Below are 57,671 nucleotides of genomic sequence, written 5' to 3' on the forward strand. Positions count from 1 at the left end.
GCGAACCGGACGATTGATGCTCCGACGGCGGATCTGCTGAAGGATATCTTCCTTGAAATTATCCTGGCACCGGACTTCACGCCGGAGGCGCTGGAGATTCTGACGAAGAAGAAGAATATCCGTCTTCTGAAGATGGGCGAGTTCGGCTCGGCCAAGGAGCGCCAAAGCACGCTTGCCGTGACAACCATCGAAGGCGGCATGATTGTGCAGGAAAGCGATGTGCATTCCCTGGATGCCACAGACCTGCAAGTTGCAACAGATCGCAAACCAACGGAAGAGGAGCTAAAGCAGCTGCTCTTCGGTTGGAAGGTTGTAAAGCACGTGAAGTCCAATGCAATCGTATTGGCGGCAGACGACATGACCGTTGGCGTTGGCGCTGGCCAGATGAACCGTGTCGGCTCGGCGCGCATTGCGGTGGAACAGGCAGGAGAGAAAGCCAAGGGCGCCGTTCTTGCTTCCGATGCGTTCTTCCCGATGGGAGATACCGTAGAGCTTGCAGCGAAAGCCGGCATTACCGCCATCATTCAGCCGGGCGGCTCCATTAAGGATGAGGAATCCATCAAGGCTGCCAACGAATACGGGATCGCCATGGTCTTTACTGGCGTGAGACATTTTAAGCACTAATTCATAAGCATAAAATGGGAGCTTCGCTGCATCCGTCAGGCAGCAGCTGAAGGATCACCTTTCATCCAGCAACATATAGAGGCGACGCCGCTCTTTCGAGCGCGCCGCCTTTAAGTTTAAGGGGGACAAGAAGGTAAAGGCGACCTCACGCTTCGCCCTGTAAATCATTTATGTTATGAAATTTTATCGATAAATTGAAATGAATCGGGAGGCAAAACCATGGATATTTTAGTTATCGGAGGCGGCGGAAGAGAGCATGCCATCGTATGGGCACTGGCAAAGAGCCCGAAAGCGGATAAGATTTACTGTGCACCTGGCAATGCTGGCATTGGACAGCTGGCCGAGTGCGTGCCGATTGCGGTATCGGAGTTTGATAAGCTGGCAGCATTCGCAGTGGAGAAGCAAGTGGGACTCATTGTCGTCGGTCCGGATGATCCGCTGGCTGACGGTATCGTAGACGCGTTTGACGCTACAGGCATCCCAGTATTTGGTCCGCGTAAAAATGCAGCCGAAATCGAGGGCAGCAAAACCTTCATGAAGGATCTGCTCCATAAATACGGCATTCCGACGGCAGCTTACGCGAAGTTCGACAATTATGAGGAGGCGCTTGCTTACTTGCGCCAGCAAGGCGCGCCGATTGTCGTGAAAGCGGACGGGCTCGCAGCCGGCAAAGGCGTTACCGTTGCAAGGACGATCGAGGAAGCCGAGCAGGCGCTTAGCGACATTATGCAATCGAAGGTGTTTGGCGATGCCGGAAGCCGGGTGGTCATCGAGGAGTTCCTGGAAGGCCAGGAAATGTCGATTTTGGCATTTGTGGATGGTGAAACCGTGAAGCCGATGTCGGCGGCACAGGATCATAAACCGGCTTATGATGGAGATCTGGGGCCGAATACGGGAGGAATGGGAACGTATTCGCCATTGCCTCATATTCAGCCATCCATCATCGAAGAGGCGATTGAGACGATCATCAAGCCTACGGCAAAAGCGATGGTAGCCGAAGGGCGTCCGTTCCGGGGCGTTCTGTTCGCCGGATTGATGATCACGCCGGACGGCAAACCGAAGACCATCGAATTTAACGCCAGATTCGGCGACCCGGAAACGCAGGTTGTATTGCCGCGTCTGAAGACCGACCTGCTTGACGTTTTCCTTGCTGCCGTAAATGGTAATCTGGCTGACCTTGAGCTGGAGTGGAGTGACGAAGCGGCGGTATGTGTCATTCTGGCTTCTGGAGGCTATCCTGCATCGTATCCGAAAGGAATTGCGATCACTGGGCTGGAGAATGAGCAGGACGGGACGATTGTATTTCATGCGGGCACTTCTCGCGATGCTGATGGAACGTGGAGAACGAATGGAGGACGTGTCCTAGGCGTTGTCGGTTTAGGGGCTGATATCGCTTCAGCACGTGCGAAAGCGTATGAACGGGCAGAAGCGATTTCGTTTGAAGGCAAGCAAAACCGGACGGATATTGCGCTGAAGGCGCTTGTTTAGCTGTCTTTTATAGTTACTTAAAGCAGAATAATATAGCAGAATCAAGAAAGGAGTCTTCGAAGATGAAGACTCCTTTTTGCCGTTTTCGAAGAATTGGAGAAGACAATTCCCTATTTAATTAACGCGTTGTTCAGCTCCCGTTTACCTAATATTAACTTTGAACAGTTAGGATTATTTATAATATGGAAGATTAACGCTATTTATTCTATCAATTCCAAAATAAAGGAGGAATTATGAAAGCATAAGCATATAATCCCAATCGTTATGCTCTGCCTCTCCGACGCTGACGAGTGTAGCAGCAATTCCTGCAGCTCCTTCAAGAAGCCCGGCTTTTGTAAGCCATCGCATCGTATTTGCCGCTCCTGGTTCCGCATCCTTATAGCCAAGAGGAGTGCTGGAGTCGAATCGTTGAAGCAGCCTGGTCATAAGTTGATCGATTAATGGCTTGATTGCCGGATCTTTAGTGAAGTTCCGCATTCTCCAGCTCATAAGGAGAAGACCGGACAGACCATGACATAACGAAGGGGAATCCATACGATTCCTGTCGCATTCGTATGAAACCGCTTTTATAAAAGATTGGAGGGCGGTCTGGGCTACGGTTGGGTTGTTTAGGCTTATTGAGGCAATATATAAAGCACAGGCTACACCTGGTGTTCCATAGCACCAGGCTTCTCTTTGGCGAAGCAGTTTATTTTTAGTCATGAGCTCTTCGAAAGGAATGATATGCGGCCAATAGCATCCCAATTCGTCCTCTTCTTGTGAATCCAGTAACCATTCGGCTATATATTCGATTGCTCTGTATTGCCCTGGAACTTCAATTCCGCTGTTGTAAGCGGCGGATAATAAGGCAAGAGGCCCCGGGATCCCATGCGCCATCCCACAATTGAAGCTGCCTACCGGAAAATTGCTCTTATCACCGGCAGTGGAGTGGAATTTACTTGGCGTAAACCAGCCTGGAACCATCTTATCATTTATACATATGGGTTCCGTAAGATCGACAAGGAAGCGAAGGATTGGTTCTATTAACGGGGCGATAAGAGGATCAGTTACATTTTTCAACAAGTATCTTCCTACGCCGCTCGCACCTGATATTGTATCGAATAGCTCCACGGGTACTCCGTTCTTCTGACGCAGTATTTCCGTGCTTGCTTGCAGCCATTGCTCAACCATGGGTGACATCCAACGATGGATCTGATTCAGGAATTGATTATAAAATTCTCCCTGGTTCGAAGCAGCGTATACAGCAGATGCGATTCCTGCCCAACCGCTATATAGGGAAATATCCCCTGTTCCGTACCTGGCAAGGTATGACTGGACTTCAACCATATTTGAATGTATTGCATGGTTCCAATTTATAGATTCATCGATTCTACGCCATAGCGATAAAAGGTGAATATTGCCCGGGTAGCCGTGAGACAAAGAAATGTCCCCCCAGGGGAAGTGTTCGGTCTCCGTCATGACATTGTCTAACGTATGGACAGAATCAAACACGAATTTGGGATCACTCAAGCGAATTGCAATTTCTTTGCTGATCTCCAGTCCCTTTTCATATATGTATGTTGAACTTTGTTCTTTGACATATAACATATCCTTTTTCACGCGCGTATCCTCCTTTTTGTTGCCTATCTAAATTATCGTAGAAGGTTCAAGATTCTGTCCTTAAAATCTATTTAATTATTTATTAATAAATCGTGAAGGAGGGTTCATAAATAAAGTTATATTTAAGATAAATATAAAGATTATTTAATATATGGAGTAATATTATTTAATTGTAAAATAAAGGAGGTGAAATTTAATGAACAACCAATTCGATTTGGACCTGCAAGTTGCACAAAATGAGGTTGCTCCAAATGAAGTACAACCTGCAAGCGGCCTTATTTGTACTCCATCATGCCTGACGGGAACATTGAATTGCAAAATCAGCTTGTCTTTTTGCAGAACGTGTTAATAATAGCATTCGGGCAACAAAAGACACGGTTAATTTAAACCGTGTCTTTTCTCACGTTTTTATATTTTGAAGGGAGAAGGAAGCGATGTGAGGACAAGCTGTTTAAAGGAACAATCCATTAGTATTAGTAAATTTATTGCTGAAAGACTGGTTGACCTTTCATATATAGAGAACATTGCGACGAGCCCCGCAAACCATTCTCCTTCCAGGGGAACAGCTCCCTGGAATCCGATTTCATTAGCCGATGGTATTCCTGGCTTATGGGTATTATTCGCTGAATGGGATCGACTTGAACCGGATCGGGGCTGGAAGGAGTCCATTCATCAGCATTTATTATCTTTATATAGAGCCGTGTCGCTTCGAATTCCTGAAATTTCACTTTTTTCGGGAGTAACAGGGGTAGCCTATGGACTATTCATAGCATCGGATGATCGTACAAATTATACACAAACACTCTCTCAATTAAATCAATATATAACAAGCCAATTTGCGGAAGGCAGAACAATTCCGGGCCTGGATTCGCTCGATGTCGTCAGTGGCTTATGCGGTGTTGCCAGATATGTGCTGGAGGCAAGCGAGTATGATGATGGCATGCGCGAAATTGCCGTTCCTCTAATAACGAAAATCATCGGGGAATCCCAATCTATGATAGATGCTGTCCTCTGCGGAATGGATCGACAGGTTCAACACGGCATTGCTCATGGTCTTGCCGGCATTCTTGCCTTATTGGTTACAGCTCTTCATAAACAAGTTAAGGTTAAGAACCTGCAACATACGATTCATAGAATCGCCGATTATTTGGCACAGCAAACTCGAGAGGACCGATATGGCCGATTCTGGCCGATATCTTCCAAACCTGACGGCTCATATCGAAGTGAAGAGGAAGAGACGAGACAAATCGAAGGCTGGTGTCACGGTACTTTAGGAATCTCGCTTACATTATTGCGGGCAGGAATCCAGTGCAGCAATGAAGGATGGAAGAAGGTTGCTGCCGAAGCTGCGGGATCTGCGTTCAGGCTCGGAGAGGATGAGCTAGGTTCGATGACGCCTTCATTTTGCCATGGACTGGCTGGTTTATTGCACTTGGCCAACCATTTGCATGCGCTATGCGATAATGATGAAGCTTCTTTGTTTGCAGACAAAGTGGCATTGAGATTGATGAATATGTTTGATGAATCAAGCCCTTTTGGTTATCGAGATCAAGAAGATACGGTTTGTACTGACAATCCCGGCTTACTGCAAGGGGCTGTCGGAATTGCATTGGGCTTGCTTGATTATGGAAAACGGGATGATCCGATGTATCTGGGAAAATGGAGAGAGTTATTTCTCATGTCATAGCCTTGAGTAAAGCAGGACTATTACTGACAGGGGGTTTATATGAAGAATACAATTGTAGCTGTTTCACCTGATAGTCCCATTAAGGTGTTTTTAAACCGGATTAATCATTCTAACAACATTGAAGTATTATCCTGTGATTCCTTTAACCAAATTGAAATGATAACCGATCATCGATGTATGGGGGTTCTTGTGTGTCAGAAGAATATAACTATGAAGGATCTGTCAATCTGGCACAGGCTTCGAGAGAAGAGTGCTGTTCCTTTTATATTTATTACGCCGGGAAACAATGAACAACTTGAATATGAGATTTTAAATCAGTTATTTTCTCTTACCGCCCAACCTGACGTAAAGAAAGCAGGACCGGAGCGCGAGGTCATTTATTTATCACCCAATGTCATATTTGATCCGAGCTGTAAGGTGATTTGGAAGCAGGGAGAGGGGCAAATGCTTACATTGATGGAATATAGGCTGCTTGAATATTTTCTGGAATCCGGAGACTGGGTGATAGATATTGATCATATTATCAATAAGGTTTGGGGAGTTGATACATTTACCTCTTCGAATACGGTATATGTCCATATTCGAAAACTGAGAGAGAAAATAGAGGAGGATCCTAGCAATCCCAAAATATTAGTGACCTGCCATGGGCTAGGATACCGTATGAATATCATGAATAATATGTTGGAGGTGGATCATGATGAAAGAACATTCCAGCTTAAATGATGGGGTAACCCATAAAATGCATGAAGGAAAAAAACAATCGGAACCATGGTTTAAGCCATGTGATTTTTTTATAGTGAGAACCCCGCTGCTTTCACTTGATACCTATTTACAAGTCATGTCTCAACATAATTTCCAATCCGAGAAGGTTGAGCTGGAGACGATAGGGCGTTTAAAAGAAGAGGCCTCTAGATCCATAGTCAAGGAAGCAATCAGTGTTGCCTCTCCGTCACTAAGATCCTTCTATGAGTTTTTGAACACCTCAACGGACGAAGCTGACAAAAAAACCATTCAAAAATATGAAAAGACACTGGTCAGCCTGTTCCGTTATTTTATTCGTATGTCGACACGAACAACGCCTTTCGGTCTCTTTTCAAGGGTCGGTCAAGGATATTTCGGAGACCGGAGCGACTTGGAGGTATGTTCGTTCCTGGAAAATCAAAAAAGGGCGAGGCCTGATATGGAATGGATCTTTCATTTAATTAAATTAGTCGAGTCCGATCCCGTTATATTTGATGAATTAAAGGTTCGAATGAATCGAACACTGATGATCAAAGGAGATCGGGTCAAATTACCGTTTCGGCCTCAATACGGGATATTGAATCTTGATGCTATTCCCGAAGGAGTCAATTCGATTGGATTGACAGAGGTTGTTGGTTTGATGCTTCAGGCAGCAAAGGAACCTATTGACGTGAAAACGCTAAAGAGAGCAATTCTAGAAGCATTCCCGGAATCCAATTTAAACATCATTCATAATTATTTGCACCAGCTGTTAGAACAGGAATTTATATTAAGCGAGCTTCGGCCCCCGCTCATGGATGTACGGCCGCTAGAACATATACTAACGGTTTTGTCTGGAAAATCGGGATCTGATAAGTGGTTGGAAATTCTGAGCGAAGTTCAGGCTTTGTTACTCCAATATGAAACCAGCGAGATTGGTAACGGTGAGCACATCTATCGCCGACTTACGGAGAAGATGCTTGATGTCGTTAAGACCAGTAATCTGGTTCAGGTTGATGTGAGGCTGGAGAAGGATGTCACTCTTCCACGGTCCATAACTAACGATGTTGTCTTGGGAGCAGAGTTGATGTGCAAATTGCATGTGCCAGAAGGACATGAATTAAATGAGTATTTAAACCGCTTTCTCGAGAAATATGGGGTCTATCAGGAAATTCCAATCAATGAGCTTTTTGATAGCGATTGGGGTTTAGGTATCCCTAAAGCCTATCAACCGGATTTTAATCCAGGAACCCAACAGGTCTCCTATACTCGCAACTCGATTCTATTTCAGCTGGTAACCGAGGCAATTGCGGAGGGCTCCGCTGAGTGTGTGCTGACGGATGAACATATTCAAGAACTTGCTCTGAATGATGATCCACAGAACGCCCCTGAATCTTTGGAAATTTATTATTCTCTGGTGGCTGATTCCCAAGAGCATGTCGATCAAGGCGATTACAAGTTAGTTCTGGGGGCGAGTGCTGGATCGAGCGGAGCAGGAAAAACATTCGGGCGTTTTTTGGATATGTTTGATCAAGCGTTTATACAGAACTTCGAACAGATTCATTCACATGTTCAGAGATTGCATCCTAAGGCAGCCATAGCGGAGATGGTGTTTATGCCCTCCAGCGGAAGGATATCAAATATTATGATAGGGAAAAATTTATTGGAATATGAGATCGTTTCGGGTACGACTTCATCTAAGAATGAGTTAAATACACTTCATATCGACGATCTTCTAGTTGGAGCAACCTATGATCGTTTTTATATCAAATCCAAGAAGCTGGGAAGGGAGATCATTCCGCTTCAGACTCATATGTTCAATCACAGAATTTCCCCTCCGATCTTCAGGTTCCTTAGTGATATAACGAGAAAGCTCACCAAAACATGGTCCTATTTTAACTGGGGGCCAGTAGAACAGTCTCCCTTTTTGCCAAGACTCCGGTATAAGAACATCATCATTAGTTCGGCACAGTGGAGATTGGGGAAGCATACCTTGGGGGGAGAGCAGTCCGGGGGAAGTAAAGAATGGCTTGATAAATTTCATTCATGGAAGGAGAGATGGAAGGTACCTCGGTATATTTATTTGGCAATGGGGGATAACAGACTGCTGTTGGATTTACATAATCCGTTAGGTGTAGAAGAATTGAGACGCGAGATGGGGAAACTTCAAAATGGTCAAGAGTTGCTTCTAACGGAATGTATGAATCATCCAAGCTGTTCGCCTCTACATTCTAAAGGGGAAACATATATTGGTGAATTTGTTTTTCCTTTATTAAATACCAAGAGCGTGCCTCAATTATCTCCTGAGCGCGGCACATTAAACGATCCGAATTATGTACCGGTTGCATCCAGAGGTGTTCTACCGGGTGAAGACTGGCTCTATATCAAATTATATGGGACTTCTGAGCGAGAGGCTGAATTGCTAGGCTTGCATTTGGCAGATTTATGGAGACAACCTGAATTTGATAATTGGAGCAGAAGGTTCTATTTTGTACGCTATAAAGACCAGGAAAACCACATAAGATTAAGGTTTAATGGAGATCCGAAAGAGCTCTGGTCTAAAGGGATCGGCCAAATTAGTCAATGGATGCAGAGAATGCGCAATTCAGGTCTCGCGGTTTCCATGACAATAGACACCTATGTTCCCGAATTCGAGAGATATGGTGGAACAGGGTTGATCGAGATGGCAGAAGGTATATTTGCTGCAGATAGTAAGCTTGTAAGTCTTTATCTTGGGGAGGCTCGGCGTAAACGATTAAACCTTGCTTCAGAAGTAATAGCAGTAGTCAATATTCTAGATATTCTAGCTAGTTTTGGACTTACATTAGAAGGGCAAAAGAAATGGCTGGAGGAAAGAGTTGACGGGAAGGAACATATGAAAGCATACAGAGAGTTGAAAAAGACATTAATTGAAGCCGCAGATTCTAGTCCTTCATGGCTCTACCAGGCTGACGCTTCAAATGCCATGATTGCAGCAATTGATGAGAGGCGATCCTTGATTAGAACGTACTCCGAATCCTTAGAGACTGCCAAACAACGGGGGTTAACGAATCATCCGCACGATATTTTAGCCAGTTTGGTGCATATGCATTTAAACCGTTTGCTCGGTGTTGACAGGGAGCTTGAGATTAAATGTATGGCTTTAGCCAAATATACCGCATCTCATTTTTATTATGCGAAAGGAGCTCTACATGTTATCTCCTGATACAAATATGAAGGACGAGTATGTGTCGTTCTCCTCCAAAAATATATTTCGGACATTTCTCTTTTGGCCCCGCATATTCAAGCTTCTGTGGGAAACGCATGCCGGTTATTTAATCGGCATCTTGGTTTCAAACCTGTTTAAAGGGATTTTACCTGCGATTGCCCTGCTTGCAACAAGAGAATTGATAAATAGCGTAGTAGCAAGTGTGCCTCAAGGAGAGTTCAGGCCCATTCTTCTAGCCTTTGGCTTTTTAATGTTGTTGAACATTCTATCAGACTTCGTTGGTATCGTTGACGGGTATTTTCGGAAAATGTTTCAAAGCCTTCTATCCAATCGGGTCAATTTAAAATTAATCGAGAAGGCTCATCAGATGACGCTCCAGTCCTTTGAAGACGCCGATGTGCAGAACAAACTGCAGCGTGCGCAAGGAGAAGCCAACTACAGGCCCTTTGAAATATTTGTCCAAATGCTCGGAATCATTAGCGGTGTAGTAACATTAGTTTCGGCTTCCGCCATTCTTATCGCTTGGAAGTGGTGGGTTATTTTCGTGATTATCCTTATCCCTTGTCTGTCGTTTTATTCTTTCCTGAAGATCGGCCAGAGAGAATTCTACACCTACTATCAGAGAGCTGGAAAGCAGCGCGAATCCTGGTATCTGTCATTTCTGGTTACTCGAGACAACAGCTTTAAAGAAATCAAAATATTCCAACTGGGGAATTATCTGCGGGAAAGATATTTATCGATACTCAATGGCTTCCATCTTGAGGACAAGAAACTGGCTTCACGCAGGTCGTATACCTCACTAATCTTTCAGGTGATCAATCAGATCGCCTGCGGATTCATTATTTTCCTGGCTGTCCGGAGCGCGTATATCGGACAAATCATGTTGGGGAATTTAATCAGCTTTATTCAGGCTATCAATCTTACCCAATCGACGTCGCAAAATATCGTTCAGGGAATTTTGAGCCTATGTCAAAATAACTTATATGTAAAGCAACTATTTGATTTCTTGGATATGCCGGAGGAAGAAGAGATGCAAGAAATTGAACAAAGGATATCCCAAATTCACAGCATTGAATTTCGCAACGTATCCTTCAAATACCCAAATACCAATAAAAATGCAATCTCCAATGTTAGTTTTATGCTAAATAGCAATGAGAAATTAGCCATTGTAGGCAAGAACGGATCTGGCAAATCTACGATTGTTAAGCTGATCACACAATTATATTCCAATTTTGAAGGTGACATTCTGATTAATGGTCAATCGATACGTGATTTGAATAAAGAGAGCTTCCGTGAAAAAATGGGGGTGGTGTTTCAGGACTTCGTCCAATATGAAATGACGGTCAAGGATAATGTCGGGTTTGGGGATGTGAAACAGAAGGAGAATGATCAGTTAGTATGGAAAGCCATTGAACAATCCGGCATTACGAAATTAATCAACACGCTGCCCAATAAATTAAATACGATGCTTGGAAAATGGTTTGATGATGGCCATCAGCTATCGGGTGGACAATGGCAGCGCGTTGCGATTGCCAGAGCCTTTATGAGGAATGCAGATGTTTATATTTTGGACGAACCAAGCTCATATCTGGACCCTCATTCAGAGAAAGAAGTTTTTAACAAGTTTGAGCAGCTGACACATCAAAAAATCGGGGTTTTTATCTCTCATAGATTATCTTCTGCCAAAACAGCTGATAACATTATATTGTTGGAAGAGGGCCGAATTATTGAGGCCGGCAACCATGAAAGCTTGATGAGATTAAATGGAACGTATTCGGAAATGTTTGAAATTCAAGCTTCCTCCTATCTCTCATCAAATGATGAAGAGACTTTGGAAGAGAATGCGTCTATATCTTCTTTTGTTAGCACTTCGGCCGAATAATATATGGTACAGCCAAAGTACAGGCAAGCCCATTCTTGGATTCTGTTGTTAGGGGTGGTCGGTGAATGCATCCTTTTATTAACAAGAATTCAGAAATGGGCTTATTATTTTGTCTCTCTGTTATATAATACAGTTAACAGTTTGTTGAAATATGAAAATAATGGAGAAAAATGCTATGGAAAATATTTCTATACTGCTTGTGGATGATGAACAAGGGTTATGCGATATGTTGACTACCGTTTTGAAGAAGGAAGGCTTTCGGCATATTCGAAGTGTGGGTACAGGGCAGGAAGCGGTGCGAATATTAACGGAGTTTAATCCGGACGTGATCATACTGGATGTCATGCTTCCGGATGAGGACGGCTTCGAGGTGTGCCGAAAAATTCGCAAAATGACCGAAACGCCGATTCTTTTTCTTACCGCCCGGGATGCTGACTTGGACAAGCTGATGGGGTTTGGCATTGGCGGGGACGATTATATTACGAAACCATTTAATCCATTGGAGGTTGTTGCCCGCACCAAAGCTCGTCTGAAGTATAAAACACAGCGGGAACAAGAGGCTCAGCAGCCGCGATTAACTCAATGGGATTTTGGTTATTTTCGGGTAGATCTTACAGCGGGGGAGCTGATCGTAAATGGAAACCATGTGGAGTGCCCAGCACGCGAATGGGAGTTGCTTGTATTCCTATGCCGAAATCCAAATCGTATTTTTAGTACGCGTCAATTATACGAATTAGTTTGGAACGAGTCGTACCTTGGGGATGAGAAGACGGTTGTAATCCATATCTTCAGGTTGAGAAAAAGGATGGAGCCCGATCCCGGAAACCCACGGTTTATTGTTAACGTTCGTGGACTTGGCTACAAAATGCTGGCCCCAAGGAAGGGAAAAGAATGAATCCAATGGTCACGATGGCTTTTCGCTTTATCAAAGTAACCATTATTTTGGTGATGATGTTTGTTTTGAGTTTTATTTTGTGTGCGGTGATATTTATATATCTTCAGGATTGGATGAATCCCCGGGGCACGATATCCATGAAGACTTTTTTAGCTGTTACGGGCTTCGTGCTAATGGTTATATTTTTTATTGCTTTCGGTTGGTGTGTGGGCAAACCTCTCACTTATCTAATACGCTGGATCAACCGATTATCCGAAGGAAATTACAGCCAGCCGCAGGAACATTTCCGTATGCCGAGCGAAGGCTCTGATGGCTCATTACATCATAACCACTATCGTTATCCGTATGTCTTATATAAAGAATTATTTGATCGAATGACGCAATTATCGAATCAATTGCAGCGCAGCGAGACCGATCGAATAAATATGGAGGCGAAGAAGCAGGAATGGATCGCTGCTATTAGCCACGACCTCAAGACGCCACTGTCCTATGTCGAAGGATATGCTCATATGCTCGCGGCGGCCGATTATCAATGGACCGATGAAGAAAAGCAGAATTTTAGCAGGCAGATCAGTGATAAGACAGCGGAAATGAAGCAGCTGATCCATGACTTGAACCAAACGGGCCGATGGTCTGTCGAACAGTTCCCCATGAATAAAAGGGAGGATGATATCGTGAATTTTCTGCGTGATATGATGATCGATATCGCAAACCACCCGTTAGCCGAGCAAGCTTCATTTACGTTTACTGAGCAAGAGAGCGTGTGCATGATGGATTTTGACAGCAGACTGTTAGGCAGAGTCTTTCAAAATGTATTCATGAATGCGGTTATTCATAATCCGCCCGGCATCGAGATTCAGTGCGGTATCTCTTTAGACGGAAAGCGTTGTATCATCGTGATCGAGGATAATGGAATTGGGATCCAGGAAACAAAGTTAAGACAGGCTCTGGATCAATCCGGTAAAGGAATTGCTATAGCCAATGCCTTTGTCGAAGCCCATGCAGGCTGTATGAGCATTCTGCCCGCAGATGGTAAGGGCACCCAGGTTAAAATTGTATTACCGATCCGTTCATAAATTATCCTAACGTTCATTTCTTGTTTACCTATTGTTTATTCCCCGTTGCTAAACTTTAAGTGTTAGCGATGCCAAGCAGGAGGAATTAGAGATGAACGAATATGCTATCGATACACATCAACTGACCCGACGATTCGGGCAGCGAGAAACAGTAAAGCAGATTAATTTGAAGGTTCCCAAGCGGGAGGTCTATGGATTTTTGGGGCCAAATGGAGCCGGTAAGACAACAACGATTCGGATGCTCCTAGGACTCATCCGCTCGTCATCCGGGGAGATTCGTATACTTGGCAAAGATCTGAAGAAGAACCGAATGGACATTTTAAAAGATGTGGGTTCTCTCGTAGAATCTCCTTCATACTATGCTCATCTTTCAGGATACAATAATTTGAAAATCATGGCGCTAATCCACGGTATACAAGAATCCAGGATTCAGGAGGTTCTGGAATGGGTGAGACTTAATCATGCAGCTCATCAGTCGGTCAGGAGTTATTCACTTGGCATGAAACAGCGGCTCGGGATCGCAATGGCGCTTATTACGAATCCCAAATTATTGATTCTGGATGAGCCGACGAACGGACTTGATCCATCAGGAATTCAGGAAATTCGTGAGCTGATTACTAGACTTCCTCGTGATTTTGATATAACGGTTTTGCTCTCAAGCCATTTATTGAGCGAAATTGAGCAGGTTGCAACCTGGGTGGGAATTATTAACCAGGGGGAAATGATTTTTCAAGGACCGCTTAAGGAATTAACCGACCGAAGTAAGCCTTATGTATGGATTGAGATGGATCGGCCTGTGGAAGCAGCAGCTGCTCTGAACGATCATGGATGGGATGCGGAACCTGAAATAACAACTGGTCAGATCAGAACTTCCATGACCAACAGGCCGCAATCGGCGGAAATGATTCGCTTTCTTGTGAATCGGCAATATGATGTATACCGTATAACGGAGAAGAAGAAGACCCTTGAGGAAATCTTTCTGGAATTGACCGGTCAGGAGAACAGCTTATGATACTGGAACTGATGCGTGCAGAGGGATTAAAGCTGAAGCAATTATGCCGGTGGATGCCTCTCATTCAAGGCATCATTTTAATCAGTATGACGGCTCTTGAGTGGTATCTTTATTTTCGTCAAGGTCCCGGGGGCATCTATTCTGGCTTTGCCGTAATGTATTTGTTCTTATCATTCATTTTTTTATTGGGAATTACGCTCCTAGCCAGTATTATGGCCGGTACCGAGCACGAAACCAAGGCATGGAAGCAGCTTCTTGCGATGCCTGTTCCTAAAGGCTCTGTGTTCCTGGCAAAAATGGCGTGGATATTTATTTTGCAGTTATGTACCGTAATCATTACTATTGCTGGCATGTGCATGATCTGGGTTCTATACTCGGATGAACCGATACCATGGGGAATTATGATATTGCAGCCTCTATTCGCATGTTTGTCGACACTGCCGATGATGGCCATTCAGCTCTGGTTGTCTACTGTATTTTCCAACCAGGCATTACCGCTGGCTATAGGGATATTTGGATCTATCTCCAGCCTGTTTTTAGCTCGAAGCCATTCTTTTGTGATTCAGATCCTTCCCTGGTCGTATCCGTCATTATCCAGTCCGCTTATCCCTGGTCATATGCAGTGGATCGGAATCTCACTTGGAATAGGGGGATTGCTGTCGGCTCTGGGAGCTCTCCTGTTTGCCAAGAGAGAATTTGAATAGGGGGTTGCCGGATCATGAGAATGCTGTTACGTGCTGAAGGAATGAAACTTCAATGGAGAGTTATATTTTTACTCATTGTATTGGATACGCTGATCAACTCAGCGATGGGAGCGATGCAGCTTCAGAGTTTAAGAGACTTTTTTCCGCCTAGCTGGACTACGCTCTATATACACAGCGTCAATCTTCATTCTATGTTTTTCTATCCTCTGTATAGCGGGATTGTAGCCTCCTTATTGTGTTTATATGAGCATAAAGATGGGGGCTGGAAGATAACGATGAGTTTGCCGGTTCCCCGTTATAAGGTCTTTTACGTAAAATATATTTTGTTGGTCGGGATTTTGGCGTTGGTGCAAATCGTATTTTTGCTCGGCTATCTTGGGACTGGTTATCTTGTTCAGGCTCCTGAAAGGATTCCGTGGGAGACATTACTGTATTCAGTCATTGGGGGATGGATAGGAGTTTTACCGCTCGCTGCTTTACAACTTATGGTTTCGATAAGAGTGCGTAATTTCGGAGCCTCGCTGGCCATGTCCGTAGGTTATGTGGTACCGAATATCGTGCTGACAGGTTTTCATTCTGCGATTGGGGCCTGGCTTCCGTTTACAATTCCCTACTATGTTATGATGCCACAGTCAGCGCTTTACGCGCCGAGAGTTGAACCTTATAGCTTGTGGTCAATTGTGATATTTACGGGAATGGTGTACTTGTTGATGGGGCAGAGGTTCGTTGAAAAAAGAGATTGGTTGTAGCCCGACCGCTAAACATATAGGTGGTCAATAGGTTTTCTTTACCCTGGTGTACTAACACCAGGGTTTGTTTAATGATAAGTCGATGTGCAAACGTTTGTGCAACATTAGGGCGTTTTACAGCCGTTCTCGTCCATTTTTGAGAGTAGAAAGACTGGATTGCACAGCATATGCACAACTATTTTTATGATAACTTACGAAATAGAGTGAATAGTGAAGGTAATAAGAGATTATTTGCTTAAAACGGGTAAAAATGATCTGTGCAAACGTTTTTACATTCGATAATAAATGTTGTATGATGTTTTCAGTGAATGAAGCGCTTTCTCGACGGGATTTTTCCTGAGTATCTCGCCAGATGCTACATAGAAAAAGAGACGCTGAAAATTTCTGAAATCGTTTGCGCAGATTTCCAACATTTTCTGATCATTTATTGAGAGGGGTAATCATGGAATGAAGATGAAGAAACTACTTACGCTAGCTGCAACCTTCACGTTGGCGTTCTCCATTACAGCGTGCGGAGGAAATTCACCTGCTCCTGCTGCTGAGGCACCTGCTGAGAATCCACCGGCACAGGAGACGCCGGCCGAAAATACAGAAGCACCGGAACTTAAGCCAGAGGAAGGCGCTAAATTGATCGTATGGGAAAGTAGAGACGAAAGAGCCTACACGGATGCGGTTGCTAAAGAATTTACCGAAAAATACGGTGTTGAAGTAACCATCGAAGAATTGTCTCCAACCGACCAAGTGACCAAGCTTCAACAAGACGGACCATCCGGATTGGGTGCTGACGTTGTATTGTTCCCTCACGATAACCTGGGTAAAGCCGTAGCTACAAACCTGGTTCTGCCAAATGATTACTTCGAAGAAAAAACGAAGAGCAGCAACACGGAAGCCGCTATCCAAGGCGTAAGTTATGACGGCGTTCTGTATGGATACCCGCGCGCTGCTGAAACATACCTGATGTACTACAACAAAGACTTGGTAAAAGAAGTTCCAACAACGATGGAAGAAGTTATTGAGTTCAGCAAAACCTTCACAGACAAATCCAAGAACAAGTATGGATTCATGTTCGAAACAGGTAACCTGTACTTCGCCTATCCATTCCTTGCTTCCAATGGCGGCTACATCTTTGGTAACGGCGGCGCAGATGTCAACGATATCGGCCTCAACAATGAAGGCGCAGTCAAGAGTATGGAAGTTTACGCAAGCCTGAAAGAAATCCTTCCGGTTAAATCCGGCGACATTACGCCTGATATTAAACGCGGACTGTTCACATCCGGCGATCTGGCTATGGACATTAACGGACCTTGGGAGCTTGGCGGATACAAAGAAGCGCTTGGCGACAAGCTTGGCGTTGCTCCAATCCCAACCATCGGCGGCCAGCCTGCTGTATCGTTCTCCGGTATCAAAGCTTGGTACGTAAGCTCGTTCACGAAATACCCGCAAGCCGCTCGCTTGTTCGCGGACTTTGCAACAAGCAAAGAAGCTCAATTGAAACTGAGCGCATTGGTTGGATCGGTTCCGACAAACAATGAAGCTCAAGAAGACGATCAAATCAAGAATGACGAGTATGTATCCGCATTCACAGAGCAATTCAAATCTTCCCAACCGATGCCATCCGTTCCTGAAATGGCTAACGTATGGTCTCCTGTAGGTGCTGCATTGGCTGAGATCTGGGATAACAACAAAGACGTGAAAGAAACGCTTGATAAAGCTGTAAATCAAGTGAAAGATCTCAACAGTGGTGGAGCTAGCGAGTAATTACGTTCTTATATAATACGAGAAAGATGAAGAAGTTCACCCGCCGAACAACCGGCGGGTGATTCCTCGATTATATGGAGAGGAGAATGGAGGGAGCATGCGTCAACATCGTACGACAGCAGCCGTATTATCAGCCATCTGTATGGGTCTGGGTCAGCTTTACAACCGGCAATGGATCAAAGGCGTTCTTTTACTTATCGTAGGTATATTCAGTCTGTATTACTTCATCAACAACCTGGGTGATGCCATCTGGGGAATGACAACTTTGGGGGAACAGGGAAGCCATTTAGAGAAAGTCAACGGTTTAACCCAAATGGTAGCAGGTGACCATTCCATCAATCTCCTGATTGAAGGACTTATCACCATGATTATGTTTGCAATTTTTCTTATTGGGTATTATGCCAATATCAAAAACGCATATAACGCTGGAAAACTAAGGGAACAGGGTGTAAAACCCAACAATTTCAGACAGACCCTTTATTATATTTTTGAATGGAAATTCGCGCAATCGTTCCTGACACTGCCGGCGATCGGTATTTTGTTTTTTACGGTCATGCCGATTATCTTCATGGTCATGCTGGCGTTTACCAACTATTCCGCTCCAAACAATCTGCCGCCGGCGAATCTGGTTGACTGGGTCGGTTTCAAAACCTTTACCAATCTCGTTGCATTGAAATCATGGAGCCACACCTTCTTCGGCGTCCTGACCTGGACGATCATCTGGGCGGTGCTGGCAACAGTAACGACGTATTTTGGCGGTGTGCTTGTTGCACTGCTTATTCAACAAAAGGGAATTCGTTTCAAAGGCGTATGGCGTGTCATTCTGATCATTCCATATGCGATTCCGCAGCTGATTTCTTTGCTAGTGATGCGTAATATGTTTAACGGGCAATTCGGACCGATCAACCAGTATTTAAGATATTTCGGTTTGGAAGGCCTGCCATGGCTGACCGATCCGGTCTGGGCCAAAGTGACCGTTATTATCGTCAATATGTGGGTAGGTATCCCGGTATCCATGCTTCTTGTCATGAGTGTCCTGACTACGATTCCGAAGGATCTCTATGAAGCGGCTGATGTGGATGGGGCGACCGGATTCCAGAAATTCAAAATCATCACCCTGCCGATGATTATGTTCTCGACGGCACCGGTACTGATTACGCAGTTTGCCGGTAATATCAATAACTTTAACTTGATTTTCCTCCTGACGAACGGGAATCCGGTTGTGGGTGACTATCAATACGCGGGCGCGACGGACCTGCTGGTAACCTGGCTCTATAAACTGACGCTGGATCAGCAGCGCTACAGCATGGCATCGGCCATCGGTATTATCATCTTCATGATTATTGCGACCTTCTCGATTTACAATTATCGCAGAACCAGATCCTTTAAAGAGGAGGATATGATCCAATAATGGGAATTAAAATGAGAAATGCGATTCGTCTGACGGCAAGTTATATCACGCTTGTCATCATCGCGATCGGTTGTATTTACCCGGCGCTCTGGATTATTCTGGCCTCTTTCCGTCCCGGAAAGTCGTTGTACAGCAAATCCTTGATTCCAGAATCTTTTACGCTCAGTCATTATAAAGAATTGTTTACGTCCCAAAGCTTTCTGTTTGGCACGTGGTACATGAATACATTGAAAATTGCGATATTCTCCATGATTATCGGGACCATTCTTGTTCTGCTTACAAGTTATGCGGTATCCCGGTTCCGGTTTAAAGGCCGGCAGAATGCGCTATCGGTCATTCTCGTGCTGGGGATGTTCCCGGGCTTCATGAGTATGATCGCCCTGTATATCCTGCTGAACTCCCTGGATCTGCTGAACACGCATGCGGCAATGATTATCGTGTATGCGGCAGGGGCGCCGCTAGGCGGAACTCTGATCATGAAGGGCTTTCTGGATACGATACCGCGAAGTTTGGATGAAGCGGCGAAGATCGACGGAGCCACCAATTTCCAGATTTTCCGCAAAATCATTCTGCCGTTGTCGAAGCCGATGATCACGTATATGGGCTTGACCCTGTTCGTTGGTCCGTGGGTAGACTTTATCTTTGCCAGACTCGTGCTCCGGACAAAAGAAAACTGGACGCTCGCCGTCGGTCTATGGGATCTAGTCAACTCGACTCAAGACAGTAACTTTACGCTGTTCGCAGCGGCATCGGTGCTGATCGCACTGCCGATCACCCTGCTGTTTGTGTTCCTGCAGCGTTTGCTGGTCGATGGCATGACGGCTGGTGCAAGCAAAGGGTAAGGAACGGATAGCTAATCGTATGGATTCATCATAAGACAGATAGATAGAGAGAACAGCGAAGAGACACAGCCAGTAACCGCTAGCTGTGTCTTTTTGCATTCAAACATGCGATGCAGGGGGGCATATACATATGAACATGATGAGACGTTTTCAATTCAAAGCAGTTGGGATGAAGCTGTTTGTTATCTTTTTTACCACGATCGTGCTGTTATCTTCGGCGTTGGGGTTATTATCGTATTTCATCTCCAAGGACACGGTAATGGATCAGGTGTCAGAAGCGACTTCGGGGCAGATGATGCAGGCGGCGGACAAGCTGGATTTTCTGCTGGCCCAATATGAAGCCGCTTCCCGGCAATGGGCGCTGGATACGGTGCTTCGCGAGGACCTCGTTACGGTGAGTAGTGCGGGTATCGGCATTCGGGACAAAAAGCAGGCCGAGAACCGAATCCGTGAGAAATTGAACGGGATGGCATCTTCCGATAAACGTCTGCAGGGCATGCGTCTGGTTGCGCCCAATCTTCAAGCTCAAAGCTCTTATAACTCAACAGGCTTATCGGGAATGTCATCCGCGGATGGCGTGAAGGCGAAGATGGACCGGATTATACGGGCCGATGGTGAACCGGTATGGTTCCCTACTGAGGTTCAAGGTTTTATGGAGAACGAGAAAACCGCCACCATGTCGATGGGGAGATTGCTGAAAAACCTGAAGAATCCGAATGCGCAGTATATCCTGCTGATCGATATCAAGAACGAGGCGGTCGGAGAGGTGCTGACCAATCTAAAAATAGGGAACAATGGCCGGATGCGAATTGTTGCCGAGGATAACCGGATCGTACACGACATGGACACGGCCCAGCTGATGCAGCCGTCCACCATTACGGTCCCTCAAGATGCCGAGGAAGCAGGGATTTATTACACCGCCGATGAGCAGATGGTAGTGTATACGCCACTGAAGACGGCTCCTTGGCATATGGTTGGATTTGCTCCCGTTAGCGATTTCGTGCAAGCCACAGACAAACTATTGTTTGTAACGCTTGCGGTCATTGTGGCCGCGGTGCTGGTCGCTATATTAATAGGCTATTATATGATGCGTTCCATTGGCCGCCCGCTGAATCAGATGTGCCGTCTGATGGAAGAGGGTGAGCAGGGGAACCTGAGGGTTCGAACCGAGTTCCAGCGTGCGGATGAAATTGGTCGTCTCGGTCACAGCTTCAACCGGATGATGGGGCAAATCGCGGCTTTGGTCGATCAGACGAATGCTTCCGCGAAGGAAGTGCTGGCTACGGCGGAGGAATTGGCGGAAGCATCGAAGGGAACCTCGCTGACGGCTGGTGAAATTGCATCGGCTATGGAGCAGATTGCACAGGGAAGCGCAAGCTTGGCGATGGAAGCCGAACGGGAGAATCAGCTGGCTGAGAACATTGGCGTCCAGATGAGCAAGGTTTCGGATTCGAATCAAGTGATGGAGGCATCGGCCGATCGCGTGCTTCTGGTGACGGGAGAGGGCGCACGGCATATGGACAATCTGGTGGAGAAATCCACGCGGATTAATCAGGTGAACCGGGCCATCGTCCAGAATGCGGAGAAGCTGAAGGAGAACACCGCGTCGATTCACAAAATATTGGAGCTGATGTCGGAGATCACGCATCAAACCAACGTGCTGTCCATTAATGCGACGATTGAAGCAGCCCGTGCTGGAGCAGCAGGCAGCAGCTTCATGGTCGTAGCCAATGAAGTGCGGAGCTTGGCGGATCGTTCCAAAGAATCGATCCAGACCGTAGGCGCGATGATCAAGGATATCCGCTCTGAAGTACAAGGCTCCGTGGATGCCTTGACGTTGGCATCGCCGCTCTTTGACGAGCAGCTGGATTCGGTGCAGGAAGCCCAGGGCGTATTTGATCATGTTCGCCACGAGATGGATGCTCTTCTGGCCGAGATCCGCGAATCGACCCGTTCGGTCGAGGTACTGATCGGTTCCCAGCTTACCCTGACCGACTCGATCTCGGAGGCGAGCTCGATCGTGCAAGAGACCAGCGCCGCCACGGAGGAGGTCGCTTCGATGTCATCCGAGCAGTTCAAGGTGAGTGAGAAGCTGGTTGTCCTGTCTTCACGCTTGGAGGAGCTGTCGGAGGGTTTGCGCAAGTCTTTGGTGATGTTTAGGACGTAAATGGTTACTATTACTACACGAAGATGTGATGGCTTATGCAGCACTCCGCATGCGGATCATGCTTCCGATCCCTGTTACCCCCGGATTTCTATTGGAATAATATTCATGGTTGAAATCCGGGGATAAAGGGGACCACTTCGTTTCTCCACCATGATTCCGCCTGCTCCGTTGAAGCTTGTGGGGGATCGATTCGTCCTCTTTCGCTACTGCGTGCAATGCACACAACCACTTACGCTAAGGTGTGGGGATGGAAAAAAGCCGATGAAGATGTTCCCCTTCATCGGCTTTTTGTTGGTGGGAGTGCTGCTCGGGAGTGCTGGGATTGAGCGCGAGACCGTTGAACTACCTCGTACGCTTGTTGAGTTACTACCTGCTGAGCACGCTCTCCCTTTGGGAATCGCTTCATGTAGCACGGGGAACGTTGGGGTACTTCGTGCGTAACGGGCTATTGCCTGCTAGATTATGAACTGCATGAATAAAACCAGCTCTGGGAATCGTCCCGGAGCTGGTTTTATTTAGGGGCCACTCCTTCGCATAAAATAGGGGCGGTTCTGCTGGCCGGAGCGGTGAAGGAATGATACATTCCTGCGGGCTTACGGCTGCCAATTCACATTAATGGTGGCCGTGCCTCACTGGAGCGGTGAAGGAATAGTACGTTCTTACGGGCTTACGGCTGCCAATTCACATTAATGGTGGCCGTGCCTCACTGGAGCGGTGAAGGAATAGTACGTTCTTACGGGCTTACGGCTGCCAGTTCACGTTAATGGTGGCTGTGCCGCTCGTTGGAGCGGTGAAGGTATGGTTTGTTCCGCCTTCCCACGTTACCGTCGAGCCTTGTTTTTTCAGAAATTTGAATTCGATGGTTCTACCGGCCGGTACGCTGACGTCGTAGTACCAGGTTGGGTATTGGTAGATGACCTGGTTGTACAATGGCCCGACAGCTTTGGCAGGGTCCCAATTGCCGAGCTCGCTTACGCTGCCTGCCAGGTACACGTTTTGTCCAAGTGCGGTGGTGGCATTGTTTACCACAAACCGGACGCTGACTTGATCCCCGGTCAGCACTTCGAAGTTGTCGTGCACATTGCTTGAAGTGCCAGCGCTATTGGCGACTTTGATGTTATATACGCCACCGGCAACCGTAGGGATTTTCACTTTGATCTGCGTGTCCTCCCATGCTGTAACGTTAGCAACCGTTACGGCCGTTGAGCCGAAGTATACCGCGCCTTTGGTTGCGCCGAAGCCGCGGCCGTCAATGGTGACGGTTGCGCCCGGTTTGGCCATCATCGGGCCTACGTGCCCGATCGTTGGCGAAGTCACGGCCGTGGTATATTGCCATACGGCCGTACCGCCGGCAGCCAGCGTAAAGTTGGAAGCTGCTCCGCCTGTGCCAACGGTCAAGCTGTTGCCGTTTAGAAGTCCGCCCAGCACGTCGGTATAGCTGCCGGCAGGCAATGAAGTCGCCAATCCCGTAATGGAAACCGGTGTGTTCACGTTGCGGTTGACAGCGATAAGCGCCACGTTGTTGCCGAATTTGCGTTCATAGATCAGGACATCATTGTTGATCCAGCGCTCCTGCGTCGTTCCATAGGCGATGGCCGGATTGGACTTGCGCAATGGGGCCAGTTTTTTAATTACTTGGTAAGCTGTAGTCGTCGTAGAGAAAGAAGGAATCCGTGCCCGGTTGTCTGGGTCGTTGCCACCGGACATGTATTGTTCGGTTCCGTAATAGATGGCTGGCACCCCGCGCGAGGTGAGCGTGAAGGCCAAGGCCTGTTCCAGCTTGCGGCGGTTGTCGCTGCTGTTGTGGAACCGCTCCATATCATGGTTATCGATGAACGTGACCTGATCCTCCACTTGGGCATAATCGGTGGCCGAGCCCTCCAGCATGGACTTTAGACCGTACATATTGTCGGTGTTGTCTCTGAATACCTGGCGTACCTTTTGTGCGAAACGGAAGTCCAGCAGGCTCATGCCGGATTCGTTGGCGAACTTATGATTCTCGGCACTCACTTCGTTCACGCCGAGGAACCATTCGCCGAAGGTGAAGACAGGCTTGTAGTTGTTGACGGTAGCCATGAAACTCTTCTGCCAGCCAAACGGCATATGTTTCACCGCGTCCATTCGAATGCCGTCAATGCCCAGATCGAGCCACATTTTGATGGCATCTTTCAGGTAGGTATCCACGGTGCTGTTGTTGTGGTTCAGGTCAGCAAGGTCATACAGGTTTTTGTAAATCCCGTTCTCTGTCGTTGAGAAATCGGTGCCTCCGTTATGATGGAACAAATTCTGCGTATCGTTCGTGTATCCGCCGAGCAGGGTGCCGTTGTTGTACAGCTTGCCGTTCTCCGCGAACGACGGCTGGTCCGAGGAAGCGGGAGAGGTGTGGTTCGGTGCGAAGTCGATGATGACTTTAATATTCTTGGCATGAGCAGCAGCGATGAGATTCTGGAAATCGGCGATCGTGCCGTAAGCCGGATTCGTTTTCTTGAAGTCTCTGGCCCAATAGCCATGATAAGCGGTGTTGTTCACGCCGGAATAGTTGATGACGCTGTAGATGTTCTCGACAGGCTGGGAGATCCAGATGGCGGTAACGCCCATGCCGGTCAGGTAGCCGTCATTGATTTTGTTAGTGATCCCTTGCCAGTCACCGCCGCAGTACAGCCTCAGATTGGTACAGGTACCGTCAAAGGCAGTTCCGGTTGGGTTGTTAGCAGCATTGCCGTCGGAGAAACGGTCCGTAAAGATTTGATAAATGACATCCGTGCTGAAATTTTGCTTGTTGGATACCGAGGTATCCGGGGCTGCATGGGCTGGGCCAAGCAAGCTCAGGACCAGGGACAAGCTAAGGGCAAGAGCAGCTGTCAGTTTGTAAAACTTTTTCATCGTAATTCCTCCTATGTAGTTGATAAAGAGAAGGTTGGTTTTATTAGCTTATCGGCTACTTGTGCATCACCTCCCATACAAAATCGGGCAACAAAAAACCCCGGAATCTCCTGTAGAGAAACCGGGGTTGTTCCATACCGGGTGTGCGGTTACGGAATGCATGGCCCTTAAATTATGCGAGTGTTTGATTTCAACAATATTGTAAATGAAAGCGAATTCAAGTGTCAATACGTAATATCCAAATAAAAGGGAAATTCATGTCGGGCGTGGTGAAATTAAATTTTATAATAAACGATTTTTATTGAAACAAAATTTTATGGGTCATATAATAGGTTTAGGAAACGTTTACATTTTTCGAAGAAGCTGTTGATGAAGATGGCATGTTGGTTTTTCAGTTGATCCGACACAAGGACTTGATGTAAGGGAGGGAATAACAATGGAGCATCATGCGGAGGCTGGTGCAGAGCAGCTTGGATTGGGAATCAAGGGAGTGAAGTCGGCTTGCGCCGCCATTGAACGCGAGATTGCCGCAGGTACGACACCGGGAGCCGTACTGGGTGTTATGCATGAAGGCAAGCAGTGGTCCTATAGTGCCGGATATGCCAACCCCAAGCCGAGGCAGGGCCAGCCTGTTCCGGCCAGCAAGGATACGTTATACGATTGTGCGTCCTTAACGAAGGTGGTGGTTACGCTCCCGTTGATTCTGCAATTGATTGATGAGGGAGTCTTGACCCTAAGCACCAAAGTGAGTGACATTCTGCCTTCATTCGGAACGGCAGGAAAAGAAGAGATTACGGTAGGCCAGCTGCTGACGCATACTTCCGGGCTCCAGGCGGATATGAACCTGCACTCGCAGGGCTGGGATAGGGAGCGGATGTGGGATGTCGTTCTTACCGCGCCGCTCGCGACTAAGCCGGGTACCGAAGTGATTTACAGCGATTTGGGATATTTGGCGCTTGGTCGCATCATTGAACGGTCGCTGGAGCTGCCTTTGGACCAAGCGTTTAAGCGATGGGTCTCGGATCCGCTGGGCATGCGTCATGCCACACTGACTCCTTCGCCAGAAGAGGCCAGCCGCTATGCCGCAACGGAGTATGAGAATACCATCCAGGATCATTTATGCGGGATCGTGCACGATGAGAAGGCACGGGCCTTGGGTGGTGTATGCGGTCATGCCGGCTTGTTTGCCACCGCAGGAGATCTGCTGCACTATGCCCGAATGTGGCTGGCACAAGGGCCGATCCCGACAACTGCGAGTCAAGAGGTGAAGGGCGGCGACTCCCGCATCTTATCTCGGGCTGCGGCCATTGCGGCCACTCGTACCCATACGGGACATATTCATGGCTCCAACCGTGGTCTGGGGTGGGTACTGAAAGGGGATGAGATGGATGCTTCCGGTGATTGGATGGGTCCTGGCTGTTACGGACATACCGGCTTTACCGGAACCAGCATGTGGATCGATCCCGAGTTAGATCTTGCGGTCGTTCTGCTGACAAACCGCGTATACGGGGGGCGGGGCAGCAGCGTGGCTCAGCTGCGAGCCCAGGTTCATAACGCTTTAACAGGAGCCGTGGCATGGTAAGACGAGGCTCCGGCATAGGGCGACAGCCATCCAAGCATGCCCCTGGACAACGCACCGTGTGCAGGGAGCAGTGCGCACGATGTATAAAATAGCGGTTTTCGTTTCGGCAGCAACGCGGGAGCGATATAACGCCGGATGGACTTAAGGAATGGCCAATTGAGCCGGTACATTTAGGGGAGCTCGTACATTGATGTCCCGTATAGCCATATGGAAGTCTTCCTTAATTAAGATCAACCGGTTGCATTCCGTTCGCGGCAATTGAAGCGAATCCAAGCGAATCCTATGAATTACGATTATAAGGAGGGAATACGTAATGACGAGTGTAACCTACAGACCTTACCGGCCTGGAGACGAAGACGCTATCACTACTCTGTGGAATGCCTGCTTACCGGGAGATCTCATGACTCGGCTTCGCTTTCGGAATTTGGTGCTGCTCGATCCGAATTTTGATCCGCAAGGACTGCGGATTGCGGAGCAGGAGGGCCGCATGGTTGGCGTCCTGTATGCGGTACGCCGGAGGCTGCCGATGATCGGAACCGAACTGGAGCTGGATCACGGCTGGATTACCTTCTTCTATACCGATCCATCGGTTCGAAGACAGGGGGTGGCATCGCGGCTGCTGCAGGACGGCGAAGACTATCTTCGCGATCATGGACGCAGCAAAGTCTTTTTCTCCTCGTATGCCCCGAATTATATCGTTCCGGGAATCGATGGCGAGCGCTATCCAGAGGGCTTGGCGTGGCTTGCGGCAAGCGGCTTTACCCGCAATTACACGGCGGTTGCGATGGATCGCTCCCTGGTCGATTTTCATATGCCGCCGGAGGTTGTGGAGCTAAAGCGGCAGCGAGAGCAAGAAGGCTTCACTTTCATGCTGGCTCAGGACAGCGATCTGGTGGAACTGATCGATTTTGCGACGGACGTGTTTAACCCGGATTGGGGCCGGGCGATTCGTGAGGGACTGCTCCAGCGATTAAGAACGGATCAAATCCTGATCGCGCGCGATCAAGGAAAGCTGGTGGGATTCTGCCTGCATAACGGATATGAGGGCGTAGCTGAACGATTCGGTCCGTTTGGCGTGGATCCGTCGATGCAAGGGAAGGGACTCGGAAAAATCCTCTTGTATGACTGCCTTGCTCTTATGCGTGCTCAAGGACTGCACGGTGCCTGGTTCCTCTGGACGGGCGAGCAGAGTCCCGCAGGCCATCTGTACCGCAAAGCCGGCTTCGACGTGACGCGCCGGTTCGATATTATGAGCAAGCCGCTTCAATAGATAGCCTCGACTACATGGATATATAAAGGAGAGATTACATTGACGGAAGCAAAACAGCATCACATTTTGGCGATTGGCGGGCATGCGGGCGATATGGATCTTACGGCAGGAGCCGTGATCGCCAAATACACGCAGGCTGGCCACAAAGCGACGTTTCTTCATCTAACGCCAGGTGAGAAGGGACACCCCCGTCTGACGCCGGAGGAGTACGCAAAGCAGAAGATTGACGAAGCTCACAAGTTTGCCGATATCGTTGGCGCGGATGTCCGGTTCCTTGCTTACAAGGATGCCGAGCTGCCACTCGATGAGGAAGTGAAATATCAGGTAGCGGACGTCATACGGGAAGTGAAACCCGATATCATCATCACGCATTGGAAGGAGAGCATCCATAAGGATCACTCCAATACCCATTACATCGTGGAGGACGCCCGCTTCTACGCGGGGCTCAAGACGATTGAACGCGAGCTTCCGGCCCATTATGCCCAGCATTTATACTATGCGGACAATTGGGAGGACCCGTATGATTTTCACCCCGAGGTGTTTATCGATATTCCGGACGAAGCCTATGAAACGTGGGTAAGAGCTATGAACGTATATGCTTATGCACGCGGGGAAACCTATGGCTTCCCGTTCATCGAATATTACAAAGCGCTCACGATTGTGAGGGGAGCTCCGGTGAACTTCAAACGTGCTCAAGCCTTCGCTGTTCCGAGAGGCGCGTTGACCAAACGGTTACAATTTTTCTGAATATATGGTTTTTAATCCAATTAACTGGAATAATCGCTAACAATATCACAAAAAAATTGTGAGAAATACCAAAACATCCACTGACATTATACATAACTTTTGATATAATGAGTGATGTTACGGGGGAACACGTACGGAATCATATAGAGAATACAAACAGGAGAGGAAGTCTTCCATATGGAGGCTTCCTCTCTTTTCGTTTCGTCCAATGGTTGTGGAAAATGGCCACATAGCGTTTCCGATTGCAGTTCTGATCGGGTTGCGGAAGGGTGGCTGGCTGTTGCATTTTTTAAAATCCATGGTATTATGTATTTAAAGAATCTTAAATTAAAGATATCAAGGCAAAATTTTAGGGTAGCCTAAGATGTGATTGCGGCCTAGTTTATGATGTGATTTTCAGGGCAGTTTTAGTCCTATCGGGGTATTCCAGGGCATTCTACATTCATGTTGTAAAACGGAATCTAACCATATAAGAAATCGAAAGGAGACAATGCAAATGGAACATACGCATATTTATCGCCAGGGTACTTCTCCCGAGGCACCAACCTTACTATTGCTGCACGGTACGGGGGGGAACGAGGAGGATTTGCTGCCGCTGGCCGAGATGATCTCGCCAACGTCGAATGTGCTCGGCGTCCGCGGGAACGTGCTGGAGAACGGCATGCCGAGATTTTTCCGGCGTCTGGCCGAAGGCGTGTTTGATCTAGAGGATCTCGTGAAACGCACGCACGATCTGAATGAATTTCTGAACTGGGCAGCCGCCGAGTACGATTTTGACCGCAGCCGCATCGTGGCAGTCGGGTATTCAAACGGCGCCAATATTGCCGCCAGCTTGCTGTTCCACGAAGGGGACGCGCTGCAAGGGGCCATTCTCCACCATCCGATGGTTCCGCTGCGGGATAAAACCTTGCCGGATTTGACCGGCGTTCCGGTCTTCATCGCGGCCGGCCGGCGCGATCCGATGTGCACGCCGCAGGAGAGCGAGGATCTGAACGAACTATTGAGCGGGGCAGGCGCGGACGTGAAGCTGCATTGGGAGAACGGGGGACATCAGCTCAGCCGTGCTGAGGTCGGGATGGCCGCTGCCTGGTTTAAGGAGAAGTTCCTGTAATACAGGGCATGCCAAGTTCCATGATGCTTTCCTATCTAATCAAGTAAAAATGAAAGCGAATATGATCAAAATACCGTCAATACGTTGGCGGTATTTTTTTTATACTTAACCCATCGAATAAGAATCGAGGGGGTCCGACATGGCACAGACAATGGAGACGATGAAGAAGCCTGGCTCCCAGCCGACGCGGGAGGACAAGTCCAGGGGATCCTTGCAGCGGGGAGAGAACCTATGGGGGATCGCATTTGTAAGCCCGATGCTGATCGGCGTTATCATTTTGGTGCTGTTTCCGATATTGGCAACGCTTGTGCTGGGGTTTGCCGATTGGAATTTCGTGCAGGGCTGGGACGGCATCCGGTGGGTCGGGTTTCAAAATTTCCGCCAGCTGCTGGAGGATGACATGTTTATCAAATCGGTTCGCAACAACATCTTGTTTCTGTTGACGGTACCGATCTATATGATGATCTCGATGGCGCTGGCCATTTTGATCGACCGGTTCGTATATATGAAGGGCTATTTTAAAGTGGCTTACTTCATGCCCTACATATCCAACATCGTGGCGGTTGCCGTCGTATGGCAGGTGCTGTTCCAGCCGTCCTACGGGCCGATCAACGAAATACTCCGGACGCTCGGGATGTCCAATCCGCCCAAATGGATTGCCGATCCGAATTTCGCACTGATTTCCATTATGCTGATTTCGATCTGGATTTCCATTGGCTTCAATCTAATTATCTATATCGCTGGTCTGCAAGCCATACCGAAGGATCTGTACGAAGCGGCCGACATCGATGGAGCGAACGGCTGGACCAAGTTCAGGCGTATTACGCTGCCGCTGTTGTCGCCAACATCTTTTTTCCTGCTGGTAACGGGGATCATCTCCACATTCAAGGTGTTTGAAATTATTGCCGTCATGACCCAAGGCGGGCCAATTGGCTCCACCACGATGATGGTCTGGTACTTATATGATACAGCCTTCATTAATCTGAAGGTAGGTTATGCATCGTCCATTGCCGCGGTTTTGTTTGGTTTTGTCATGCTGATTACGCTGGGGCAGTGGGCCGCTCAGAAGAAGTGGGTCAACTACTAGGAGGGAGGGCGTTGCTTTATGGGGACAAGAGTCGGCGTTGACTTGCGCAAGCTTATCGTCACGATCGTGATGTTCGTGGTGAGCATTCTGTTTCTCCTCCCTTTTATCTGGATGCTGGTTACATCCTTTAAGGTGGAGAGAGACGTATTCGTATATCCGATTCAGTGGATTCCGCGGGAGTGGAATGCGATTCAGAATTACAAGGAGGTATGGTTCGGCGATTATCCCTTCTATCTCTATTATTGGAACTCGATCAAGGTCAGCCTACTGACCACGATCATCTCGGCCATGGTATCCGCCCTGGCAGCCTACGGCTTCTCCAAAATCCGGTTTGCCGCCGGCAATTGGCTGTTCATCATCGTGCTGGTGACCTACATGATTCCGGGCCAGGCCATCCTGATCCCGCAGTTTATTCTCTACCGCAACATCGGGCTGTTCGACAACCATTTCGGCCTCATTATGCTGGGAAGCTTCAGCGTGCTGGGAACGTTCATGCTCAGGCAATTCTTCATGGGGGTGCATCAGGAATTCATCGAATCCGCCAAAATCGACGGCGCGAACCATCCGCGGATCTTCTGGTCGATTGCGCTGCCGCTGGTGAAACCCGCTGTGGCCACGTATGCGATCCTGCGGTTCATCTGGACGTGGAACGATTATCAGAATCCGCTCATCTTCCTGCGGACGGACCGGCTGTTCACGATTCCGCTGGCGATGCAGAAATTCACCTCCTTAAGCGGAGAATTCTATTCCCTGATCATGGCGGCTGCCGTGTCGGCGATATTCCCGCTGCTGATCGTTTTTATCATCGGCCAGAAGAGTGTCATCGAAGGCATTGCGCTGGGCGGAGTCAAGGGGTAGGAGCCTCGGGAGTGAACGGGGTAAAAATAGTTCCAACATCAGTAAAGATTGTTTTATGGTTGAGATGTAAGCGCTCTATATAATGTGGATAGTTACAGCTAGAATCGTCACGACCTTACATACCGATAGATATCAATGGGGAGGGTTACAGACAATGATGAACAAGAAATGGTGGTCAGGCGTTCTCACGGCCGCGATGGTGATCGGCTTGCTGTCCGGCTGCGGCGGAGCGAAAGAGGATGCGGCGCAAGAGGGTTCCGCGCAAGGGGGCAAGACCAATCTGAGGCTGTACACCTATGGCACGGAGGAAGCTTACAATTGGAAGAAAACGATCCAAGCTTATGAAGAGGCAACGCCGGGCGTGACCATTGAGCTGGTCCAGCTCAGCGAGAAGGGGGATACGCAGGAGGCGTTCAAGAAGCTTGACCTGGAGGCGGCATCCTCGGCCCAGATGGACATTCTGATGTTCAGCGATCCGGCGGGTTATGCGCAGCGGGTGGCGCTCGGCATGGCAGAGCCGCTGGATGACTTTATTGCGAAGGACGGGTACAGTGTGGAAACGGATTATAAAGTGGATACTCGCCTCGACGGCAAGGTCTACGCGCTGCCCGGCAAGTTTAACCCATGGTATGTGCTGCTGAACAAGGATCACTTGGAGGAAGCGGGACTGCCGGTTCCAACGGACTGGACCTGGGACGAATATGCAGATTATGCCAAGAAATTGACCCAGGGCGAAGGAGCGTCGAAGCGCTACGGGACGTATTTCCATGGTCCGCAAGGGGGCGGATGGCTGGAGTTTCTGAAGCTGATGATGGCCAATCAGCCTCAAGATACCGATTATTTGAAGGCCGACGGCTCTTCCAATCTGGATAACCCGACCTTCAGACAGACGCTGGAACTGCGTCTGCGAATGGAGAAGGAGGACCAATCCTCGGTGCCTTACACGGACATGATCTCCCAGAAGCTGAATTACCGGACGCAATTCTTCAATCAATCCGCAAGCATGATCACGATCGGCAGCTGGATGAACACGGAGATCGGCGGAACGGATAAAGTGCCGCTGGACTTTAATATCGCCGTAGCCCCATTCCCGAAAAACGAGGAAGGCGATCCGACAGGACTTACGCCGGTAACCACGGATTACGTGGCGGTGGCGGCCAAGTCGAAGCATAAGGAAGAGGCTTATAAATTCGTCCGCTGGTACACAACGGAAGGGCAAATCGTGCAGGGCAAGAATATTCCGGCCTGGCAGCAGGTGAAGACCGAGCAGGTGGAAGAGATCATAGACACCATTCTGTCGGGCACGAAAAGTCCGGAGAAGGTAGACAAAAAATCGCTCGTGGACACATTGGTTGCCTCGAAGGCCTCGGCCATCGTGCCGCCTGCGCCTTATCAGGCGGAAGTGTACGAGGCGGTGAACGAGGAATACGAGAAGCTGATCCTAGGCAATCAGGATATTGATCAGACCATCGCGAATTCGCAGGAGCGAGTGAACAAAATTATAGAATCCAACAAAAAATGATCTGGTATAATAGACAAAAAAATCGGGACGGAACTCTTCGTCCCTTTTTTTGAATTCGCGTACATCATTCCCGTCACGCCATACCCGAGGTGGATTCTATGCCCGCACGATTGAAGAGCCTGATCCCAAGCTCCATCAGGCATAAGCTGATTTTGGCTGCCGTCACCTGCATTGTGGTTCCTGCCATCGTCAGCTTGATTCTGTATAACTCGTTAACGAAGGAAGCCTTGAGGCAGCAGGCGGTATCCAATGCAAGCGATGCCCTTCAGCTGGTCCGCGGATCGGTGACGAATCTGCTCTTAAGCAAAATCAATATCGCCAACTACATTCAGATGAATTCCGGTTTGAATTCTTATTTCAAGCAGGTGGTCTCCGGCAACGAAGACCCGGATCCTTACCGCAGGTTCATGGAATCCAACCGGGTGCTGGAGCATCTGGACAGCTTGACGGTCGTCGGCGAGAAAAGTTATGTCACCGTCATTCTGGAGAACGGCTCCTATTACATGAATTATTCCGTAAGCGATTACAATCCGCTTGATTACAGGCAGCGCCCATGGTTCGGCCAGATTTCGGAGCTGCAAGGCTTGGAGTCCTTGTGGACGGAGCCGGAGGCCACGATGTTCCGCTCCGATCAAATCGATCATCCGACGCAATTATCGGTGGTGCGCACGCTCCGGCTGCCGGATTCCGAAATTTACGGCTACGTGATCGTGACCTTCATGGAAGATCAGATCAGCGGGATCTTCAACTCTCTTTCGGAAGGCAACGATATGGTGCTGCTGGATGCCAAGGGAACCGTCGTTTCCGGCAGTTATCAGAACCAGATCGGAACGACCTTTGCCTATCTCGATGACTTGGATCAAGAGAAGCCCTACTCAATCGTGCCGATGAATGGGGAGAAACAGCTGATGGTTCACCAGGACATCCCGTTTGCCGGGTGGCGGCTGGTGCTGATGCAGCCGTACAAGGATGCGATCGTCAATATCAACTCGATTTTCAACCGGGTGTTCTGGTTTCAGATGTGCTCCTTCCTGATCTTTCTGCTGCTGCTCATTGCGCTTGTCCGCGCGTTTACCCAGCCGTTAGTCAAACTCGGCAAAGTGGCGTCCTCCGTGCAGCGCGGAAACCTGGAAGTCAGGTCGAATGTTCATGGCAATGATGAGGTTGGACGACTGGGTCATTTATTCGACGACATGCTGGACCGGTTCAAAGCCATGATCTCGGAAATATCCGAGAACCAGGCGAGAAAACGAAAAGCGGAGCTCCGAATGCTCCAAGCCCAGATCCATCCTCATTTTCTGTTCAATGTCTTGAATTCGATCCGAATGAAGGTCATGAAACGGGGCGATCCCGAGAGCGCCAAGATGATCGGCTCCTTATCTGTACTGCTCCGCATGACGATCAGCCGCGAGGAGGACGAGATTGCGCTTCACGAAGAGATCGACCTGATCTCGCATTATATAGCCCTCATGAACCTTCGGCAGAAGGAGGAGGTCAGGCTGGAGCTGGATCTCGCGCCGGAGGCTTTCCTCTTCAAGGTGCCGCGCTTTTTTCTGCAGCCGATCGTGGAGAATGCGTTAATCCATGGGCTCAACCAGCAGGCAGGGACGATTCGGATTGCAGCCGCCATGAAGGGCAGGCATCTTGTGCTGGCGGTGAAGGACGACGGCATCGGTATGGACGCCGCCATTCGGGAGTCGATTGCCCGGAGAATCCAGGGCGGATCCGCCGGATCCTCGATGCAGGAGGAGGCAAGCGGAGGCAGTTTCTCCCATATCGGTCTGCAAAATGTGATGGAACGGATGAGCATTGTGTTCGGCGAGGCTTTTCAATGCCACGTCTACAGCGAGCCTGGCCAAGGAACGGTGATCGAAATGTTTATACCGGAAAGAGGGAATGCGGATGTATAACGTGATGCTGGTAGATGATGATTATCCCGTCATTGAGCTGTTGTCGGAGGCCATCTCGTGGCATGAGCTGGGCTTGAATCTGATGGGAAGCTATGAGAACGGAATGAGTGCCTGGGAGGAGGCAAGGTCTTCGCCTCCGGACATTCTGATTACGGATATCGGCATGCCCAAAATGAACGGGCTTGAGCTGTCCGCACGCATCAAAGAAGTGAAGGCCGATGTGCGGATCGCCATTCTGTCCTGCCATAACGAGTTCCAATACGCCCAGCAGGCCATGCGCCTGAACGTGCAGGATTATCTGCTGAAGGATACGCTCGACCCCGAGGAGCTGGCACAGCTGCTGAGGCGGTTCAAGCAGGCGATGGACGAGGAAGCCCAAAAGGGCTGGGAGCAGTCGCGGATGGTCCATCTGGTGGACGAATCCAAGGAGCTGCGGAAGGAGCAGAGCCTTAAAAATTTCATCCATCAGCCCTTGCTGTCCGCCGAAACATGGCGGCATGAGCTGTCGGAGTACGGAGTGCTGAAGCCGGGTTATCACTGCCTACCCGTGGTCGGCCATCTGGAGGATGTCCGGGAGATCAAGCACCGCTTCGCTTCCAACCAGACGCTGCATTTTGCCCTGGGCAATGTGCTGCGGGAGGTGCTGGATCAACTGAATCCGGATGCGGTGCATGTCCTATACGATGCAAAGTCTTCGCTGCTCCTGTTCGCGTATCGCCCCGGCTTGGGCAGCAACATATACGATGAGGCCGCAGCCTGCTTGAAGGAGGTGCAGCGGACGCTCGAGCGCGTGCTGCGAATTCGCATGTCGTTCCTGATCGGCCGGGGGTGCGCGGATCCCGAAGGCTTAAAGGCAGGGCTCAATGAACTGCTAGCCTGCCGGCATCAACGATTCTATCTGGAGCCGCAGGAGATATCCAAACTGAACGGAGCGCTTGAACAGAAAAGTCTGCATGGGAATCCCGATCTCTTCGTTTATTATGACCGGGCCAGTTCGGAGCTGCGGGAATCGCTGCTCGGAAAAGAGGGGTTATGCGGGGTGCGCGACACGGTCGATCGGTGGATCTCATGGATTCAGGAGAAGCGGTACGCACCAGAATCGGTCAAGGACTGGGTATTGAAGCTCCTGCTGGATCTGAAGCTGAGGCTTCATCTCCTGCATTCGCTGTCACCTGCGTATACGGCCGATGCGCTGCACAAAGAGATCATGGACATGGATTCCCTGAACGAGCTGAAATCCTGGCTTCACGATTATTTGGAATCCACCATGCAGGCTATGGACCGGGGATTCGGGGGCAGCAGACGATCGGAAGTGGCGGAGGCCTGCAAATACGTGTCCCTTCGGCTTGATCAGAGGATCACGCTGGATGACGTTGCGGGCTGCCTGCACCTGAATCCGAGCTATTTCAGCCGCATGTTCAAGAAAGAAACCGGCGTCACCTTCATCGAATACGTCACCCGCATGAAGATGGAGCGCGCCAAGGAGCTGCTGCGGCAGACGGACCGCACGGTCGGTGAAATCTGCGAAAGTCTGGCTTACGACAATGTGAGTTATTTCAGCAAAACATTCAAGGCGTATGCGGGGGTAACCCCCGTAGAGTTCCGGAACGGTTGAAAGGCGTCTCCAACAGGCGTTGAAACGGGAAGGAGGAGGGTCTTAGTCCGATGAACAGGATACAGGAGCTGACAACGATTGCAAACGGGATGGCTCCCGCCGATCTGCGGATGTATTACAAAGGTGGGGACCAGAGGTCCTTCTGGGAAGACATCGGGAGAAGCAAAGATTACGAGCAGGACATATCCGAGATTCGCGAGGAAGGGGAGCGGCTGCTGTCTGTCCCGAACCCGCCGCTGACGTATGACTTATTCACCCGGTTTTCCCGGCAGGGAACGAGGCTGGATTATGAAAAGGTTTATTTCGAGCGAAGGCGCCGGCTGAACACCTTTGCCCTGCTGACCCTTCTCGAGCCGGATAAAGAAGCGTACCGGATGGCTCTCCAGGAGATGATCTGGTCCATCTGCGATGAGTATACCTGGTGTTTACCGGCGCATGTGAACGCGGAATCGCCCGGCGGCATCAAGGGGACGATTGATCTGTTCAGCGCCGAGACCGGGTTTACCCTCAGCGAAATCCGCGTGCTGCTGCGGGACCATCTGCCTTCGCTGCTGATCTCAAGAATCGGGGAAGAGGTTGAAGCGCGGTTGTTCATTCCTTTTCTAAGCCACGAGCACGGCTGGGAGACGGCGACGCATAATTGGTCTGCCGTCTGTGCCGGTTCCATCGGCTCTGCCGCGCTGCTGCTTATGGAAAGCGGGGAATCTCTTGCGAAGGTTCTGCTGAAGACGGAGTGGTGCATGGACTATTACCTGCACGGCTTTGGCCCCGATGGAGCCTGTCTGGAAGGGCTGGGATATTGGAATTACGGGTTCGGGTATTTCGTGTATTATGCCGATTTGCTTCGCAAGCGCAGCAAAGGTGCGATGGACTGGTTCCGTACAGAGAAGGTCGGCCGCATCGCATTGTTTCAGCAGCAGGGCTTTATGGGAGGAAAGGCCGTCGTCAACTTCTCCGATTCGCAGCCGGAAAGCACGGTGCATATCGGTTTGTCTCATTATTTGGCCGGACTGTACGAAGATTTCGAGTCTCCGCCGCAGTCTCTCCGGTCGGGTTACCGCGACGATCATTGCAGCCGCTGGGCTCCGGCATTGCGCAACCTGATCTGGCGGGACCCACTGAAGCCGGGAAGCGATTGGGAAGAGGCCAGTTATTACTTGCCCGATGCCCAGTGGCTGATCTCCCGCGGCTCATATGGAGACCAAGTATATGCGTTTGCCGCCAAGGGTGGTAGCAATGACGAACCGCACAACCATAATGATCTCGGGCATTTTATCCTGTACGGCGCCGGGGAAGTATGGTGCTCGGACCTCGGCTGCGGCGAGTATACGGTGGAATATTTCGGCGAAGGACGATATGGCTACGACTGCAACGGTTCCCAAGGCCACTCCGTGCCGATCATCGACGGCCATTATCAGCAAGAGGGCCCGGATAGCGCCGCGGTTGTATTGCAAGCGTTGACGGGTGAAGCCGTAGATCGGCTGCGGCTTGAACTGACCTCGGCCTACCGCGTTCCTGCGCTTCGGGCATTCACGAGGATGCTGGAGTGGAACAAGGAGGGGAATCGGCCGGAACTGACGCTGAGCGACCGCTTCACGTTCGATTCGCCCCCAGGCAGCTTGGTGGAGCGGATCGTGACGATGGTACAGCCCGAGCTGAAGTTGCTTGATGGCCGGTGGGTTGTCGCGTTAAGGAGAGCGGGAACTCATGAGCCCGGCCTGCTGGTCCACTACGACAGCGAGCTTGTCGAGCCTGAGCTGACAAGGCATGTCTACCGTGATCACTTTGGCCAGGAAGCGGCTTGGTATGCCATGGATTTCAAAGTGAAGGCCCCTGGCTTGCATGCGAATATTGACTTCAAATTTCAATTCATATGAACAGAGGAGTGGAGAGGAATGAAAACGGAGATCGCTTTGGATTGGTTGACGGAGGCCTGGGAGAAATCGCTTGCGAAGACGCAGCGGAACGTAACGCGGATTGGGGCGGGATTTCCGCATGCCAGCCAGAATGGAGTCTACCAGCTGGAGCCGCCGCATTGGTGGACGGCCGGCTTCTGGCCGGGGATGCTGTGGCTTCTGTACAATGACAGCGGCCTGGCTGAGTTTAGAACCACCGCCGAGCAGTGCGAGCTCATTCTGGATGACGTGCTGAACCAATATGTGCGCCTGGATCACGATCTCGGCTTCATGTGGACGCTGACGAGCATGGCCTCCTACAAGCTGACCGGCAACGAAGAGTCCAAGGTTCGGGTACTGAAGGCGGCAAATTACCTGGCGGCACGCTTCAACCTGAAGGGTCAATATATTCGAGCCTGGAATCCGTGGTCGGAAGGGGAGGATAACGCGGGGCTCGCCATCATCGATTGCGCCATGAATACGCCCCTATTGTTTCTGGCGTCGCATATCAGCGGCGATCCCCGCTACCGGCATATTGCCGAAGCGCATATGGAAACGGTGGTCCGGGACTTCGTCCGGCCGGATGGCTCCGTCTATCATATCGTTCGATACGATCCGGTAACCGGTGAACGCCTGGAAGGGATCGGCGGGCAGGGTTTTGCGCCGGAATCCGCCTGGTCCAGGGGAACGGCGTGGGCGATCTACGGCTTGACGCTTGCCTACCATCATACGGGCAAGTCGATATATCTCGACACGGCCAAGACGGTTGTGCATTTCTTCCTGGCAAACCTGCCGGCAGACCATGTGCCGTTCTGGGATTTCCGCGCGCCGGATGAAGCCCGCATATACCGGGATTCTTCCGCTGGTGCCTGCGCCGCAAGCGGGCTGCTGCTGCTGGCCGACAAGGTGGAGCCGGGACAGGCGGCCGTATATCGGACATCCGCGGTCCGGATTCTGGAATCGCTGTACCGGAATTACGGCACATGGGACAACGATGGGGAGGAAGGCTTGATTCTTCACGGGACCAGCCACTATCCGGAGGGCAAGAATATCGACGTGCCCCTGATTTACGGCGACTTTTTCTTTGTGGAGGGACTGGCGCGGCTGAGAGGGAAGGGGCCGTTTTACTGGGAATAACGGAGATTGAATAAAAGAGGCATTCCGGAAATGGAGTGAGCATTTAAGATGAGTATACAGGTTACTGGGAATCCCGAGGGCGGCTTGATCCATCCGGTTGCCCGGAATCCGCTACGAACAAGAGAGGATGTGCAGGAAGCACTCACCCAACTGCTCGAGCCTCTGAAAAAATATTACAGCGAGGGCCGCGCACGATTAATTCTCGACCGTTTGGGCGTCGACGCCTATGCCGATATTGCGGAGATGGAGGGCTTCTCGCGCGTGCTGTGGGGACTCGTTCCCGCCGTTGCCGGAGGCTCCCATGGCGATCTGTGGGAGCTGTCTCTGCAAGGGATACGTTCAGGGACCGATCCGGAACATGCGGAGTATTGGGGTAAGGTGAAAGACTATGATCAACGGCTGGTGGAGATGGCGGTATTCGGATTGGCCTTTGCCCTGATTCCGGATCGCATCTGGCAGCCGCTGAGCGAGATAGAGAAGTCTAATCTCTATCAGTGGCTCGATCAGATCAACCATCACCCTTGCCATGATTGCAATTGGCTGTTCTTCCATGTCCTTGTCAATGTCGGTTTCCTCAAGGCGGGATTGCCGTACGATGCCGGGCAGCTGGAGAAAAATCTCCAACGAATTGAGGAGTTCTATCTGGATGCAGGCTGGTATAGCGACGGAATCGGGGGGCACAGCGATTACTACGTGCCATATGCTTTTCATTTCTGCGGCCTGATCTATGCGCAGCTGATGGGAGAGGAGGACCCCGAACGCGCTGGTCGCTACAGGGAGCGGGCGGCGTTGTTTGCACGAGACTTCGTCCACTGGTTTGCCCCCGACGGGGCAGCCGTTCCTTACGGGCGCAGTTTGACGTACCGCTTTGCCCAGTCGGCCTTCTGGTCGGCTGCGGCTTATGCCGGACTGGAAGGGTTTAGTCCGGGCCAGCTGAAGGGGCTGGTCCTACGAAATCTCAGATGGTGGTTTCGACAGCCTATTTTTGACCGGGACGGCGTGCTAACGGTGGGGTACGCTTATCCAAACCGAATCATGTCGGAAAACTATAACGCGGCCGGCTCCGTGTACTGGTCGTTAAAGACGTTTCTGATCCTTGCTTTGCCGGAGGAGCATCCGTTCTGGACGGCCGAGGAGCAGGAACTGGCGGAGACGGGAAGTATTTCGGTCCAGGAGCCTGCACATCTGGTCCTCTGCCGTGACGAGCAGACCGATCATGTGGCCGCCTTCAATACGGGCCATCCGTCTACCAACGAGCATACGCATACTTCTGCCAAGTACGAGAAGTTTGTATACTCTACCGCCTTTGCGTTCAGCGTGCCGAGAGCGGAATGGGGGCTGGCCCAGGGAGCTTTTGATTCCATGCTGGCCCTTAGCGAGGGCGATCGACTGTTCCGGGTCAAACGCTTATGCGAGGAGACGCGGATACAGGAGCATGTGCTGTATGCACAATGGAAGCCATGGAGGGATGTGGAGGTACGAACATGGCTAGCGGCGGGACTGCCTTGGCATACTCGCATCCATCGGATCAGCACGGGAAGGAGTCTCGATGCTGCGGAAGGCGGGTTTGCGTTGGGCTTAGGTTTCCTGCATAGCTCCCGAGCGGGAGATGGAGCAGCTTCGGCTTCCGGCACTTTCGGCACCAGCGCCATCTATGGCATGCTCGGTTACGATACGGCAGAGCTCATCTATCCCCATGCCAATACCAATCTTCTGCGTCCCTGCACCGTCATTCCTACGTTAAGGGCGGCGCTCGAACCCGGAACCCATTGGCTCATATCGGCCGTGCATGGCACCCCCAGCGCTCCCGGCACTCCCGCCATTGAGGAGCCTTCCATGGAAGACGTGAAAGAGGGGCTGGGCGTCGAGATCTTGCAGCGTCAGATTACAATCACCACTCAGACGGGGAAAGTCATCGTGATTCCGATGGACTAACAAGCAGATGGTCTCACCCTAACAGGTATGAAGCAGTGGTTTGTCAGAGCTAATATAGATCATACAGATAGACAGGCGAAAGCCGGGGGTCATTAACCCCCGGCTTTCAATATCATGGCCTTCGCCCGCGCGAATCATCGCAAGGACTTATTTTGTCAAATAGGAACTGGTCAGAGGAACAAACAGGGAAGTGCCCGGACCTTCATCAACGATCTCCACAAAAATAAAATCGGCAGCCGATACATCGACGTCTACGCCGACCAGGCCATCGTCAGCAGCCAGGGACACCTTTTTGAGCGTAGAGTTGTTGTGGTCCATAATGACGATTTCTTGCGCACCGCCAGTCACGGCCAGCTCAAGATGCAGTTTGGCATATTTTTTACCCGTCATGATCTGGAAGCTGTTGCCTTGTTTGGCCGAATCGGTATGTAAATAAACGTCTTTATAATCCTTGCCTTTGTAGACCGTATCGCTGGAATCTTTGGTGTGCCAGGCTGATGTCCCCAATACGGAGGCTCCGAGCGAGCTTAATGATAATGGACTGGAGGTTTCGGATGGGGATCCCTGATTGCCGCCAATCAGTACTGAAGAAGTTGCGCTGTCATAACGAATGTCGATGTCCATCAGATCGCCTACAGCTCGCACAGGCAAGTACGTCGTGCCGTTGTAGGTGATCGGCAGCACGGTTTTGCCGTTTGCGTCTTTCGGCGTTACCACCGTACCGTTTAACTTCAGGGAGATCTTGCTGTTCAAATAGGCTTTGATTGGCTCCAAAGCTGACGACGCCATAGCGCCTGTACCGATCCCCAGCGTGAGCGTACCCGCCAATAACCCATACAATACTTTCTTCTTCATTAAAACCCCTCCTATAATTTAGGTTAATTTTCATGCTTTATAGTAGTAAAGTGTTAGAAGGAAGTCAACCCTTTTTAAAGGGATAGGTCCGATCCTTCGTAGCCATATGGGTGACGAAGGAGCGTCCCGTCCGGGTTATGCTTGTTGTGAAAATGGACTCTTTTACGAAAGCTTGCCAGAAAAGGGCGAGATATTTTCATGAAAAGTGATACAATGATAGAAATACGTAAATAAGGGTAGCGGAAGGATCAACGTTTACCTGGCAGCGAAGTGGGAGTGTGATCGAGAGAATGGAAGAGACGTATACGGCAAAACGGGCAGTCAGCATGGAGGACATCGTACGCGCACACCACGTGCTTCGTGAAGTGATCGTGCGGACACCGCTGCAGCGGGACGCTGTGCTATCGGCAAAGTATGACTGCGAAGTGTATTTGAAACGCGAGGACTTGCAGGTGGTTCGCTCCTTCAAGATCCGTGGCGCTTACAATATGATTCGCAGCTTGTCGGATGAGGAACGGGGCAACGGAATTGTGTGCGCCAGTGCGGGAAACCATGCGCAAGGGGTAGCTTTCTCCTGTAATGCGCTGAATATTAAAGGCAAGATTTATATGCCGAGTACGACCCCGAATCAGAAGGTGAAGCAGGTGAAGCGTTTTGGCGGGGGCAGTGTTGAGGTCATTCTGATAGGGGATACCTTTGACGATGCTTATGCTGAAGCGATCAAGGCCTGCGATGAGTATGGCATGACCTTTATTCACCCGTTTGATGAAGCGAAGATTATCGCGGGCAATGGCACGATCGGGATGGAGGTCATGGAGGAGCTGGACGCACCGGATTATATGTTTGTTACTATTGGCGGTGGGGGTCTTGCCGCAGGCGTGGCAACGTATGTCAAAACCGTCAGCCCAGCGACGCAAGTCATTGGCGTTGAACCGCTTGGGGCCGCATCCATGATCGAATCCAAGAAGCAGGGCGAGGTCGTCACGATGCATGAGATCGACAAATTCGTGGATGGCGCCGCCGTGAAGCGTGTCGGACAGCTGACTTATGATATATGTTGCGAGTTGGTCGATGACATCGTGACGGTTCCGGAAGGAAAAGCCTGCACCACCATTCTGGAACTGTATAACGAGAATGCGATCGTTGTCGAGCCTGCCGGGTCGCTGGCCGTGGCTGCGCTGGATATGAACCGGGACCGGATTCGCGGAAAAACGGTGGTATGCATCATCAGCGGCGGCAATAACGATATCGACCGGATGCAGGAAATCAAGGAGCGCTCCTTAATATATGAAGGGCTGAAGCATTACTTCATGATTAACTTCCCGCAGCGTGCGGGAGCACTCCGTGAGTTTCTGGAAGAAGTGCTAGGTCCAGACGACGATATCGCACGCTTTGAATACACGAAGAAGCATAACAAGGAAGACGGACCTGCCCTGGTGGGCATCGAGCTGTTAAGGCCCGAGGATTACGGTCCGCTGGTAGAGCGGATGCAGCGCAAGGGTCTGGATTATACGGAGCTTAACAAGAACATGAACCTGTTCAATCTGCTGATTTAAGAGGTACAGGCCACGATAAATAGGCACAGACCACGATCAAAAGCCGGATTCTCCTATAAACGGGAATCCGGCTTTTTTTCATACCTATTCATTAGGTTGGTGATCCTGCTGAACATAGGGAATGGTCTGTGGTTCGTTCGTCTAGTCGAGCGGAACCGCCTTCGCACGATATTGCTCAACCTCCTGGGTCAGCTTGTCCTTGTTGCTCTCAAGCACTTCAGACCAGGACTTCAGCTTTTTCAGAAGAGCGCTTTTGGAGACGGCGTCGCTGTCCTTAAGGACGTTATCGAAGGCTTGCCGCACTTCCGGATCGAGCAGATTGTCCTCGTACTTGAATAGCGGCGTATTGTTGTAGCCATAGAATAAGCTTAGCTCTGTAAAATGAAGCTTCAGCTTCACATCCGCAGCCCGGTTTGATTTGGGATATGCCGTGATAAAAGCCTCCTGCGAAAGTCCACGTTCAATAACCTCGGACCAAGGGATGACCAAGGCCGCATCACTGACCGCAGGCTTCTCGGATTCCACGATCATGATGTCGATATAGGCTTGAAGATCCTTATTGATGTAAGGCTTGTATGGTTTCAGTGTCGTATAGTCAATAATCGGGAAGATGACGCCTTCGGTCGTATACAGTCTGTAGCCGCTGTCTCGCAGGTTGATGAGCACCTTGCGCAGCGTGTCGTCCTTGGCTTTGTTAATGGTGGTGTTAATCGGCTCCCCGTATTTGTACAGGTTCATCAGTTTATCCTGAATGCCGATTTCATACACCTTGTCGGTTTTTGCCGGGAGCGCATCATTCATCGCGTTCTCCAGTTTGAGCACCAGCATGGTCGCCTGATACGTGGTTACGCTGCGGATATGCTTGGTGATGTAAGACTTGGCATAAGCCACATCGGTTTCTTTCAGCAGTTTACTGGCTTTGTTGTACACCGCATTGCCGAAGGCGGTAGCTATGCTTGAGACGGCGGTCGAACTAGCTTGGGATACGGATGCAGTTGCTGCGTTAGCGATGACGCCGGTCTGAATCGATAGAATAAGCGCAAGGATGGCAGCAATCGCGGATTTTTTGGATTTTGACATATATATTCCTCCCTTACCACACATTACCCTTATCCTATCATCTTCTTTAGAACATTAGTTTACATTGATCGAAAAAATATTAAAGATTTTGTTAAACTCCGGCCGCGAATCCATGACGAGTTTGTATTATTTGCTCGAAAAAAGAAGTTTCGTCCCGGCGATTCCGACCAGGAATATGACGAGACTGATCCATGGCGCTATTGTCAGAACCGGCAGCAGCCGCCCCAGCCACACGCCGACTACCAGAATCAATACGGTGATGGCGACATAAATCCCCATATTGCGAACATTAATCTTGCGCTTGTCCTCCTCCGGCTTGAAGGTGTCGCTCTTCATCCATCTTAACAATGCGTGGATAAGCACATAGGAACCGCCTGCTATCAAAATCAGGGTGGAAATACGTACCTGCGTCATGCGCTCAACCGGCCCTCCGGCCCACAACGTGATGAATCCGACCAGCGCTTGGACGAAGAAAAACCAGGTTAAGGCAATCCAAGGGATCATGAAATGGTATTGGAGACTGCTCAGGCCTTTTATTTTTGGCAGCTGCTCCACGAGTTCCTTGCAGTAGGATTCGGGATCGCTTCCGAACACATCCTCGGCGCTCCTGCCCTTGGCCTGGGCATCCAGGAGGTGCTGGGCGATTTCAAGCAGCAGTTCCTCGCCTTTTTGCTCCTGCACGAAGCTGCTGCGGATATAGACCACCATGTCTTGGTAATAGCTAAGATTGTCAGGCGTCATGGCATCCTGGAGTCGGTTGTTCTCTTTGATCATCTGTTTGGTATTCATCTTCATTGTCCTCCACGGGTTAGAATATGGTCCACACTATCTTTAAGCGTTCCCCAATGTTCCTTGAATTGTTGAAGAACGTGCAGGCCTTTAGCGGTTAGATTGTAATATTTACGGGGCGGTCCCCCGGCACCGGGCGCAGGCCGCAGTGTCCCTTCAATAAGCTGGTCTTTCTGCATGCGAAGCAGCAGGGGATAAATGCTGCCTTCGCTTACAAACGTTAGTCCGCTGTCTTCCAGCAGCGTGCTAATCTCATAACCATATACCTCCCGATGCTCCATAAGCGAGAGAATGCAGCCTTCGAGAATGCCTTTTAGCATTTGACTTTGAGTGGTCATGAATGGGGTTATCCTCCTTCAAGTATATTGCTATGCAAGGTAGTGGGGCGCATTTAGGCTGGGCTGCAAATGGGAATGATAAATGCCGAGTGACGAATTGACAGTGATGTCGGATGAGAATGACAATGGCAACGGCAATAGTGAATGGCAATTTGCAATGACAATGGCGAATTACAATTGTGAATAACGAATAGCAAAACCTTGATCCCTACAGAACGGACGTCCCTTTCAGCTACCTTGTTATGCAATATATCATAACAACAGCATACTTGCAATGCAAGGTAGCTTAAATAATCCATGTCGGTTTCGTGAACCAGGTATAATTCTGCCGTTCCTATTTCACAATAATAAGCATTCTGAAGCAATAGACGACCCTCTAAACATTTAGGGGTAAAAAGGAGGAGTTCTTTAGGTGAGTGCTAACTTTTATGACGATGAATTGCATGGTGGAGACGCTGTGCCGGCAAACGGGCAAGAGGTTGTTGCAGGTAACAGTGCAGCCGACGGGATGTTTGGCCAGCCTGAAGGGGGATACGCCTCCGGGGATGATGAAACAGATCTGTCTGTATCAAGCTTATGGGAGAACGACCCTATTGGGAAGACCTGGATGAACGATTGGAGCGGACGAGAAGAGACCCATGCGATGTTTCGCCAGAGCTACGAGTAAGGCTGAAGATGCGGTGTGAAAGCTGATGAAGATTGAAGCGGACAAGATAAGATGCATGCTGGGGTTTGCAAAGCCGTGAGTGGAGGTTGAACGGTTCGGAGAACTGGGCGGAACTATAGTTTAGGAGAACGATGCCAAGTTTGTCTGTGGTATAAGTAGTGGTTGAATGGACCGTTTCATAACCGGTGGAGCTGTAGTAGAAGGCGCCACGGAATATAGCCGATTTCCACATGCATCGGACGATCATATCTTGCACGTAGTTTGCCGTCTGCCATTTGCGTTGACAATCCATAATCACGATGCTAAGATAGGTTTATCTAATTCATATTAAACTTATCGGAATTATTAATATTATGATTAAGGCGTGTTATCGCAAGGAGGAATCGGCATGGAGCGGCAAATTACAATCCGGCATAATCAAGAAGAACTTACGGCAACCATCCATTACCCGTTGAAGGAAGCGGCCCAAGGAGGCAGGTGCAATCGGGTACCGTTGGTCATCATCTGCCACGGCTTTGTTGGAAGCCGGATCGGCGTGGACCGGCTGTTTGTCAAAACGGCGCGTGAGTTTGCCGATGACGGGTACATGGTGATCCGGTTCGATTATATAGGATGCGGGGAGAGCTCTGGCAATTACGGAAGCGAGGGGCTCGACTCGATGATTGCCCAGACGCGTTCCGTTCTCGATTATGGACTCAGCTGTGCTGATGTCGATCCGACGCGCATCACACTCATCGGACATAGCTTGGGTGGCGCTGTCGCCCTGCAGACCGCCGTTCGTGACCGGCGGGTGAAGAATCTGATTCTGTGGTCTGCGGTAGGTTATCCGTTCAACGATATCGTCAAAATCACTGGTCGCGATGTGTACGACACCTCTGTTAAGTCGGGAACCGCTGATTATTTGGGATACTCGTTTACCCCGGTCTTTTTCGATTCGTTGGCACAGGGTCAGCCTTTCCAGGAAGCGATCAAGTTTACGGGCAATGTGCTGGTGATACATGGTACCTCGGATGAAGTCATTCCGGTCGATTACGCATTTTTGTACCAAAAAGTGTTCTGGATGCGCCAGGAAGGCCGCTGCGATAAGGAGATCATCTTCCAAGCCGATCACACGTATTCCGCCGGGCCTCAGCGCGAGCTGCTCCTAGAGCGGACACGGGATTGGTTGAACGAACAGGAGAACATTCAGCAGGAGTGGCAGCACTGGATGATTTAAGGGAGTTATTTGGCATATTGGGCGATTTAACGGTACAATAGAGTTGTCCCTTGATTTTGAAGCTGGAGGTGGCATCGATGACGTTACCTGCTTTATTTATTGCCCATGGTTCGCCGATGATGGCCCTGGAGGACAACGAGTACACCCGCTTCCTTGAGCAATTGGGGCGGGAGCTGCCTGTACCTAGAGGCATAGCGGTATTTTCTGCCCATTGGGACGATCCGGATCAGCGGCTAACTGAAGATGCCGTGCATGGCACGATGCATGATTTTTACGGATTTCCGGATGAAATGTACCAGATTACGTATCCTGCCCCAGGCAGTGCGGAGCTGGCTGCTCAGATTCGTCAGCGTTTTGAGGCAAGCAATCTGCATGCCAAAGCCGTGACTGGCCGTGGACTGGACCATGGGGTATGGGTCATTCTGCGCAAAATGTACCCCGATGCGAATATTCCTGTGGTGGCCTTGTCTGTGGACTCCAAGCGCTCGCCACACGAACAATATTCCATCGGTACGATGCTGTCCGATTTGCGTGAGGAAGGCATCCTGATTATCGGGAGCGGCGGTTTGGTGCACAATCTGCGGATGGTGCATGAGAGCGATGAGCCTGATGAATGGGCGGCTGCATTCGATGAATGGATCGCGGAGCAGCTGACGGAATGGAATCTGAATAATTTGTTTGCGTTTGACAAAAAAGCGCCTCATGCCAGCGATGCTGTCCCTTCTTATGGACGGGAGCATTTTGTCCCTTTGTTCTATGCAATGGGTGCTGCCGATACCGGCCGCAAGGCAAAACGATTGTTTCAATCTTACCAATATGGCAGTTTGAGTCTGAACTGCTGGTCATTCGAATAATGAGATGCCGGGCTTGGATCACAAGCTCGGCTTTTGTTGTTTTAGAGGGGATTGTGTGTGGGATTTCTGTTGGCAGCGAGTCGGGGCAGATGTCTGTGGGGAGAAGCAGAAGATAGTGGGGGGCGTTATTGGGTAACCAGTGTACTTAGTCAGTCCGTCGGCGGCCCGGCAGTATCGGACCTCAGATTCGCTATTTTTGCTATAGGCACGGTATTGCGGGAGTTATCGGACACAGAATCCGTTAAGTTGCCGATCAGTGCACTTGCTCAGACCGTATGGGCCGCAGTATCGGACCTCAGATCCGCTATTTTTGCTATACGCACGGTATTGCGGGAGTTATCGGACACACGATCCGTTAAGTTGCGGATAATCCGTAAAATGAGGGCCTATTTCGGTGAATAACGGATCTCTGGTCCGTTAGTGTCAAAGAAATGGTGCTTTTGGTCAAAATAAGGTCCGCTGAGTCCGCTAAAATTGTAAGTCGCTAGGCAGTGTGCCGTAATGTACGTCGCTCGAACGTAAGCATAAGCTTAAATGTATGCAAAGCTCAAACGTATGACGGCGCTCGAATGAGTACAACGCTCTTTGGACCTCAGATCCGTTATTTTCGCTATCGGCACGATATTGCGGGGTTTATCGGACACACGATCCGTTAAGTTGCGGATAATCCGTAAAATGATGGCCTATTTCGGTGAATAACGGATCTCTGGTCCGATAGTGTTAAAGAAATGGTGCTTTTGGTCAAAATAAGGTCCGCTGAGTCCGCTAAAATTGTAAGGTCGCTAGGCAGTGTGCCGTAATGTACGTCGCTCGAACGTAAGCACAAGCTCAAATGTATGCAAAGCTCAAACGTATGACGGCGCTCGAATGAGTACAACGCTCTTTGGACCTCAGATCCGCTATTTTTGCTATACGCACGATATTGCGGGGGTTATCGGACACACGATCCGTTAAGTTGCCGATAATCGGCAAAATGATGGCCTATTTCGATGAATAACGGATCTCTGGTCCGTTAGTGTCAAAGAAATGGTGCTTTTGGTCAAAATAAGGTCCGCTGAGTCCGCTAAAATTGTAAGTCGCTAGGCAGTGTGCCGTAATGTACGTCGCTCGAACGTAAGCATAAGCTCAAATGTATGCAAAGCTCAAACGTATAACGGCGCTCGAATGAGTACAACGCTCTTTGGACCTCAGATCCGTTATTTTCGCTATAGGCACGATATTGCGGGGTTTATCGGACACACGATCCGTTAAGTTGCCGATAATCCGTAAAATGATGGCCTATTTCGGTGAATAACGGATCTCTGGTCCGATAGTGTTAAAGAAATGGTGCTTTTGGTCAAAATAAGGTCCGCTGAGTCCGCTAAAAATGTAAGTCGTTAACAGTTTCGCATGTACTCGTTAAGCAATGTTGTATAAACTCGCTAAGCAGTGTCGCAATGCACTCGTTAAGCAATGTTGTATGTACACGTTAAGCAGCGTCTCATGTACTCGTTAAGCAATGTTGTGTAAACTCGTTAAGCAATGTTGTATGTAACAACGCTCGAACGCTGCCATAACAAAAAACAACCCGGCTTGATTGCTCAAGCCAGGCGCTCTAATCAATAGGTTAGAATTTTTTAACTACAGTTGCCTACCATGTTATGCCGTTTGTTTTTTGAATGGTGTGTGCGTGGTTCCGTCGCCTTTGGTTGTTTTATGGGTCATTTTGTTCCACAACCCGCGGAGGTAAGGGAGTACCCAATGGTCGAAACCGATTTTACCGGCGTTGGCAGCAGCGACGATGATCAGCACTTCAAGCAGTAACATTTGGGCGTTGGTGCTCACGGTGCCCGAGAAGAGGAACGCAGCGTTCATAACCAGTCCCATCAGGGCGGCGAAGGTGGTGAAGGTACCGAGAATTAGTCCGAGACCTACCAGGAATTCACCGAGCGGGATGATGACGTTGAAGAGCTTCACGCCTGGCAGTGCTCCGTGTTCGAGGAACGCTGCCCACCAGCCTTGTACGGCGGGGTGATCGCCGGCTGCCTTCGCAATCGCGCCTTGCAGGAAGCCGCCTGCGTCAAATCCTCCTGTCAATTTACCCCAACCTGCTGTCAGCCATTCATAACCGATGTAGACACGAATGATAGTCAGCAGCCACATTGCAAATTTGTTTGTTCTCAGCCAGTTGTTAAACATATAAACCACTCCTTAAAAGTATGAATTTTCTTTTTATGAAAGCTTCCTTGCAAATTCTCAGGTGCGTTGAAGTTCTGCGTTGTTGTTGTTTCAGGAAGATGATCATCTCTTTCATGTCTTTATTATAAGTGAAATAAATCACAATATATGTGATTAAAATCACATTTGTGATAAATATCATAAAAAATTTTACGGGTTGACGCAGTTAACGTACAGCAAAAGACGGATGATCGGGATTGAGGCCGCGATCACCCGTCGGTAGAAGTTAAGAGGTACAGTTAAAGTTACAGTTATGGTGTAGTGTTGTAGTAGAGTAGTTGCAGCAATAAGTAGTTTGCAGGTGCGGGAAGTAGTTGTAGAGGTAGTAGTCGTAGAAGCAGTAGCTGTGGTAAGTAGCACTATAATCTCAGTAGTAGTTGCAGCAACAGTAATTGCAGGAGCCGTGTAGAAGTAATCGCCGCAACCAGTAGTAGCGCACTCGCATAGTGCAGGAGCGGCAGTTTCAGCAATGGAAGCGACAATGCAGCAGTGAGCAGCAGTGAGTAGCAGGAAGTAGTAGCGATAGTAGTAATTGCGGCAGCAGCCATACGAGTAGCAGTGCAGTAGTCGCAGCAATAGGAACAGTGAAGTAGTAACAGTTGCACTAACAAAACTGGTTGCAGCAGCTTGTTACAACAGCACTAACAGCCAACAGAAGTAGTGACAAGCCTGCAGCAGTTACATTAACACAGTAGCAGTTTCCCGGACCAGCACCAACAGCACCATCAGCCAGGCGGCAGCAGTATGCAGTTGTGTAGAGAAGCAACAGTAATAGAAACAACAGTAACCTGCAGTTTGCATGAAAAAGCTCAAAGAGGAGATAGGCAGTCAATCGGATTAAGCGGTGAGAATGAGTCAGTCTCCACTTTTTGAGAGGAGGGAAGTCAAGCGGCAGCTTACAGAAGAGGAAGCAAGCCGCTTTTGATTCTAGTTATAGCAACCAGCTAATGTTCATCGGTGTTGATTTAACTTTAAAGCCCTTCAGACTGCCTGATTCTGTAGAGAGGAGGGGTCACTGCTGATTTTTGCTTTGCGGGTGAATTTATCTTGGAGGTAGGACATGAGCCAGCGGTCGAGCCCAATCTTTCCGGCATTTGCAGCCGAGAGGATGATCAGAAATTCGAGCAATAGGAGCTGCCCATTGATACTGATGGAACCGGAGAAGAGATACGCGGCGTTCATCACGAGCCCCATCAGGGCGGCGAACACAGTGAATGTGCCGAGAATGAGGCCAAGTCCGACGAGGAATTCGCCTAGCGGAATGATGACGTTGAACCATTTGACACCCGGCAGCGCGGCATGCTTCAGGAATACGGCCCACCAATCCTGAACTGCGGGATGCTCACCAGTGGATTTGGCGATGGCCCCCTGCATAAATCCGCTTGCATCGAAGCCTCCCGTTAACTTGCTCCAGCCTGCCGTCAACCATTTATACCCGACATACACCCGAATGAACGTCAGCAGCCACATTGCGATTTTGCTTGATTGCAACCATTGAATTAACACCAGCATCACTCCTCCATGAATAATCATTCTCTTTTTTTGTTTTCAGATTTTTGCAAATTTGAAATTCGTAAGCGCGATGGAAGCCGAAAAAAACAGCAACGATCTATTTAATGTCGCATCCCAACAAATTATTCATATTTGCAAAAATCTGTATTTAAATACAGTATTCGCAAAGGTCGGAACTTGGCATGGGTTCTTGGCATGAAAAAAAGACGATGGAGAACCGAATGGTTCTCCATCATCTCGTGTTTGATGCTTTATCTTTACGCGGTGCGTTTTTTAAGCGGTGTTGGCGCGATACCTTCATCTTGGTTTGTTTTGTGGGTCATTTTATTCCACAGGCCACGAAGGTAAGGGAGTACCCAACGGTCGAGACCGATTTTACCGGCGTTGGCCGCAGCGACGATGATCAGCACTTCAAGCAGTAACATTTGGGCGTTGGTGCTCACGGTGCCCGAGAAGAGGAACGCGGCGTTCATAACCAGTCCCATCAAGGCGGCGAAGGTGGTGAAGGTACCGAGAATGAGTCCGAGACCTACCAGGAATTCACCGAGCGGGATGATGAAGTTGAAGAGCTTTACGCCCGGCAATGCCGCGTGTTCGAGGAACGCTGCCCACCAGCCTTGTACAGCGGGGTGATCACCGGTTGCATTGGCAATGGCGCCTTGGAGGAAGCCCCCTGCGTCAAATCCGCCGCCTGTCAATTTACCCCAACCTGCTGTCAGCCATTCATAACCGATGTAGACCCGAATGATAGTCAGCAGCCACATTGCAAATTTGTTCGTTCTCAGCCAGTTGTTAAACATATAAACCACTCCTTGAATGAGTTTTGATTTTTTCGATTAATGGGATATTGCGTTGTTTCTGATGTCGTTGCTGTTAGTTCTTGTTGCTTTGGGAAGTGATCACCTTCTCTATGTCTTTATTATAAGTGAAAATATTCACATTACATGTGATAAATATCACAAAGTTGTGAACGTTTCGAAATGAGCGCTCCGCAGAGGGGGGGATATCCAATGTGGGCACCGATTTCTGGGTGCGCGATGCCTAGTTAGGAGCACGCTTGGATGGCTGTCAGGCTGCCATTCACCTGCTTTCTGCTTAGAGCCATAATCAAGCTCTTGTGGAAATACAATGCAAAAACTTGATAACATTCCCGATATGATTTCATCGACGACGGCAGACGCCCTTTTATTAAACTAACGGGCAGAATAGTTTAACAAAATAAAGGAGCATTCTGCTTGTGGCATCTGCTCCTTCTTCATGTTGCCGTTCAGGATCAAGCTGTCTACATTTCAGGAAGCAGCTCGTCTAATATTCCGATAATGCCTGTTTTTGGTACGAGTTTCATATTTCGGAACCCAATTATGATAATATATGAAAAAGTATGGAACGAGGAGTGGGATAATTGGCTTGACGATGAAGCAACCTGGAGGTTTGTCAATGCGATTGGTTCGGGTTCTGCATTTATTAATACTATGTAGAGAGAGTGATGTTACTTGAAAAGAAACGTATTATACATTGAAGATAATGAGAAAATAGGCAGTTGGGTAAAGGAAGAATTGGAACAGCGAGGGTTTTCAGTTCAGTGGCTGCTAACTGGTGAAGGAGCCGAAAGAGAAGTCAATCAGCATGAAATCGTTATTTTGGATATCATGTTACCCGGTTTAGACGGATTTACTGTGGGAAGACGATTAAAGAAGGCAGCTCCTGCTGTTCCTATTTTGCTGTTAACTGCTCGAACATCGATAGATGATAAAGTAGATGGTTTACAATTTGCTGATGACTACTTAACGAAACCATTCCATACAGATGAATTAGTTGCAAGATTAGAAGTATTAATCCGTCGTAATGGTGGAACAAAATCCGAACGCATTTCATTAGGAAATCAGATTGAAGTAGATCCAGAAGCTCAAATGATATTTGACAAACGCACAGGAGAAGAAATTATATTAACAGGGAAACAGCATCAAATCTTAATGTACTTCTTACGCCACCCTAATCAAGTTTTAACAAAAGAACAAATTTATGAAGCTATTTGGGAAGAAGCTTATATAACTGGTGATAAAACATTAATGGTGCATATCCATCGACTGCGACAAAAATTAGAACGTCATCCGGATTCCTCAGAGATTATTGAAACGTTGAAGGGAATAGGCTATCGGGTGAAACTATGAAACAGAATAGATCATTATTTCATCGTTTTCTAAAAGTGCATTTTCTATTTATCTTTTTTCCTCCCATTTCACTTATTTTCTTCAGTGCGTTTTTTGGGATTTCTGATATGAATGAAAAAGTTCTGAACACGTTAAATCTATTTTACGTTACCATACTTTTGTTTGGTTTTATTATTGTAGCATTTGTTATATTATCTTGGCTGTTCTTCTTGAAACTTCAAAAACGTCTCGCCCGCTTACAGGAAGTCATGTCATTTTCAGCTAAAAATAATTCATTTCCTAAACCCATATCTGTTCAATCGGATCGCATGGATGAGATAGACCAGTTAGGAATTTCTTTTAATTGGATGATTCAGCAGCTTGAAGACAGTCGCAAGCGAGCATTTGAAGAGGAATTATTACGACATCGACTCATTGCGAATTTATCTCACGACTTACGAACGCCACTTACCATTTTGAGAGGACATGTCACCAGTTTAAATAAAGAATCCATGAGTTTCGAAGGACAAAACTCGTTAACAGAGATTAACCATACGATTACAAGAGTCGGAGATCTAATGGATGATTTACTGTCCTATACATTGCTTACATCAGGGAAACATCCTTTTGGGCCCGTTTCAACAGATATTGTACGTTTAGTAAGAGCATCTGTTGCTGCGTGGTATCCTGTGTTTGAAGATAAAGAAATTCAGCTCGATGTTGATTTACCGGCAGAGGAGACTTTTTATTGGGAAGCAGATCCTAATTGGATGACACGGGTTTTGGATAATTTATTTCAGAATATTCTTCGCCATGCAGCAGAGGGAAAATATGCAAACATTGTGGTTGATGTAGAAAAAGAACAGATCATTATTGCAGACAGAGGTCCAGGTTTGGATAACTCTTCCTATGAGCGTGGGGCGGGGATTGGTTTATCGACTTGTAATTATATGTTGAAAAAAATGAATCTGAAAGCGAACTTTACATCAAATGAAAATGGCACAAGTGTAGCTATTGCAAGGGCTTAACCTAAAGGTAATCCAGAAGTAAACCACATGATAGCTGTGATGTAACTTTGCTTCTATATAATTGGAACCATAACGGAAAGGAAGTGTTATGGTTGCTTACCATTAATAACTTAGTCAAATATCGCGGAACTCAACAAATCTTATCAGGTATCAGTTTTAAAGCGAGACCTGGTAGAGTGACTGGTTTTTTAGGTCCGAATGGGGCAGGGAAAAGTTCTACACTACGCATCCTGCTTGGATTAGATCGTGCCACCTCAGGGAGTGCACTCATTAATGGCAAGCCATTCGCAGAATTACATAATCCTCTAGCAACAGTAGGTGCCGCACTGGATGGATCTGGAGCTCATCGTAGGCGAACAGGAAGGGCCCATTTACGTTGGATTGCTCGTGCCGCAGGATTACCTAGTTCACGTGTCGAGGAAGTTCTGGAAATAGTGGGTCTTACTAATGCAGCTGACAAAAGAGTTGGGAATTATTCGCTTGGCATGGGGAGAAGACTTGGAATGGCGGCTGCACTACTGGGTGATCCCCAAATATTGGTTCTAGATGAACCAGTAAATGGGCTCGACCCGGAAGGAATTCGTTGGATCCGGACATTTTTACGTGAACGTGCTGAGTCTGGCAACACGGTGTTACTATCCAGTCATTTAATAGGAGAGCTTGCAGAGACTGTTGATGATGTGGTCATTATTAAGCATGGAACAATCGTTGCAGATGGAACATTGGATGAAGTAATAGGTAACCATTCCACGCTGGAGAAAGCTTTTTTTGCCCGGACATCTGAACATGCAGGTGATGTTGTATGAGAGCATTCAACGCGGAACTATCTAAATTGTTCTCCCTGCCGGGCATTTGGCTTGCCTTTCTTATTGGAGCATTTTCCCCTGCGGTCATAGCTGCCTTAGACAGTATAGCACAAAAAGAGGATATTATAGCTGGAGTCAGCACACGGCTATTGGAAGTTGGCTATATTGGATTAGCTCTTGGTGTACAAGGTGTCATCATTCTTGGTGTGCTTGCTGTCAGTAGCGAGTATTTGACAGAGAGCAGTGAATCTGGCGGAGGACAACAGATTACAACAAGTTTAACGGTTGTTTCATCGAGACTTCATTTTTTGCTGGCAAAAGCAGGCGCTGTGACAGTAATCAGTATACTGCTTTGTATTGTTGCTATAATGACAACTGTGTCAGCCTCGCATCTAGTTCTTGGTGAGTATACCCCTGCATTTGAATGGTCTAAACTGCTCGGTGCAGTTTGTTACTGGACATTCACTGCTCTTTTAGCATTTGGGATTACTGTTCTAACTAAGAATGGCACTATTCCGCTTGCTGTGCTCATCATAAATACATCTGTTGTATCATTTAGTTTCCTGTTTTCTAAGGTTACAAAGTTAGCGTTATACTTACCGGATAGGGCTGGCCTTGAAATGTTTATGTTTCTGAGCGACAGATTTCTCACCCCGTTCACAGGCGGCTTAGTCATGTCTGCCTGGGTAGTCGTTCTTTTCATTGCTGCAGCTATTGTATTCCATAGGAGGGACGTTGCAGCATGAGTGTCCCCTCTAGTAGAAAGATAACACAAATCCTTCGTGCTGAACTGGATAAATTAGTAACATTATCATTGACATGGCTCACTCTTATGGGTACATTCATTCTTAATTTACTTTTAGCCGCAGCTTTTACTTCGGTTGGTCTACAAGGTGCAGCAGGGACGCAAAGTATACTGAATATAGGACTTTCTTCTATGGGATATCTTCAAGCAGGGTTCATTATTCTTGGGATCTTAGCTACTTGTTCGGAGTATACCGGTGGACAGATTCGAACTACATTAACTACGATACCTTGGCGTGGGTTTCAACTATCCACGAAGTATTTGGCATTGGCAATTATAACCGTTCCTATGGCGTTTATTATTGCTGCATCAGGTGTGCTATATACTTTTATAATGATGAGGGACACAGCAGTAGTGATTGAAATAGACACAATGATAGAAGCATTAGTAGGCGCAACAGGCTATCTAACATTAACCACACTTC

The 57,671-nt window shown here is 48.8% G+C and carries 47 protein-coding genes (2 of these 47 cut by a window edge); 38 read left to right on the forward strand and 9 right to left on the reverse strand.

What is annotated here, in order from left to right; translation table 11 throughout:
* A protein-coding gene (gene purH, locus AB4124_RS28115; RefSeq protein ID WP_441974887.1) for a bifunctional phosphoribosylaminoimidazolecarboxamide formyltransferase/IMP cyclohydrolase crosses the window boundary here: on the forward strand, positions 1-624 show its 3' end. The gene continues 924 nt to the left of window position 1, outside the view; the window shows 624 of its 1,548 coding nt (coding positions 925-1,548); its start codon lies off the left edge, out of view; its stop codon occupies positions 622-624.
* A gap of 219 nt (positions 625-843) precedes the next feature.
* Positions 844-2,112, forward strand: a complete 1,269-nt coding sequence (gene purD, locus AB4124_RS28120; RefSeq protein ID WP_441974888.1) for a phosphoribosylamine--glycine ligase — start codon at positions 844-846, stop codon at positions 2,110-2,112.
* A gap of 231 nt (positions 2,113-2,343) precedes the next feature.
* On the opposite strand, the gene AB4124_RS28125 is transcribed toward purD, so the two are convergent.
* Entirely contained in the window at positions 2,344-3,711 is a 1,368-nt protein-coding gene (locus AB4124_RS28125) for a lanthionine synthetase C family protein (RefSeq protein WP_441974889.1), read from the reverse strand.
* 196 nt (positions 3,712-3,907) lie between these two features.
* Here AB4124_RS28125 and AB4124_RS28130 point away from each other — a divergent pair, with 196 nt between their 5' ends.
* The 14 genes from AB4124_RS28130 (at position 3,908) to AB4124_RS28195 (ending at position 21,822) form a co-directional block, all read left to right on the forward strand.
* Entirely contained in the window at positions 3,908-4,060 is a 153-nt protein-coding gene (locus AB4124_RS28130; protein ID WP_220686521.1) for an FDLD family class I lanthipeptide, read from the forward strand.
* Positions 4,061-4,147: 87 nt separating this feature from the next.
* Positions 4,148-5,398, forward strand: coding sequence for a lanthionine synthetase C family protein (locus tag AB4124_RS28135; protein ID WP_441974890.1), 1,251 nt, complete (start codon positions 4,148-4,150; stop codon positions 5,396-5,398).
* 39 nt (positions 5,399-5,437) lie between these two features.
* On the forward strand, positions 5,438-6,121 hold the full coding sequence (locus AB4124_RS28140; RefSeq protein ID WP_441974891.1) for a winged helix-turn-helix domain-containing protein: 684 nt from the start codon (positions 5,438-5,440) through the stop codon (positions 6,119-6,121).
* Positions 6,093-9,323, forward strand: coding sequence for a lantibiotic dehydratase (locus AB4124_RS28145; protein WP_441974892.1), 3,231 nt, complete (start codon positions 6,093-6,095; stop codon positions 9,321-9,323). Before AB4124_RS28140 ends, AB4124_RS28145 begins: the two co-directional genes overlap by 29 nt.
* Positions 9,310-11,208 (forward strand): ABC transporter ATP-binding protein, encoded by a 1,899-nt coding sequence (locus AB4124_RS28150; RefSeq protein ID WP_441974893.1) that lies wholly within the window; start codon positions 9,310-9,312, stop codon positions 11,206-11,208. Before AB4124_RS28145 ends, AB4124_RS28150 begins: the two co-directional genes overlap by 14 nt.
* A gap of 175 nt (positions 11,209-11,383) precedes the next feature.
* On the forward strand, positions 11,384-12,103 hold the full coding sequence (locus tag AB4124_RS28155; RefSeq protein ID WP_441974894.1) for a response regulator transcription factor: 720 nt from the start codon (positions 11,384-11,386) through the stop codon (positions 12,101-12,103).
* Positions 12,100-13,179, forward strand: a complete 1,080-nt coding sequence (locus AB4124_RS28160) for a sensor histidine kinase (RefSeq protein WP_441974895.1) — start codon at positions 12,100-12,102, stop codon at positions 13,177-13,179. The genes AB4124_RS28155 and AB4124_RS28160 overlap by 4 nt, the downstream gene beginning before the upstream one ends.
* A 91-nt stretch (positions 13,180-13,270) precedes the next feature.
* The gene (locus tag AB4124_RS28165; RefSeq protein ID WP_441974896.1) at positions 13,271-14,191 is read left to right on the forward strand and encodes an ABC transporter ATP-binding protein; all 921 of its coding nucleotides are present in this window, start codon (positions 13,271-13,273) and stop codon (positions 14,189-14,191) included.
* Complete coding sequence (locus tag AB4124_RS28170) at positions 14,188-14,895, forward strand: ABC transporter permease (RefSeq protein ID WP_441974897.1); 708 nt, start codon at positions 14,188-14,190, stop codon at positions 14,893-14,895. The genes AB4124_RS28165 and AB4124_RS28170 overlap by 4 nt, the downstream gene beginning before the upstream one ends.
* A 14-nt stretch (positions 14,896-14,909) precedes the next feature.
* Positions 14,910-15,644: an ABC transporter permease gene (locus tag AB4124_RS28175; RefSeq protein WP_441974898.1), complete on the forward strand. Its 735-nt coding sequence runs from the start codon at positions 14,910-14,912 to the stop codon at positions 15,642-15,644.
* 447 nt (positions 15,645-16,091) lie between these two features.
* On the forward strand, positions 16,092-17,402 hold the full coding sequence (locus tag AB4124_RS28180) for a sugar ABC transporter substrate-binding protein (protein WP_076325597.1): 1,311 nt from the start codon (positions 16,092-16,094) through the stop codon (positions 17,400-17,402).
* Between the two features lie 97 nt (positions 17,403-17,499).
* Entirely contained in the window at positions 17,500-18,813 is a 1,314-nt protein-coding gene (locus AB4124_RS28185; protein ID WP_076325596.1) for a sugar ABC transporter permease, read from the forward strand.
* Positions 18,813-19,655 carry a sugar ABC transporter permease gene (locus AB4124_RS28190; RefSeq protein WP_076325595.1) on the forward strand — a complete coding sequence of 281 codons (843 nt, stop codon included), beginning with the start codon at positions 18,813-18,815 and terminating at the stop codon, positions 19,653-19,655. The genes AB4124_RS28185 and AB4124_RS28190 overlap by 1 nt, the downstream gene beginning before the upstream one ends.
* A 130-nt stretch (positions 19,656-19,785) precedes the next feature.
* Positions 19,786-21,822, forward strand: coding sequence for a methyl-accepting chemotaxis protein (locus AB4124_RS28195; RefSeq protein WP_441974899.1), 2,037 nt, complete (start codon positions 19,786-19,788; stop codon positions 21,820-21,822).
* A 741-nt stretch (positions 21,823-22,563) separates the two neighbouring features.
* Here AB4124_RS28195 and AB4124_RS28200 read toward each other — a convergent pair.
* On the reverse strand, positions 22,564-24,705 hold the full coding sequence (locus tag AB4124_RS28200) for an alpha-amylase family glycosyl hydrolase (RefSeq protein ID WP_441974900.1): 2,142 nt from the start codon (positions 24,703-24,705) through the stop codon (positions 22,564-22,566).
* Positions 24,706-25,141: 436 nt separating this feature from the next.
* Here AB4124_RS28200 and AB4124_RS28205 point away from each other — a divergent pair, with 436 nt between their 5' ends.
* The 12 genes from AB4124_RS28205 (at position 25,142) to AB4124_RS28260 (ending at position 41,374) form a co-directional block, all read left to right on the forward strand.
* The gene (locus AB4124_RS28205; RefSeq protein WP_441974901.1) at positions 25,142-26,287 is read left to right on the forward strand and encodes a serine hydrolase domain-containing protein; all 1,146 of its coding nucleotides are present in this window, start codon (positions 25,142-25,144) and stop codon (positions 26,285-26,287) included.
* A gap of 313 nt (positions 26,288-26,600) precedes the next feature.
* On the forward strand, positions 26,601-27,557 hold the full coding sequence (locus tag AB4124_RS28210; protein WP_430108481.1) for a GNAT family N-acetyltransferase: 957 nt from the start codon (positions 26,601-26,603) through the stop codon (positions 27,555-27,557).
* 39 nt (positions 27,558-27,596) lie between these two features.
* On the forward strand, positions 27,597-28,304 hold the full coding sequence (locus tag AB4124_RS28215) for a PIG-L deacetylase family protein (protein WP_441974902.1): 708 nt from the start codon (positions 27,597-27,599) through the stop codon (positions 28,302-28,304).
* A gap of 496 nt (positions 28,305-28,800) precedes the next feature.
* Complete coding sequence (locus AB4124_RS28220; RefSeq protein WP_076325589.1) at positions 28,801-29,415, forward strand: alpha/beta hydrolase; 615 nt, start codon at positions 28,801-28,803, stop codon at positions 29,413-29,415.
* A 139-nt stretch (positions 29,416-29,554) separates the two neighbouring features.
* Positions 29,555-30,502, forward strand: coding sequence for a carbohydrate ABC transporter permease (locus tag AB4124_RS28225; RefSeq protein WP_441974903.1), 948 nt, complete (start codon positions 29,555-29,557; stop codon positions 30,500-30,502).
* A gap of 18 nt (positions 30,503-30,520) precedes the next feature.
* Positions 30,521-31,360, forward strand: coding sequence for a carbohydrate ABC transporter permease (locus tag AB4124_RS28230; RefSeq protein WP_100540313.1), 840 nt, complete (start codon positions 30,521-30,523; stop codon positions 31,358-31,360).
* 154 nt (positions 31,361-31,514) lie between these two features.
* Positions 31,515-32,882 (forward strand): ABC transporter substrate-binding protein, encoded by a 1,368-nt coding sequence (locus tag AB4124_RS28235; RefSeq protein ID WP_076325586.1) that lies wholly within the window; start codon positions 31,515-31,517, stop codon positions 32,880-32,882.
* A gap of 98 nt (positions 32,883-32,980) precedes the next feature.
* On the forward strand, positions 32,981-34,792 hold the full coding sequence (locus tag AB4124_RS28240; RefSeq protein WP_441974904.1) for a cache domain-containing sensor histidine kinase: 1,812 nt from the start codon (positions 32,981-32,983) through the stop codon (positions 34,790-34,792).
* Entirely contained in the window at positions 34,785-36,407 is a 1,623-nt protein-coding gene (locus tag AB4124_RS28245) for a response regulator transcription factor (protein ID WP_441974905.1), read from the forward strand. The genes AB4124_RS28240 and AB4124_RS28245 overlap by 8 nt, the downstream gene beginning before the upstream one ends.
* A gap of 50 nt (positions 36,408-36,457) precedes the next feature.
* A complete protein-coding gene (locus AB4124_RS28250; protein ID WP_441974906.1) occupies positions 36,458-38,284 on the forward strand; it encodes a hypothetical protein in 1,827 nt (608 codons plus the stop codon).
* 18 nt (positions 38,285-38,302) lie between these two features.
* Entirely contained in the window at positions 38,303-39,439 is a 1,137-nt protein-coding gene (locus tag AB4124_RS28255; RefSeq protein WP_441974907.1) for a glycoside hydrolase family 88 protein, read from the forward strand.
* Positions 39,440-39,487: 48 nt separating this feature from the next.
* Positions 39,488-41,374 carry a DUF2264 domain-containing protein gene (locus AB4124_RS28260; RefSeq protein ID WP_441974908.1) on the forward strand — a complete coding sequence of 629 codons (1,887 nt, stop codon included), beginning with the start codon at positions 39,488-39,490 and terminating at the stop codon, positions 41,372-41,374.
* 147 nt (positions 41,375-41,521) lie between these two features.
* Here AB4124_RS28260 and AB4124_RS28265 read toward each other — a convergent pair whose 3' ends face one another.
* Positions 41,522-42,229, reverse strand: coding sequence for a hypothetical protein (locus tag AB4124_RS28265; protein ID WP_441974909.1), 708 nt, complete (start codon positions 42,227-42,229; stop codon positions 41,522-41,524).
* A gap of 290 nt (positions 42,230-42,519) precedes the next feature.
* Here AB4124_RS28265 and ilvA point away from each other — a divergent pair, with 290 nt between their 5' ends.
* Positions 42,520-43,785: a threonine ammonia-lyase IlvA gene (gene ilvA / locus AB4124_RS28270; protein ID WP_076325579.1), complete on the forward strand. Its 1,266-nt coding sequence runs from the start codon at positions 42,520-42,522 to the stop codon at positions 43,783-43,785.
* 141 nt (positions 43,786-43,926) lie between these two features.
* Here the strand turns inward: ilvA and AB4124_RS28275 are convergent, their stop codons facing one another.
* From AB4124_RS28275 to AB4124_RS28285, 3 genes are all read right to left on the reverse strand, one after another.
* Positions 43,927-44,865, reverse strand: a complete 939-nt coding sequence (locus tag AB4124_RS28275) for a hypothetical protein (RefSeq protein WP_441974910.1) — start codon at positions 44,863-44,865, stop codon at positions 43,927-43,929.
* 126 nt (positions 44,866-44,991) lie between these two features.
* Positions 44,992-45,654: a DUF1129 family protein gene (locus AB4124_RS28280; protein ID WP_441974911.1), complete on the reverse strand. Its 663-nt coding sequence runs from the start codon at positions 45,652-45,654 to the stop codon at positions 44,992-44,994.
* Between the two features lie 2 nt (positions 45,655-45,656).
* Positions 45,657-45,992: a PadR family transcriptional regulator gene (locus AB4124_RS28285; RefSeq protein ID WP_215154639.1), complete on the reverse strand. Its 336-nt coding sequence runs from the start codon at positions 45,990-45,992 to the stop codon at positions 45,657-45,659.
* Between the two features lie 412 nt (positions 45,993-46,404).
* On the opposite strand from AB4124_RS28285, the gene AB4124_RS28290 reads away from it, so the two are divergent.
* The 4 genes from AB4124_RS28290 (at position 46,405) to AB4124_RS28305 (ending at position 49,131) form a co-directional block, all read left to right on the forward strand.
* Entirely contained in the window at positions 46,405-46,659 is a 255-nt protein-coding gene (locus tag AB4124_RS28290) for a hypothetical protein (RefSeq protein ID WP_339292428.1), read from the forward strand.
* A gap of 388 nt (positions 46,660-47,047) precedes the next feature.
* Positions 47,048-47,875 carry an alpha/beta hydrolase gene (locus AB4124_RS28295; RefSeq protein WP_076325574.1) on the forward strand — a complete coding sequence of 276 codons (828 nt, stop codon included), beginning with the start codon at positions 47,048-47,050 and terminating at the stop codon, positions 47,873-47,875.
* A gap of 77 nt (positions 47,876-47,952) precedes the next feature.
* Positions 47,953-48,729 carry a DODA-type extradiol aromatic ring-opening family dioxygenase gene (locus AB4124_RS28300; RefSeq protein WP_441974912.1) on the forward strand — a complete coding sequence of 259 codons (777 nt, stop codon included), beginning with the start codon at positions 47,953-47,955 and terminating at the stop codon, positions 48,727-48,729.
* Positions 48,730-48,786: 57 nt separating this feature from the next.
* Positions 48,787-49,131: a hypothetical protein gene (locus AB4124_RS28305; RefSeq protein ID WP_441974913.1), complete on the forward strand. Its 345-nt coding sequence runs from the start codon at positions 48,787-48,789 to the stop codon at positions 49,129-49,131.
* Positions 49,132-50,367: 1,236 nt separating this feature from the next.
* Here the strand turns inward: AB4124_RS28305 and AB4124_RS28310 are convergent.
* The 3 genes from AB4124_RS28310 to AB4124_RS28320 form a co-directional block, all read right to left on the reverse strand.
* Entirely contained in the window at positions 50,368-50,907 is a 540-nt protein-coding gene (locus AB4124_RS28310) for a DoxX family protein (protein WP_076325572.1), read from the reverse strand.
* 1,020 nt (positions 50,908-51,927) lie between these two features.
* The gene (locus AB4124_RS28315) at positions 51,928-52,452 is read right to left on the reverse strand and encodes a DoxX family protein (RefSeq protein ID WP_083659814.1); all 525 of its coding nucleotides are present in this window, start codon (positions 52,450-52,452) and stop codon (positions 51,928-51,930) included.
* A 263-nt stretch (positions 52,453-52,715) separates the two neighbouring features.
* Entirely contained in the window at positions 52,716-53,258 is a 543-nt protein-coding gene (locus tag AB4124_RS28320) for a DoxX family protein (protein ID WP_430108450.1), read from the reverse strand.
* Between the two features lie 693 nt (positions 53,259-53,951).
* On the opposite strand from AB4124_RS28320, the gene AB4124_RS28325 reads away from it, so the two are divergent.
* The 5 genes from AB4124_RS28325 to AB4124_RS28345 form a co-directional block, all read left to right on the forward strand.
* Positions 53,952-54,629 carry a response regulator transcription factor gene (locus AB4124_RS28325; RefSeq protein ID WP_076325566.1) on the forward strand — a complete coding sequence of 226 codons (678 nt, stop codon included), beginning with the start codon at positions 53,952-53,954 and terminating at the stop codon, positions 54,627-54,629.
* The gene (locus tag AB4124_RS28330; protein ID WP_076325565.1) at positions 54,626-55,636 is read left to right on the forward strand and encodes a HAMP domain-containing sensor histidine kinase; all 1,011 of its coding nucleotides are present in this window, start codon (positions 54,626-54,628) and stop codon (positions 55,634-55,636) included. Before AB4124_RS28325 ends, AB4124_RS28330 begins: the two co-directional genes overlap by 4 nt.
* 92 nt (positions 55,637-55,728) lie before the next feature.
* Positions 55,729-56,442, forward strand: coding sequence for an ABC transporter ATP-binding protein (locus AB4124_RS28335; RefSeq protein WP_326098206.1), 714 nt, complete (start codon positions 55,729-55,731; stop codon positions 56,440-56,442).
* Positions 56,439-57,188 (forward strand): ABC transporter permease, encoded by a 750-nt coding sequence (locus tag AB4124_RS28340; RefSeq protein ID WP_076325563.1) that lies wholly within the window; start codon positions 56,439-56,441, stop codon positions 57,186-57,188. The genes AB4124_RS28335 and AB4124_RS28340 overlap by 4 nt, the downstream gene beginning before the upstream one ends.
* Positions 57,185-57,671, forward strand: partial view of an ABC transporter permease gene (locus tag AB4124_RS28345; protein WP_076325562.1) — the 5' portion only. 272 nt of this gene lie beyond the right edge of the window; only the first 487 of its 759 coding nucleotides appear in the window; the start codon lies at positions 57,185-57,187; the stop codon falls past the right edge of the window. The genes AB4124_RS28340 and AB4124_RS28345 overlap by 4 nt, the downstream gene beginning before the upstream one ends.

This window comes from Paenibacillus sp. 2KB_20 (assembly GCF_052115765.1).
Lineage (GTDB): Bacteria > Bacillota > Bacilli > Paenibacillales > Paenibacillaceae > Paenibacillus_AQ.

Bases quoted from the DNA above. Each gene is read 5' to 3' on its own strand.
- AB4124_RS28170 (WP_441974897.1), top strand. From the start codon at position 14,188: ATGATACTGGAACTGATGCGTGCAGAGGGATTAAAGCTGAAGCAATTA.
- AB4124_RS28230 (WP_100540313.1), top strand. From the start codon at position 30,521: ATGGGGACAAGAGTCGGCGTTGACTTGCGCAAGCTTATCGTCACGATC.
- AB4124_RS28180 (WP_076325597.1), top strand. From the start codon at position 16,092: ATGAAGATGAAGAAACTACTTACGCTAGCTGCAACCTTCACGTTGGCG.
- AB4124_RS28185 (WP_076325596.1), top strand. From the start codon at position 17,500: ATGCGTCAACATCGTACGACAGCAGCCGTATTATCAGCCATCTGTATG.
- AB4124_RS28340 (WP_076325563.1), top strand. From the start codon at position 56,439: ATGAGAGCATTCAACGCGGAACTATCTAAATTGTTCTCCCTGCCGGGC.
- AB4124_RS28160 (WP_441974895.1), top strand. From the start codon at position 12,100: ATGAATCCAATGGTCACGATGGCTTTTCGCTTTATCAAAGTAACCATT.
- AB4124_RS28190 (WP_076325595.1), top strand. From the start codon at position 18,813: ATGGGAATTAAAATGAGAAATGCGATTCGTCTGACGGCAAGTTATATC.
- AB4124_RS28205 (WP_441974901.1), top strand. From the start codon at position 25,142: ATGGAGCATCATGCGGAGGCTGGTGCAGAGCAGCTTGGATTGGGAATC.
- AB4124_RS28140 (WP_441974891.1), top strand. From the start codon at position 5,438: ATGAAGAATACAATTGTAGCTGTTTCACCTGATAGTCCCATTAAGGTG.
- AB4124_RS28280 (WP_441974911.1), bottom strand. From the start codon at position 45,654: ATGAATACCAAACAGATGATCAAAGAGAACAACCGACTCCAGGATGCC.
- AB4124_RS28330 (WP_076325565.1), top strand. From the start codon at position 54,626: ATGAAACAGAATAGATCATTATTTCATCGTTTTCTAAAAGTGCATTTT.
- AB4124_RS28245 (WP_441974905.1), top strand. From the start codon at position 34,785: ATGTATAACGTGATGCTGGTAGATGATGATTATCCCGTCATTGAGCTG.
- AB4124_RS28220 (WP_076325589.1), top strand. From the start codon at position 28,801: ATGGAACATACGCATATTTATCGCCAGGGTACTTCTCCCGAGGCACCA.
- AB4124_RS28310 (WP_076325572.1), bottom strand. From the start codon at position 50,907: ATGTTTAACAACTGGCTGAGAACAAACAAATTTGCAATGTGGCTGCTG.
- AB4124_RS28130 (WP_220686521.1), top strand. From the start codon at position 3,908: ATGAACAACCAATTCGATTTGGACCTGCAAGTTGCACAAAATGAGGTT.
- AB4124_RS28150 (WP_441974893.1), top strand. From the start codon at position 9,310: ATGTTATCTCCTGATACAAATATGAAGGACGAGTATGTGTCGTTCTCC.
- AB4124_RS28240 (WP_441974904.1), top strand. From the start codon at position 32,981: ATGCCCGCACGATTGAAGAGCCTGATCCCAAGCTCCATCAGGCATAAG.
- AB4124_RS28285 (WP_215154639.1), bottom strand. From the start codon at position 45,992: ATGACCACTCAAAGTCAAATGCTAAAAGGCATTCTCGAAGGCTGCATT.
- AB4124_RS28195 (WP_441974899.1), top strand. From the start codon at position 19,786: ATGAACATGATGAGACGTTTTCAATTCAAAGCAGTTGGGATGAAGCTG.
- purD (WP_441974888.1), top strand. From the start codon at position 844: ATGGATATTTTAGTTATCGGAGGCGGCGGAAGAGAGCATGCCATCGTA.
- AB4124_RS28145 (WP_441974892.1), top strand. From the start codon at position 6,093: ATGATGAAAGAACATTCCAGCTTAAATGATGGGGTAACCCATAAAATG.
- AB4124_RS28255 (WP_441974907.1), top strand. From the start codon at position 38,303: ATGAAAACGGAGATCGCTTTGGATTGGTTGACGGAGGCCTGGGAGAAA.
- AB4124_RS28260 (WP_441974908.1), top strand. From the start codon at position 39,488: ATGAGTATACAGGTTACTGGGAATCCCGAGGGCGGCTTGATCCATCCG.
- AB4124_RS28265 (WP_441974909.1), bottom strand. From the start codon at position 42,229: ATGAAGAAGAAAGTATTGTATGGGTTATTGGCGGGTACGCTCACGCTG.
- AB4124_RS28175 (WP_441974898.1), top strand. From the start codon at position 14,910: ATGAGAATGCTGTTACGTGCTGAAGGAATGAAACTTCAATGGAGAGTT.
- AB4124_RS28320 (WP_430108450.1), bottom strand. From the start codon at position 53,258: ATGTTTAACAACTGGCTGAGAACGAACAAATTTGCAATGTGGCTGCTG.
- AB4124_RS28235 (WP_076325586.1), top strand. From the start codon at position 31,515: ATGATGAACAAGAAATGGTGGTCAGGCGTTCTCACGGCCGCGATGGTG.
- AB4124_RS28250 (WP_441974906.1), top strand. From the start codon at position 36,458: ATGAACAGGATACAGGAGCTGACAACGATTGCAAACGGGATGGCTCCC.
- ilvA (WP_076325579.1), top strand. From the start codon at position 42,520: ATGGAAGAGACGTATACGGCAAAACGGGCAGTCAGCATGGAGGACATC.
- AB4124_RS28165 (WP_441974896.1), top strand. From the start codon at position 13,271: ATGAACGAATATGCTATCGATACACATCAACTGACCCGACGATTCGGG.
- AB4124_RS28225 (WP_441974903.1), top strand. From the start codon at position 29,555: ATGGCACAGACAATGGAGACGATGAAGAAGCCTGGCTCCCAGCCGACG.
- AB4124_RS28275 (WP_441974910.1), bottom strand. From the start codon at position 44,865: ATGTCAAAATCCAAAAAATCCGCGATTGCTGCCATCCTTGCGCTTATT.
- AB4124_RS28155 (WP_441974894.1), top strand. From the start codon at position 11,384: ATGGAAAATATTTCTATACTGCTTGTGGATGATGAACAAGGGTTATGC.
- AB4124_RS28295 (WP_076325574.1), top strand. From the start codon at position 47,048: ATGGAGCGGCAAATTACAATCCGGCATAATCAAGAAGAACTTACGGCA.
- AB4124_RS28200 (WP_441974900.1), bottom strand. From the start codon at position 24,705: ATGAAAAAGTTTTACAAACTGACAGCTGCTCTTGCCCTTAGCTTGTCC.
- AB4124_RS28210 (WP_430108481.1), top strand. From the start codon at position 26,601: ATGACGAGTGTAACCTACAGACCTTACCGGCCTGGAGACGAAGACGCT.
- AB4124_RS28300 (WP_441974912.1), top strand. From the start codon at position 47,953: ATGACGTTACCTGCTTTATTTATTGCCCATGGTTCGCCGATGATGGCC.